At 73.4% G+C, this 57,671-nt stretch carries 38 protein-coding genes (2 of these 38 only partly in view); 17 read left to right on the forward strand and 21 right to left on the reverse strand.

All coding sequences use genetic code 11. The features are described 5' to 3' along the window. The 3 genes from ACH4DX_RS15925 to ACH4DX_RS15935 all read left to right on the forward strand — a co-directional run. Positions 1-829, forward strand: partial view of an alcohol dehydrogenase catalytic domain-containing protein gene (locus ACH4DX_RS15925; protein WP_398118876.1) — the 3' portion only. It extends 356 nt beyond the left edge of the window; the window shows 829 of its 1,185 coding nt (coding positions 357-1,185); the start codon falls outside the window, past its left edge; its stop codon occupies positions 827-829. A 69-nt stretch (positions 830-898) separates the two neighbouring features. Beyond that, positions 899-1,882 carry an SDR family NAD(P)-dependent oxidoreductase gene (locus ACH4DX_RS15930; protein WP_398155499.1) on the forward strand — a complete coding sequence of 328 codons (984 nt, stop codon included), beginning with the start codon at positions 899-901 and terminating at the stop codon, positions 1,880-1,882. Between the two features lie 758 nt (positions 1,883-2,640). After that, positions 2,641-3,825: an alpha/beta hydrolase-fold protein gene (locus tag ACH4DX_RS15935; RefSeq protein WP_398155500.1), complete on the forward strand. Its 1,185-nt coding sequence runs from the start codon at positions 2,641-2,643 to the stop codon at positions 3,823-3,825. Positions 3,826-3,862: 37 nt separating this feature from the next. Here the strand turns inward: ACH4DX_RS15935 and ACH4DX_RS15940 are convergent, their stop codons facing one another. From ACH4DX_RS15940 to ACH4DX_RS15970, 7 genes are all read right to left on the reverse strand, one after another. After that, the gene (locus tag ACH4DX_RS15940; protein WP_398155501.1) at positions 3,863-5,566 is read right to left on the reverse strand and encodes an ABC transporter ATP-binding protein; all 1,704 of its coding nucleotides are present in this window, start codon (positions 5,564-5,566) and stop codon (positions 3,863-3,865) included. Beyond that, on the reverse strand, positions 5,553-16,583 hold the full coding sequence (locus ACH4DX_RS15945) for an amino acid adenylation domain-containing protein (RefSeq protein WP_398155502.1): 11,031 nt from the start codon (positions 16,581-16,583) through the stop codon (positions 5,553-5,555). The genes ACH4DX_RS15940 and ACH4DX_RS15945 overlap by 14 nt, the downstream gene beginning before the upstream one ends. A gap of 71 nt (positions 16,584-16,654) precedes the next feature. Next, positions 16,655-18,442, reverse strand: coding sequence for an ABC transporter ATP-binding protein (locus ACH4DX_RS15950; RefSeq protein WP_398155503.1), 1,788 nt, complete (start codon positions 18,440-18,442; stop codon positions 16,655-16,657). Positions 18,443-18,444: 2 nt separating this feature from the next. Further along, on the reverse strand, positions 18,445-19,500 hold the full coding sequence (locus ACH4DX_RS15955; protein ID WP_398155504.1) for an iron-siderophore ABC transporter substrate-binding protein: 1,056 nt from the start codon (positions 19,498-19,500) through the stop codon (positions 18,445-18,447). Positions 19,501-19,622: 122 nt separating this feature from the next. Then, entirely contained in the window at positions 19,623-20,483 is an 861-nt protein-coding gene (locus tag ACH4DX_RS15960; protein ID WP_398118863.1) for an ABC transporter ATP-binding protein, read from the reverse strand. 43 nt (positions 20,484-20,526) lie between these two features. Beyond that, positions 20,527-21,621, reverse strand: coding sequence for a FecCD family ABC transporter permease (locus ACH4DX_RS15965; protein WP_398155505.1), 1,095 nt, complete (start codon positions 21,619-21,621; stop codon positions 20,527-20,529). A 170-nt stretch (positions 21,622-21,791) separates the two neighbouring features. Continuing rightward, positions 21,792-22,847: a FecCD family ABC transporter permease gene (locus ACH4DX_RS15970; RefSeq protein WP_398155506.1), complete on the reverse strand. Its 1,056-nt coding sequence runs from the start codon at positions 22,845-22,847 to the stop codon at positions 21,792-21,794. Positions 22,848-23,058: 211 nt separating this feature from the next. Between ACH4DX_RS15970 and ACH4DX_RS15975 the strand changes: the two genes are divergently transcribed. After that, on the forward strand, positions 23,059-24,006 hold the full coding sequence (locus tag ACH4DX_RS15975) for a methionyl-tRNA formyltransferase (protein WP_398118859.1): 948 nt from the start codon (positions 23,059-23,061) through the stop codon (positions 24,004-24,006). A gap of 105 nt (positions 24,007-24,111) precedes the next feature. Here the strand turns inward: ACH4DX_RS15975 and ACH4DX_RS15980 are convergent, their stop codons facing one another. Beyond that, on the reverse strand, positions 24,112-24,669 hold the full coding sequence (locus ACH4DX_RS15980) for a TetR/AcrR family transcriptional regulator (protein ID WP_398155507.1): 558 nt from the start codon (positions 24,667-24,669) through the stop codon (positions 24,112-24,114). Between the two features lie 270 nt (positions 24,670-24,939). Between ACH4DX_RS15980 and ACH4DX_RS15985 the strand changes: the two genes are divergently transcribed. Then, positions 24,940-25,398 carry a nuclear transport factor 2 family protein gene (locus ACH4DX_RS15985; protein ID WP_398118855.1) on the forward strand — a complete coding sequence of 153 codons (459 nt, stop codon included), beginning with the start codon at positions 24,940-24,942 and terminating at the stop codon, positions 25,396-25,398. Between the two features lie 69 nt (positions 25,399-25,467). On the opposite strand, the gene ACH4DX_RS15990 is transcribed toward ACH4DX_RS15985, so the two are convergent. The 6 genes from ACH4DX_RS15990 to ACH4DX_RS16015 all read right to left on the reverse strand — a co-directional run bounded on the left by ACH4DX_RS15990 (position 25,468) and on the right by ACH4DX_RS16015 (position 32,438). Further along, the gene (locus ACH4DX_RS15990) at positions 25,468-26,535 is read right to left on the reverse strand and encodes a methyltransferase (protein ID WP_398155508.1); all 1,068 of its coding nucleotides are present in this window, start codon (positions 26,533-26,535) and stop codon (positions 25,468-25,470) included. A gap of 104 nt (positions 26,536-26,639) precedes the next feature. After that, positions 26,640-27,494: a helix-turn-helix domain-containing protein gene (locus tag ACH4DX_RS15995; protein ID WP_398155509.1), complete on the reverse strand. Its 855-nt coding sequence runs from the start codon at positions 27,492-27,494 to the stop codon at positions 26,640-26,642. A 102-nt stretch (positions 27,495-27,596) separates the two neighbouring features. After that, positions 27,597-28,916, reverse strand: coding sequence for a cytochrome P450 (locus ACH4DX_RS16000; protein ID WP_398155510.1), 1,320 nt, complete (start codon positions 28,914-28,916; stop codon positions 27,597-27,599). 126 nt (positions 28,917-29,042) lie between these two features. Continuing rightward, entirely contained in the window at positions 29,043-29,393 is a 351-nt protein-coding gene (locus ACH4DX_RS16005; protein WP_398155511.1) for a hypothetical protein, read from the reverse strand. 232 nt (positions 29,394-29,625) lie between these two features. Further along, positions 29,626-31,209 (reverse strand): FAD-dependent oxidoreductase, encoded by a 1,584-nt coding sequence (locus ACH4DX_RS16010; protein ID WP_398155512.1) that lies wholly within the window; start codon positions 31,207-31,209, stop codon positions 29,626-29,628. Then, on the reverse strand, positions 31,206-32,438 hold the full coding sequence (locus ACH4DX_RS16015) for a lycopene cyclase family protein (RefSeq protein WP_398118844.1): 1,233 nt from the start codon (positions 32,436-32,438) through the stop codon (positions 31,206-31,208). The genes ACH4DX_RS16010 and ACH4DX_RS16015 overlap by 4 nt, the downstream gene beginning before the upstream one ends. Positions 32,439-32,670: 232 nt before the next feature. On the opposite strand from ACH4DX_RS16015, the gene ACH4DX_RS16020 reads away from it, so the two are divergent. The 5 genes from ACH4DX_RS16020 (at position 32,671) to ACH4DX_RS16040 (ending at position 39,190) form a co-directional block, all read left to right on the forward strand. Further along, positions 32,671-33,987: a polyprenyl synthetase family protein gene (locus ACH4DX_RS16020; protein ID WP_398155513.1), complete on the forward strand. Its 1,317-nt coding sequence runs from the start codon at positions 32,671-32,673 to the stop codon at positions 33,985-33,987. Then, positions 33,984-35,534 (forward strand): phytoene desaturase family protein, encoded by a 1,551-nt coding sequence (gene crtI / locus ACH4DX_RS16025; protein ID WP_398155514.1) that lies wholly within the window; start codon positions 33,984-33,986, stop codon positions 35,532-35,534. The genes ACH4DX_RS16020 and crtI overlap by 4 nt, the downstream gene beginning before the upstream one ends. A 58-nt stretch (positions 35,535-35,592) precedes the next feature. After that, entirely contained in the window at positions 35,593-36,654 is a 1,062-nt protein-coding gene (locus ACH4DX_RS16030) for a phytoene/squalene synthase family protein (RefSeq protein WP_398155515.1), read from the forward strand. After that, positions 36,651-37,673, forward strand: a complete 1,023-nt coding sequence (locus tag ACH4DX_RS16035) for a DUF5914 domain-containing protein (RefSeq protein WP_398155516.1) — start codon at positions 36,651-36,653, stop codon at positions 37,671-37,673. The genes ACH4DX_RS16030 and ACH4DX_RS16035 overlap by 4 nt, the downstream gene beginning before the upstream one ends. A 143-nt stretch (positions 37,674-37,816) precedes the next feature. Continuing rightward, positions 37,817-39,190, forward strand: a complete 1,374-nt coding sequence (locus ACH4DX_RS16040; protein ID WP_398155517.1) for a cryptochrome/photolyase family protein — start codon at positions 37,817-37,819, stop codon at positions 39,188-39,190. A 61-nt stretch (positions 39,191-39,251) separates the two neighbouring features. Here ACH4DX_RS16040 and ACH4DX_RS16045 read toward each other — a convergent pair whose 3' ends face one another. Further along, positions 39,252-40,472: a MerR family transcriptional regulator gene (locus ACH4DX_RS16045; protein ID WP_398155518.1), complete on the reverse strand. Its 1,221-nt coding sequence runs from the start codon at positions 40,470-40,472 to the stop codon at positions 39,252-39,254. Between the two features lie 174 nt (positions 40,473-40,646). Between ACH4DX_RS16045 and ACH4DX_RS16050 the strand changes: the two genes are divergently transcribed. After that, positions 40,647-41,300 carry an RNA polymerase sigma factor gene (locus tag ACH4DX_RS16050; RefSeq protein ID WP_398155519.1) on the forward strand — a complete coding sequence of 218 codons (654 nt, stop codon included), beginning with the start codon at positions 40,647-40,649 and terminating at the stop codon, positions 41,298-41,300. A 294-nt stretch (positions 41,301-41,594) separates the two neighbouring features. On the opposite strand, the gene ACH4DX_RS16055 is transcribed toward ACH4DX_RS16050, so the two are convergent. After that, positions 41,595-41,810, reverse strand: a complete 216-nt coding sequence (locus ACH4DX_RS16055) for a hypothetical protein (protein ID WP_398118828.1) — start codon at positions 41,808-41,810, stop codon at positions 41,595-41,597. Positions 41,811-42,042: 232 nt separating this feature from the next. Here ACH4DX_RS16055 and ACH4DX_RS16060 point away from each other — a divergent pair, with 232 nt between their 5' ends. After that, positions 42,043-43,290 (forward strand): SLC13 family permease, encoded by a 1,248-nt coding sequence (locus ACH4DX_RS16060; RefSeq protein ID WP_398155520.1) that lies wholly within the window; start codon positions 42,043-42,045, stop codon positions 43,288-43,290. Between the two features lie 31 nt (positions 43,291-43,321). Here the strand turns inward: ACH4DX_RS16060 and ACH4DX_RS16065 are convergent, their stop codons facing one another. Beyond that, a complete protein-coding gene (locus ACH4DX_RS16065) occupies positions 43,322-45,541 on the reverse strand; it encodes an MGH1-like glycoside hydrolase domain-containing protein (RefSeq protein ID WP_398155521.1) in 2,220 nt (739 codons plus the stop codon). Between the two features lie 248 nt (positions 45,542-45,789). Continuing rightward, a complete protein-coding gene (locus ACH4DX_RS16070; protein WP_398118822.1) occupies positions 45,790-46,539 on the reverse strand; it encodes a S1 family peptidase in 750 nt (249 codons plus the stop codon). Positions 46,540-47,068: 529 nt separating this feature from the next. Between ACH4DX_RS16070 and ACH4DX_RS16075 the strand changes: the two genes are divergently transcribed. Further along, positions 47,069-47,266, forward strand: coding sequence for a hypothetical protein (locus ACH4DX_RS16075; protein ID WP_398155522.1), 198 nt, complete (start codon positions 47,069-47,071; stop codon positions 47,264-47,266). Positions 47,267-47,380: 114 nt separating this feature from the next. Further along, the gene (locus ACH4DX_RS16080) at positions 47,381-47,647 is read left to right on the forward strand and encodes a DUF4235 domain-containing protein (protein WP_398118820.1); all 267 of its coding nucleotides are present in this window, start codon (positions 47,381-47,383) and stop codon (positions 47,645-47,647) included. A gap of 110 nt (positions 47,648-47,757) precedes the next feature. On the opposite strand, the gene ACH4DX_RS16085 is transcribed toward ACH4DX_RS16080, so the two are convergent. Continuing rightward, entirely contained in the window at positions 47,758-48,525 is a 768-nt protein-coding gene (locus ACH4DX_RS16085) for an alpha/beta fold hydrolase (protein WP_398155523.1), read from the reverse strand. Between the two features lie 157 nt (positions 48,526-48,682). Here ACH4DX_RS16085 and ACH4DX_RS16090 point away from each other — a divergent pair, with 157 nt between their 5' ends. Together ACH4DX_RS16090 and ACH4DX_RS16095 are read left to right on the forward strand one after the other, a co-directional pair. Beyond that, positions 48,683-49,654 (forward strand): LLM class F420-dependent oxidoreductase, encoded by a 972-nt coding sequence (locus tag ACH4DX_RS16090; RefSeq protein ID WP_398118816.1) that lies wholly within the window; start codon positions 48,683-48,685, stop codon positions 49,652-49,654. A gap of 181 nt (positions 49,655-49,835) precedes the next feature. Further along, positions 49,836-50,300 carry an SRPBCC family protein gene (locus ACH4DX_RS16095; RefSeq protein WP_398155524.1) on the forward strand — a complete coding sequence of 155 codons (465 nt, stop codon included), beginning with the start codon at positions 49,836-49,838 and terminating at the stop codon, positions 50,298-50,300. 90 nt (positions 50,301-50,390) lie between these two features. On the opposite strand, the gene ACH4DX_RS16100 is transcribed toward ACH4DX_RS16095, so the two are convergent. Together ACH4DX_RS16100 and ACH4DX_RS16105 are read right to left on the reverse strand one after the other, a co-directional pair. Then, a complete protein-coding gene (locus ACH4DX_RS16100; protein WP_398155525.1) occupies positions 50,391-50,849 on the reverse strand; it encodes a hypothetical protein in 459 nt (152 codons plus the stop codon). 37 nt (positions 50,850-50,886) lie between these two features. Continuing rightward, positions 50,887-52,098 (reverse strand): FAD-dependent monooxygenase, encoded by a 1,212-nt coding sequence (locus ACH4DX_RS16105; protein WP_398155526.1) that lies wholly within the window; start codon positions 52,096-52,098, stop codon positions 50,887-50,889. A gap of 389 nt (positions 52,099-52,487) precedes the next feature. Here ACH4DX_RS16105 and ACH4DX_RS16110 point away from each other — a divergent pair, with 389 nt between their 5' ends. Further along, positions 52,488-57,671, forward strand: the 5' portion of a protein-coding gene (locus ACH4DX_RS16110; protein WP_398155527.1) for an amino acid adenylation domain-containing protein. Its footprint extends 4,575 nt past the window's final position; only the first 5,184 of its 9,759 coding nucleotides appear in the window; it begins with the start codon at positions 52,488-52,490; the stop codon falls past the right edge of the window.

Below are 57,671 nucleotides of genomic sequence, written 5' to 3' on the forward strand. Positions count from 1 at the left end.
CGGCTACACCAAGCTCTACGGCCAGGTCCCCGGCGGCCAGGCGGAGTTCCTGCGGGTCCCGTTCGGCAACGACCTGCCGATCAAGGTGCCGCACGGCCCGCCGGACGACCGCTACGTCTTCCTCTCCGATGTGCTGCCGACGGCCTGGCAGGCGGTCGAGTACGCCAACATCCCGCCCGGCGGCACCGTGACCGTCCTCGGCCTCGGCCCGATCGGGGCCATGGCGGCCCGGATCGCCCTGCACCGCGGGGCGAGCCTCGTCGTGGGCGTCGACCTGGTGCCCGCCAGGCTGAGCAGGGCGCACGAGGACGGCGTGAAGGCCCTGGACCTGCGGCGGTACGGCAAGAACCTCGGCGACGCGGTCCGCGACCTCACCCAGGGGCGCGGCACCGACGCCGTCATCGACGCCGTCGGCATGGAGGCGCACGGAGCGCCGATCGCCAAGGCCGCGCACTGGGGTGTGGGGCTGCTGCCCGACGCCGTGGCGGAGAAGCTCATGGACCGTGTCGGCATCGACCGGCTGCACGCCGTCTACTCCGCCATCGACATCGTCCGGCGCGGCGGCACCGTCTCGCTGTCCGGTGTGTACGGGGGTGCGGCCGATCCGCTGCCGCTGCTCACCATGTTCGACAAGCAGCTCCAGCTGCGCATGGGCCAGGCCAACGTCAAGCACTGGGTGGACGACATCCTGCCCCTCCTGACGGACGACGACCCGCTCGGCGTGGACGGCTTCGCCACCCACCACGTACCACTTGAGGAGGGCCCCGCCGCGTACCGGACCTTCCAGGCCAAGGAAGACGGAATGATCAAGACGCTCCTGAGGCCGTAGCGCCGAGAGCCGCGGCGCCCCGATCCGTGGCGCCGCAAGCCGCAGCGACCGGACGAGGAGACCCCGGACATGCGTACGACACGTTCCCCGCAAACCCTGTCGGAGCACTCCGCCCTGGTCACGGGCGGGTCGCGGGGTCTCGGTCTGCTCATCGCCGACCGCCTGGCCGCACGGGGCTGTACCGTCACCCTGGCCGCCCGTGACGCCGCCGAACTCGAGGGCGCCCGGGCCAAGTTGCAGCGGCGGCACCCCCGGGCGGTCCTCCACACGGCCCCGTGTGACGTCCGCGACCAGGAACAGGTCAGGGCCGTGCTGCGTACGGCGCACGAGACGAGCGGCGGCCCGGACATCGTCGTCGCCAACGCCGGGATCATCCAGGTCGCGCCGCTCGAATCGATCGGCGCCGAGGAGTTCCGGTCGGCGATGGACACGATGTTCCACGGCGCGCTGCACACCGCGCTCGAAGCCCTGCCCTACCTGAGGGAGAGTCCGCACGGCGGGCGCCTCGCGCTCATCTCGTCGGTGGGCGGGCTCATGGGGGTGCCGCATCTGCTGCCGTACGCGTGCGCCAAGGCCGCGACGGGAGTGCTCGCGGAGGGGCTGAACGCCGAGACGGCCGCGGACGGTGTCACCGTGACGGCCGTCTACCCCGGCCTGATGCGCACCGGCTCGCATCTGCACGCGCGGTTCGGCGGCGACCGCGGCAAGGAGTACGGCTGGTTCTCGACGCTCGCCGGGGCGCCGCTCGTCTCCATGAACGCCCAGCGCGCTGCCGAGCGCATCGTCCACGCCGTGGTCCGGCGACGCACCCGCCTCGTCCTGACGCCCCTGGCGCGCGCCGCGGGCCTCGCGCACGGCGTGGCGCCCGCGGCGACGACGCGCCTCAACGGCCTCTTGGCCCGGCTGCTCCCCGAGGGAACCGGGACACGGGAGCCCCTGCGCGAGGGCAAGGACATCGCGCCGCCGCAGGGTGCCGTCACCGGGCGGGTGCAGGCCATGGGCAGCGCCATGAACGAGACGGCTGCGGACGCGTACAACGAGCGATCCGACTGATGGTCCGTCCGGGCGGGACACGTGGGCGGGACGCGCCGCGTCGGTAGCGGTAGCGGCACGAGCGCCGACACCGGCACCCGTGTGCCAGCATCGGTCCATGGCCACCGGGGCGGGTTCCTTGGACTCAGCGTGTCGGGCGGTACCGGAGGTGGCGGCTCGGGTCGGCGGTGCGGCCGAACTGGGCGCGGCCAGACCACTGCGCCCCCGGCGCTCCCCGTTCCCTCCCGTCATCGTCGTCATCGGCGCGGACGACCGCGTCACGGGCATGACGTCGACGGGCGCCGATCCCCTGCCCGGGCCTCGAACTCCAGCTCGTATGTGCGGGCCGCGTCCGTGCCGCCCGCGCGACCCCGACTCCCCTCCGCCGCTGCCGCCGCCTGCGGCAGACGCTCGTACGCATCCCGGGACATTCGCGTCCCAGCAGGTCAGGGGCTTGGGAATCCCGAATTGAGGGAAGTGGGCGGGTTGTTGTTGTGGGAGGTTCGCCGGTCACCGCAGACTCGTGGCACACCCCGCCGGCCACGTTGCCCGCGGGGTGACCAGGAGGGGAGGTGAGGGTCCCTTCGCCGGCACGGGGGGCCGGCGAAGGGCCGCTCGGCGGAGGGATATTCGGCACCTGCCGGCAGATGGATCCCGGCACCGGGCCCGCACCTGCACCCCGAGCCCTGAGCCCAGAGCCCAGAGCCCAGAGCCCAGAGCCCCAGGGCAACGCCGAGACCTCTGGAACGGTACGCGCGGGTGAGGTTAGGCTCACCTGCATGAACCATCCTGTGTCCGATCCCGCGGCCGATACCGGCGACCACCCCGACTCCCCCGGCGCCTTCGCCCGGTTCGGGCTCCCCGGGACGCCCGGGACCGAGGAGTTCTGGGCGGCGGCGGGTGCGCCCGCCTCCATACCCGCCGCAGACGGCGGGTGGGTGACCCTGTTCCTGTGGCGCGGGTCCGCGGCGCGCGTCGGCTTCGAGAGCTGGTCGGAACCGGTGTCCCTGAGCCGCTTCGGCGACACGGACTGCTGGTTCGCACAGGTGCCGATGCCCGCACGGCTGCGTGTCACGTACCAGTTCCTCGTAGCCGACACGGACGACACAGCCGACACAGCGGACGCGGCCGGTGCGGCCGGTGCGGGCGGCACCGCGTACGCCGACCCGTTGAACCCAGTGGGCGCCGGAGGCGACCGGTCCATCGTCGCGACCCCGGACGCCCCGGCCCAGCCGTACTGGCCCGCTGTCGGCGCCGACGACGTGCTCCCGCTGCCGGGCACCCGGTTGCGCTGGGCGAGCGAGCGCCTCGGCGGGCGGCGGACCGTGCGGATCCATCCGGTGGGCGGCGGCGGGCCGGTGGTCCTGCTGCTCGACGGGGACGACTGGCTGCACCTGCACCCGGCCATGACCGCCTTCGACGCGGCGGTCGCCGACGGCGCGATGCCTCCCGTGACCCTGGTCTTCCTCCCCGCCAAGGACCGCGAGGCCGAGTTCACGTGCAGGCCCGAGCTGTGGGAGGCGGTCCGCGACGAACTCCTGCCGCTGGTCGCGGAGTCCGGGGTCCCCGCCGACCGTGACCGCCTCGTCGTGGCCGGGCAGAGCCTCGCGGGGCTGAGCGCCCTGTACGCCGCCATCGAGTTCCCTGGCCTGGTGTCACGCGTCGCTTGCCAGTCGCCTTCGTTCTGGTGGGCGCCCGGCGTCATGGACCTGACGGACCCACTGGGCGGGCCCGTCGGCGGCGCGGTCGCGGAGCGGTTGCGCGGGGGCGCCGATCTTTCGGGGCTGCGGGTCGCGTTCGACGTGGGCGAGCACGAGGCGCGGATGCTGCCGCACTGCGGCCTCGTCGAGGATCTGGCCGGGCGGGCCGGTGCGACCGTGCGGGTGTCCCGCTCGGCGTCCGGCCACGACCGTGCGGGCTGGCGGCACGCGCTGCTCAGGGATGTCGCCTGGGCGCTCGCCTGACCGGCCCGTCACGGCGTGGCCGCACCGCCGGTTCCGCTCAGCGGGCGACCGCCCGGCAGTAGCCCTCGTCCGTGGCGAGCAGATGCCGGTGGGTGTCCTCAGCCGTGATGGCCCCCTCGTCCAGGACCAGGACCCGGTCGGCGACGTCCAGGAGGGCCGGGCTGCTGGTGAGGACGATGGTGGTGCGGCCACGGCGCAGCTGCGCGACCTTGCGTGCGATGAGCTGTTCGGTGACCGCGTCGACGGCCGTCGTCGGGTCGTGCAGGACCAGGACCTCGGTGTCGGCGGCGAGGGCGCGGGCCAGCGAGAGGCGTTGGCGCTGCCCGCCGGAGAGGTTCGCGCCCCGGTCGCGGACGGCGTAGTCGAGTCCTTCCCTGTGGAGGGCGACGACATCGGTCAGCATGGACGCCTCGACGGCCTCGGCGACGGAGCCGCTGGTGCCGGAAGGGTCGATGTTCGTACGGAGCGTGCCCGCGAAGATCTCCCCGTCGTAGGGGTTCACCAGCATGTGCTCGCGGACCGCCGTCACCGAGAGGTCCGCGAGTTCCTGCCCGCTGACCCGCACCGTCCCCTCGTAGGCGTGCGGGGGCACCTTGGCGGCGAGGATCGCCGCGAGGTCGGCCGCAGCGTGCGGCTGGTAGGCGGCGATCGCCACGAACTCACCGGCGGGCACCTTGAACTTCAGCTTGCGCAGGCCGCCGTGGCGGACGCAGTCGACCTCCAGGTCGCCGCCCGCCGCCGGGCGCTCGGGACCCGGGGTCATGACCGGCGGGGCACCGAGGACCAGAGCCATCCGCTCGGCGGACGCCCGCGCGATCATCACGTACTTGGGCATCTCCGAGAACATCTTCAGGGGTTCCATGATGAACTGCGCGAGCCCCACGGCCATGACGAGGTCGCCGATGCTGATCTGGCCGGTGAACGCCAGCCAGCCGGCCGTGAGGGTCACGGCGGCGGCGAGGACCGCGTTGAGGGCGAGGGCGGTGCCGGCGTACGCCCCGTTCACCTTGGCGACGGTGATCGCCTGGTGCTTCGCCTCCGTGCTGACCTCGCGGTAGGACCGGAACGCCGCGTGGTTGCCGCCGAAGCCGTGCAGCGGGCGCAGACCGTTGATCAGGTCGGCGACCTTCGCGCCCGCCCGCGCCACCCGCGCCTGCTGTTCCTGGGTGCTGGCGCCGATCCGCTTGGACATCACGCTGAGGACCGACAGGATCGCGACGGTTCCCACGATCACCAGGAGGCCGAGGCGGAGGTCGGCGAGGCCGAGTGCGACCGCCGCGACGAGGACGGCGACCAGCGAACTGACCAGGAGCGGCACGACCTCGACGATGTCGGCGGTCTGGTCGGCGTCCTCGGTGGCGATGGTCAGGACCTCGCCGGACTTGAGGTCGACGTCCCTGGCGACCGGTTGCAGGCCGCAGCCCGCGACCCGTACCCGCCAGCGGTGCGCCTCGGTCGTGTTGGCCTTCTGGAGGATGCGCATCCCGAACCGCCACGACAGCGACACCGTCGTGATGATCACGGCGAGCGCGCCGATGGACAGGGCGAGCGAGCCGAGGTTCCGGTCGTCGCGCATGGTGTGTTCGACGATCAGTCCGAGTGCGATGGGGAACGCCGTCTCACCCGCCTGGTACAGGCCCATGAGGAGCGTGCCCCAGACCATGGCGCCGACGTTGCGGCGCAGTGCGGTGCGGAGGATGTCGGACCCCGGGCGGGGCCGCTGCGTGTCAGGAGTTGTCATCGAGATGGCGGGCAATCGCTTCCGGGGTTCGCAGGGTGAACAGGTCTCGGATCGTGAGGACAGGACCGAACTCCCGGCGGAGCAGCCCGACGAGGCGCACCGCCAGCATGGAGTGCCCCCCGAGGGACACGAAGTCGCTCACCGCGCTCACCTCGTCATCATCCAGGTCCAGTGCCTCGGCGAAGTACTCGCACACCACGGTCTCGGTCCCGGTCTCGGGACCGCGCTCCCCCGCGGTGGTCAGCGCGCCGAGCGGCTTGGCCTCCGGCAGCGCCTTGGTGTCAGCCTTCCCGTTGACCGTCAGCGGGATGCTCTCGACCTGCGCGTAGTGCGTCGGGCGCAGGAAGTCGGGCAGGCCCGCGCCCACCTCGGCGGCGACCGCCGCCAGGTCGGCGCCGTCGATGACGAGGTAGGCGGCCAGCCGGTAGGAGCCGTCGACCTGCGGGTCCGGCTGTGCGACGGCGGCGGCGAACCGCACGGCTCGGTGCGCGGCGAACGCGGCCTCGACCTCGCCGAGTTCGACGCGGTGCCCGCGGATCTTGACCTGCTGGTCGGTGCGGCCGAGGTACATCAGGTTGCCGTCGGGCCGCCGGATCACGAGGTCCCCGGTACGGTACATGCGCTCGCCGGGCGTGCCGAAGGGGCACGCCACGAACCGGTGGGCGCTCTGCGCGGGCCGGCCGAGGTAGCCGCGCGCGATGCCGATGCCCGCCACGTACAGCTCCCCGGGCACGCCGTCGGGCAGGGGCCGCAGCCACGGGTCGAGTACGTACACCTCGGTGTTGTCGATGGGCACGCCCACCACGGGGTCCTGGCACTCGAAGGTGCCGACGCCGAGGGTGTTGATGGTGTATTCGGTGGGCCCGTACAGGTTGTAGCCGACCGTGCCCTCGGTCGCGGCGAGCCGCTGCCACAGCGTCGGCGTGACGGCCTCACCGCCGAGCAGCACGAGTGCCGGGCGCCGCCGCGGGTCGTCGAGCAGGCCCTCGGCGGCGAGCTGCTGCGCGTAGGTCGGGGTGACGTTGACGACGTCGATGCCGTGCTCGGCGCAGTACGCGACGAGGCCGGGTGCGTCACGGCGCAGTTCCTCGTCGCAGATGTGCACCTCGTGGCCGTCGGCGAGCCAGAGGAGTTCCTCCCACGACATGTCGAAGGCGAACGACACGGTGTGCGCGATGCGGAAGGTCCGGTGGCCGTGCTCGGCGAGGACCGGTTCGAAGATGCGGCGCTGGTGGTTGATCAGCATGTTGGTGAGCCCGGCGTACTCGGTCACCACACCCTTGGGCTTCCCTGTCGACCCCGAGGTGTAGATGGTGTACGCGGGGTGCCGCAGACGGTCCGGGTCGTCCGGTGCGAACGTGACGAACGGTTCGGCCGCCGGCAGGGGCCGGTCGAGCTCGACGAGGTCGCCGGGTCCGACGAGGTCCCCGGTCAGGCGGGGTGAGACGGCGCTCACGGTGAGGATCGCGTCCGGCCGTGCGTCGGCGACGATCGCCGCTATCCGCTCGTCGGGGTGGTCGAGTTCCAGGGGTACGTACGCGGCGCCGACGCGCAGCACGGCGAACAGCGCGACGATCGAGTCGAGGGAGCGCGGGAGCGCGAGCCCCACGGTCGTCTCGGGCCCGAGGCCCCGCCCGGCGAGCACTCCCGCCACCGCGCGGCTGCGGTCCCGCAGCTCGGCGAACGTCAGGGTCGCGCCGTGGGCGACGAGCGCGACGCGCTCCGGGGCGCGGTCCGCGGCCCGGTCGAAGCGGTCGACGACGGTGTCCGTGCCGACGTCGGTGCGCCCGGCCGCCTCGGGCGGCTGCCCGAGGCCGGGCAGCGCGCCGAGGGGTCCCGTCGACCCGGCCAGGTCCTCCAGGACGCGTACGTAGTCGTCGAGGAGGCGGTGGGCGTTCGCGGTGTCGCCGTCGCGGTGCTCCAGCTTGACGGTGAGCCGCTCGCCGGGGGTGACGACCCAGGTGAACGGGTAGTGGGTGGAGTCGTCGGCCCGTACCGACGTGATGCCGTGCCGGGCGTTCATCTCGGCGAACGCGTCCATGTCCAGGAAGTTCTGGAGCACGAACAGGTTGTCGAACAGCGTGTCGTGGCCGCTGGCCCGCTGGATCTCGCCGAGCCCCAGGTGCTCGTGGTCCATCGCCTCGACCCTGGCCGTCTGCACGGCCGTCAGGTACTCCTGGACGGTGTCGGCGGGCCGTGGCCGCGTCCACTGGGGCACGGTGTTGAGGAGCACGCCGACGATGTCGGCGAGGCCCTCGCCGTCGCGACCGGAGACGGTCACGCCGAACACGGCGTCGCTGCGGCCCGTGTGGGCGCCGAGCAGCAGCCCGAACGCGCCGGTGAGGACCGAGTTCAGGGTGACGCCGTGCGCCTTGGCGGCCGCCCGCAGCAGGTCGGACTGTTCGACGGTGAGCGCCCGCACCAGGGTGCCGGGCAGTCCGTCCGACAGCGCGGGGGCCGGGCCCGCGAGGAGCGTCGGGCCGGGCAGGCCCGCCAGGTGCGCGGCCCAGAAGCGCTCCGAGACGGCGGGGTCCTTGGCGGCGAGCGCCCGGGCGTGGTCCTCGAAGCCCGGCGTGGCCGGGGCCGTGTCCACCGGCTCGCCCGCGACGACCGCCCGGTAGGCGTCGAACAGGTCCCGCAGCACGATCTCGCGGGACCAGCCGTCCCACAGGAGGAGGTGATAGCTCAGGAGCAGACCGTCGTGGCCGTCGGGCAGCCGCACCACGGTGAGGCGGATCAGCGGCGGTTGACCGGTGTCGAAGCCCGTGTCCCGGTCCCGGATCCGCAGGGCGGCCACGTCCGCCTCGTCCGTCAGCTCGACGGTGCGCACGTCGACGCGCCGTCCTGCCTTGAGGACCTGGACCGGGTTCCCGTCGTCGTCGGTGCCGAAGCCGGCCCCGACCACCGGGTGCCGCGCGATGACGTGCGCCATCGCCGCGGCCATGGCGTCGGGGTCGAGGCGCCGGTCGAAGGTGAACCAGCTCTGCGCGACGTAGTGCCCGGCCCGGCCCGCCAGCTGCGCCTGGAAGTACAGGCCGCGCTGGAGCGGGGTGACCGGGGCCGTGCGCTCGGCCGTCGCGGTGGCGGCCGCGAGGTGCTCGACGGCGGCTCGCCAGTGCTCGGTGATCTCGTCCGGGACGCCGTCGGCGAGGGTGAACGCCGCGTGCAGGCTGCCGCTGTCCGCGTCGGTCCAGGCGTTGACCTCGACGGCGTACGGGCTGCCCCGGTCGCCGCCGGTGAGGTGCGGGGCCTGGGACTCCTCGCCGCGGCCGAGGTAGTTGAACAGGACCTGCGGGCGGGCGGAGAGCAGCGGTGCCGTCTGCGGGTTGAGGTACTTGAGCAGCCCGTAGGCGAGGTGCGCGCGCTCGTCCGGCTGGCGTTCGGCGACCTCGCGCGCCGCCGCGACGGGGTCGGTGTGCGCGGTCAGGCGCACGGGCGCGATGGCGGTGAACCAGCCGACGGTGCGCGTGTAGTCGTGGTGGGCGAGGGCCGGGACCCGGCCGTGCCGCTCCAGCTCGACCGCGAGGTCGGTGGGTGTGCCCTGTACGCGGGTCAGCGCGGTGCGCAGCGCGCCGCACAGCAGCTCGGTGAGTCCGACGCCGAGCGCGGCGGGGGCGGTGCGGGTCACGAGGTCGCTCACGTCGGGCGCGAGGACGACCGTGGTCTCGCGCAGCGCGCCCACGGCGGTGTCCGGCAGCAGTGCGGGGGCCCGGAGTGTGCTCGCCCAGTGCCCGATGTCGTCGGCCGCCCGGGCCGCCTGGAGCGTGAGGGCTTCGGCGTACTCGGTGTACGACGTCGTGGGCGGGGCCAGGCTCTTCCCGCTCATGGCGGTGGCCAGGTCGTCGAGCAGGATGAGCCAGGAGACGGCGTCGACGGCGATGTGGTGCGCGGTGACGACCAGGGTGCGGTGCGGCTCCAGCCAGGTGAACGCGATGACGTCCCCGGACTCGGGGTCGAGGCGTCCCGCGGCTTCGTCGGCCACCGCGGTGGCGTCGGTCGCGTCCGTACGGGCGACGGTGACCTCGCGGGCGGGTTCGGTGCGCAGGGCCCAGACACCGTGCTCGGTACGCAGCCGCAGGCGCAGCGCGGGGTGGGCGGCCACGACGGCGTTCGCGGCGCGCCGGGCGTCGGCGAACCCGGTGCCGTCGGGGGCCAGGAGGGTTCGTGCCTGGGCGAACCGGTGGAGGGTGCCGCCCAGTTCGCGCTGGCGCAGGATGATCGGTGTGGGCGGGAGCGGGCCGTCCTCGTACCGGGTGGCCGCGGGTGCCGCCGGGGCCTGCGGGGCCCGTGTGGCCAGGTGCTCGGCGAGCCCTCGCGGGGTCCTGAACAGGAACATGTCCCGGGGCGCGATCGCTAGTCCGAGCGCGCGGGCGCGATTGATCACGGTGATGGCGACGATGCTGTCGCCCCCGGCCCTGAAGAAGTCGGTGTCGCCGTCGATGTCGGCGCCGGGCAGCGTCGCGGCGAAGATCTCGACCAGCGAGTCCAGTACGGGCCCCGTGCGGGGCGCGGGAAGCTGCGCGTCCGGCCCCGACGCGCCCGCACCGGCGGACACACCGGCGCCGACCGCGGCCTGCTCGGCCCGCTCGGCCTGCTGGGCCCGCTCGGCCAGGGCCTTGCGGTCCAGCTTGCCGTTGACGGTCAGCGGCAGCGCGGCGGCCGTCAGGACACGGCTCGGCACCATGTGCACGGGCAGCCGCGCGGAGAGCAGTGCGGCGAAGTCGGCGGGCGCCCGGCCCACGACGTGGGCCACGAGGTGGTCAGCGCTGTCGGCGACGGTGACGGCCGCGTCGACCACGCCGTCGAGGTCGCGCACCGCGGACTCCACCTCGCCGAGTTCGATGCGGAAGCCCTTGAGCTGCACCTGGTCGTCGGCGCGGCCGGTGAACTGCAACTCGCCGTCGAGCGTACGGCGGGCGAGGTCGCCCGTGTGGTACATGCGGGAGCCGTCGGCCGCGAACGGGTCCGCGACGAACCGGCCCGCGGTGAGTCCTGCCCGGCCCAGGTAGCCGAGCGCGACCTGGTCGCCGGCGACGTAGATGGCACCGACGCGGCCCGGCGGCACCGGCCGGAGCCGGTCGTCGAGCAGATGCGTGACCAGGCCGGGGATCGGGCCGCCGATGGGGCTGACGTCGTCGGCGTCGTCGAAGTCGGCGTCCGTCAGGACCCGGTGGGTGACGTGCACGGTGGTCTCGGTGATGCCGTACATGTTGACGAGCTCGGGCGCGGCGGTGCCGTGCTCCCGCACCCAGCCGCGCAGCCGTCCGAGGTCGAGGGCCTCGCCGCCGAAGATGATCCTGCGCAGCGCGGTGGCGGGCGCGCCCGCGTGCCGGTCGGCCTCGATGAACTGGTAGAACGCCGACGGCGTCTGGTTGAGTACGGTCACCCCGCGCTCGCGGACCAGGCGGTGGAAGTCGACCGGGGAGCGGGTCAGCGCGTACTCCGGAACCAGCAGCTCGCCGCCGTGCGCCAGCGCGCCCCACAGCTCCCAGACCGCGAAGTCGAAGGCGTACGAGTGGAACTGGACCCACACGTCGTCGGGGCCGAACTCCATGGCGGGCCGGGTGCGGGCGAGCAGCGTGACCACGCTGGAGTGCGGGACGACGACGCCCTTGGGCCTGCCGGTGGAGCCGGAGGTGTAGATCACGTACGCGGGGTCGTGCCAGCCGGGCTCGGGCGCGGGTGCGGCCGTGGCCTGCGGCAGGGCGTCCCCCTGGACGAGCACACGGGCCCGAACGCCGGCCCGGTCGAGGAGTCGCGTGAACCGGTCCCGCTGTTCGCCGTCCACGAGGACGACCTGCGGGGCGGCGTCGGCGAGTATGTACTCCAGGCGTTCGTCGGGGTGGGCGAGGTCGAGGGGGACGTACGCGCCGCCCGCGCCGACGATCGCGACCAGGGCGGTGACCTGCTCGACGGAGCGCGGCACGGCGACGGCGACGCGCCTGCCGGGGCCGACCCCGGCCGCGCGCAGGGCACCGGCCAGGTCGTTCTTCGCGGCGGCCAGTTCCCCGTAGGTGAGCGACCTGGTGTCGCCGTCGAGTCCGCACTGGGTGACGGCGGTGGCGGCGGGGTCGCGCAGGGCGGCGGCGTCGAAGAGGGCACCCAGGGTCGTCGGGGCGACCTGGTCCTGCCGCGGGTCGCTCGCGGCCGCCAGTTCGTCGATCCGGGCGTCGGGCCGGGTGAGCAGGCCGGTGAGGATGCGGGCGAAGGTGTGCAGGATCGTTTGCGCGGTCGTCTCGCCGAGGAGTGCGCCGTCGTGGATGAGGTTGAAGCGCGGACGGCCTTCCAGGGTGCGCTCCACCACCAGCGTCAACGGGTAGTGCGGGGCGCCCTCGTTCACGATGTCGGTGATGACGAGCGTGTCGTCGGGCCGCCGCAGGGCCCGGACGTCGGTCGCGACGTCGAAGACGACCAGGGTGTCGAACAGCGGGCCCGCGCCGGCCTGGCGGCCGATCCTGGCCAGGGAGACGTGCTGGTGGGCGAGGACCGCGCTCTGGTGGGCGCGCACCGAGGCCAGCAGGTCACCGGAGGTGTCGCCGTCGGCCCAGCGGGCGCGTACGGGAACGGTGTTGATGAACAGGCCCACCATGTCCGCGATACCGGGCACGTCCGCGTCACGCCCGGACACCGTGGAGCCGAACACCACGTCCCTGGCGTGCAGGATGCCGCCGAGCGTGACCGCCCAGGCGCTGTGCACGGCCACGCTCAGCGGCACTCCGGCCGCGCGGGCGGCCGCGTCGATGTCGACGCCGTCGGCTTCCACCGCGGTGTCGGCGAACCGCTCGGAGGGCGTGTGTCCCTCGGCGACCAGGGAGGCGGCGGGCAGTTCGGCCAGTTCCTCGCGCCAGACCCGGTCGCTCTCGTCGTCGTCGCGTGCGCCGAGCCAGCGTACGTAGTCGGCGAAGCCGCCGAGCGGGTACACGGTGCCCGGCGCGTGGTACTCGGCGAGGAGCGCGCGCAGCATCGGCGGCACCGACCAGCCGTCGGCGACGATGTGGTGCACGGTCTGCACCAGGACGTTCCTGCCGGAGCCCGCGCGGACGAGGGTGTAGCGCATCAGCGGCCCGGTGGCCAGGTCGAAGCCCGCCCTGCGGTCCTCCTCGGCGTACGCGCGGATCTCCGCGTCGGTGATGCCGGGGCGGTCGAGGGTGGTGAAGGGCGCCGCCACGCCGCCGTCGAGGACGGAGACGACCCGGCCGTCGGCGAGGGCGACGAAGCGCGCGGCGAGGTTCGGGTACAGCGTGAGCAGCCGGGTGGCCGCCGCCGCGAGGCGGTCGGCGTCCACCTCGCCGTCCAGCGTGAGGAGCTGCTGCTCGACATAGGCGCCTGCGGACTCGTCGTCGAAGACGGAGTGGAAGTACAGGCCTTCCTGGAGCGGGGTCAGCGGCAGGACGTCCCGCAGCGCCGGTCCTTCCAGGGCGTCGACGTCGGCCTGGGTGAGGGGCACGAGGGCGAAGTCGCTGGGCGAGTGGCCGCCCCGGTCGAGCGCGGCGAGGCCGGTCAGGGCCTCACGGAAGTACGCGCCGATGGTGGTGATGTCCTCGTCGCTGAACATCCCCTCGGGCCAGGAGATGGTGGTGACCAGCTCGTACTCGCCGCTCGCGGAGGGCGCACCGCCCGCGGCGGGCACACCGCTCGCGGCGGGTTCGGCGATCGCGTTGAACTCCAGGACGCGCGGCAGGCGCATGGCGGGGTCGCGCTTCTCGCCCAGTTGCCCGGTGGTGTGCGCCAGTTGCCAGTCGCCGGGGGCGCCCGCGTCGAAGCGGCCCAGGTAGTTGAAGAGGACCTGCGGTGCGGGGGCGTCGAACGCGGTGTCGGCCAGATAGCGCAGGGCGCCGTAGGAGACGCCGTTGCTCGGGACCCGGGCGAGGTCTTCCTTGACCGCCTTGAGCGCGGCGGCGAGGAAGGCGGGCGCGGTCGGGCCCGCGCCCCGCGCGGGGGTGCCGGGGTCCACGGTCACCGGGAACAGGGTGGTGAACCAGCCCACGGTGCGCGACAGGTCCGGCTCGAAGCCAGCGGCGTCCGCCACGAACTGGCCCTCGCGGCCGTGGCCCTCCAGCTCGATGTGGGCGAACGTCTGGTCCTGCCCGAGGTCGCGGCGCCACCGGGCGAGGGAGACGGCGAGCGCGGTGAGGAGGACGTCGTTGACGCCCGCGTGGAACTTCGCGGGTATCTCGCCGAGGAGGGCCGACGTGACGTCGGCGCCGACCGTCACGGTGCGGGTCCGCTCGCGCGCGACGGTGTCCCTCTCGCCGAGGGCGCGCCTGCCGATCGGCTGGTCCGCCCCTGGCAGCGGCCGCTGGAAGTAGGCGCGGTCGGCGTCGCACCCGGCCCGGCCGAGCAGTTGTGTCCAGCGCCGGAAGGAGGTGCCCACCGGGGGCAGTTCGATGGGTGCGCCCTGCGCGTGCTGCCGCCACGCGGTGGCCAGGTCCTCCATCAGGACCCGCCAGGACACGCCGTCGATCACCACGTGGTGGGCGACGAGCACGAGTTGGCGCGCCGCGCGGCGCCAGACGGCGCGCAGCATCACGCCGCCCGCCGGGTCCAGGCCCTCGGTGGCGAGCGCGACGCACTCGTCGAGCGCCCTGTCGCTCTCCTGCCACGCCACGGCTGCCCCGTCCGCGCCGGGGATGTCGAAGCTCCAGCGGGTGCCGCGCACCAGCTTGGCGCGCAGCATGTCGTGCCGGGTCGCCAGGGCGGTCAGGAGCGCGTCGAGGGCGTCGGCGCTCAGGTCCGCCGGGGTGTTGAGGACCACCGACTGCACGAAGCCGTCCACGGCGTCGGTGGTCTCGCCGAGCCACTGCACGATGGGCGAGCCCACGACCGCGCCGGTCGCGGTGTCGCCGTGGTCCACGGTGGCGACGTCCTCCCGGCTCGCCACGGCGGCCAGGGCGCCCAGGACGCTGTTGCTGAAGATCTGCCGTGCGGTGACGAAGAGTCCCGCGTCGCGCAGCGCGCTCAGGAGCGAGATGGCCAGGATGCTGTCGCCGCCGAGCTGGAAGAAGTCCTGGTCGGCGCCGACTTCGTCCAGTTGGAGGAGCGCGGCGACCGTAGCGCACACCACGCGTTCGTTCTCGGTGGCGGGCGCGACGAGCGCGCCGGTGCCGACGACGGGCTCCGGCAGGGCGTTGCGGTCGAGCTTGCCGTTCGCGGTGAGCGGGAACTCCGTCATCACGACGACGTGGGCGGGCACCATGTACTCGACCATGTGCGCGGCGGCCCACGTCTTCACGTCGTCCGCCGTCAGGTCCTCGCTCCCCGCGGCCGGGATCACGTATCCGACGAGGTAGGTGCCGCCCGCCGCGTTCTTCTTCGCGACGACGCAGGTGTGGCGTACTCGGGGGTGCTCGGCGAGACCGGCTTCGACGTCCTCGATCTCCAGGCGCATGCCGCGGATCTTGATCTGGTTGTCGGCGCGGCCGAGGAAGTCCAGGGACCCGTCGGGGGCGAACCGGGCGAGGTCACCGGTCCGGTAGAGGCGGGACCCGTCGGCGGCGAAGGGGTTCGCCACGAACCGCGACGCCGTCAGGCCCGGCGCGTTGACGTAGCCGCGGCCCAGCAGGAACCCGCCCACGTACAGCTCGCCGCCGACTCCGACGGGGACCGGGCGCAGTTCGTCGTCGAGGACGTACAGCTGGGTGTTGGGGTTGGCCCTGCCGATCGATGTCGACAGGCGTTCGGCGGCGCCCCGGTAGACGACGTGGGAGACGCCGATGGTCGTCTCGGCCGGGCCGTAGCCGTGGTACATGGGGATGTCGAGGCGGGTGCGGAACCTCTCGTACAGCTCCGGGGTGAGGACCTCGCCGCCGCACCACACGTGCCGCAGGCTGTCCAGGCGGCCGGAGTCGCCGGCGATCTCCAGGAGGACGTCCAGCATGGACGACACCAGGTAGGTGAAGGTGACGCGCTGTTCGGCGATCACGCCGATGAGGTGGTGCGGGTCGCGTTCGCCGCCGGGCCGCAGGACCACCAGCCGGCCGCCGCAGACCAGCGGCAGGAAGATCTCGTTGAGGGAGATGTCGAAGGACAGCGGCGCCTTGAAGAGCGACGCGTCGTCGTGGCCGAAGCCCAGGATCTCGTCCACCTGCCACAGCAGGCGTTCGCTGATGGCCTCGTGGCGGATCATCGCGCCCTTGGGCCGCCCGGTCGAGCCGGAGGTGAAGATCACGTAGGCCAGGGAGTCGCCGGGGATGCCGACCCCGGTCCCCTCGGTGGGGCGAGAGGCGTACGGCCAGGCGTCGAGGTCGACGGCGAAGGCTTCCGGTTCGCCCGGTTCGTGGGCGCCGGTGTCGTTGAGCTGCGCCACGATGCGGGCGTCCTCGACGACGAGGGCGCGGCGGGCGGCGGGCCACTGCGGGTCGAGCGGCACGAAGGCGCAGCCCGCCCGGAGCACGCCGAGCAGGCCGATCACCATCTCGGCGGAGCGGCCGAGGGATATGCCGACCACCTCTTCGGCGGCGAGGCCGCGTTCGAGCAGGTGGTGCGCCAGCTGGCTGGAGAGTTCGGCGGCCTGGCGGTAGGTCAGTGTCCGGCGCTCGTCGACGACGGCCACCGCGTCCGGGCGGGTCCGCGCCTGTTCGAGGAACATCTCCACGACGGTCGGGCGGACCCGGTCCGCCGCGGTGTCGTTCCACCGCGCCAGGGCTTCGAGGCGTGCCGCCGCGTCACAGGGGCCGATGGTGCCGAGCGGCCGGTCGGGGAAGTCGGCCAGGTCGTCCAGGGCGCGCTGCGCCTCGGCGGGGTCGACGCCCTCCGGCACGGTGATGCTCAGGCCGTCCGCGGCGGGCCGCCAGGCGCCGGGCGCGGTCCCGCCGTTGTCGACCCAGCCGAGGACGTCGGCGAACAGGGTGCCCGCGGTGAGGTCGATGCCGCTCGGGCCCTCGCCCGCCGCCCAGTACGCGAGGCCGATGGCGCAGGCTTCGACGAGGGTCCTGTCGGAGTAGTCGCCCGTACGCCGGCGCACGTCGGCCAGGCGTTCGGGGGTGAGCAGTACGAGACCAGCGCTCGATTGCGTCATCGGAGACTCAGCTTTTCCTTCCACAGGCCGGACTCGGGAACCGAACTCGACCGCAACTGACTAAGGCCTACCTAACTACCTTCTCGCCACGCCTGCCACAGTCGCGCGTACCTGCCGCCCAGGGCCACCAGTTCGTCGTGCGTGCCCTGCTCCACGACGCGGCCCGCGTCGAGGACGGCGATGCGGTCGGCCGCCATCGCCTGGGTGAGCCGGTGGGCCACGAACAGCGTGGTCCGGCCCGCGCACGCGGCGAGCACGGCCCGCTCCAGCTCGGCGGCGCCCTCGCTGCCCGCCTCCGCGGTCGACTCGTCGAGCACCACCACGGGCGCCCGCGCGAGCACGAGCCGGGCCAGGGCGACATGGGCCACCTTGGTCACGTCCAGGCGCTCACCGCCCTCGCCGACCTTGGTGTCGAGCCCCTCGGGCAGCGCGTCGACCCAGGTGTCGGCGCCGACCGTGCGCAGCGCCCGCCGCAGCTCCGCGTCGGTGGCCGACGGCGCGGCGAGGCGCAGGTCGTCCTTGAGCGAGCCGGAGAACACATGGGTCTCCTGCGTCAGGATGCTCACCAGCGCCCGGGCCCCGGCCTCGTCGAGTCCGGCGAGGTCGATGTCACCGATGCGCACGGACCCGGCCTCGGGCGTGCCGATGCCGGCGATCAGCGCGGCCAGGGTCGACTTGCCCGCCCCCGTCGCCCCCACCAGGGCGAGCGAACCGCCCGCCGGGATGGTCAGGTCGACGTCCTCGAGCACGGGGTGCTCGGTGTCGGGATAGCGGTAGGTCAGGCCCGTCACCGTCACCGCGTACGGCACGGCGTCGGCGGGCGCGACCGTCGCGTCGCCGACGAGCCGGTCCTCGGAGTCCTCGCTGAGCACCCCGACGAGGCGGGTCAGGCTCGCGCCCGACTTCTGTGCCTCGTCGAAGGTGAACATGATGGCGCCGAGGGGGGTGAAGAGCCGGTGGAACATCAGCGGGGCCGCCGAGACCTCGCCCAGGCTGGCGGCGTCGGCCTCCAGGAGGGCGTACCCCACCACGAGGATCAGGACGAGGCCGATGAACTCGGCGCGGTTCTCCCTGCCGACGAACCGGCCGAAGAACCGGAACACCTCGATGCCGTACTCGCGCACCCGCCACGACTCGCTGGTGACCTTCTCGCGGAAGGAGTCCTCTAGGCGGTACGCGCGGACGGTGTCGATCCCGTTCAGGCCGCTGATCAGCGCCTGGGCGCGGTCGGCCTGGGCGACGCGCTGCTTGCGGTAGAGCGGGGCGGAGCGCGGCAGGTACCAGCGCAGCGCCAGGGCGTAGGCGGGCAGCGCGGCGGCGCCGGCGAGGCCGAGCCGCCAGTCGAGGCCGAACATGCCGACCGTGGCGATGAAGACGAGCACGCCCGCCGAGAAGACGGTGGGGATGGCCATGCGGATGCCCTTGGAGAGCACCGCCACGTCGTCACCGACCCGGGAGAGCACGTCCCCGCGGCCGACCTGCTCGATCCGTGTGCTCGGCATGCCGAGCACCGATCGGACGGCGCCTTCGCGCAGTTGGGCGAGCAGGTCGGCGCCGAGGCGTCCGATCAGATAGGTCGACACTCCCGTGGCCACCGCGCCGAGCAGCGCGGCGGCCGCCATCAGGACGCCGACGGTCATCAGGACCGAGCGGGACTCGCCGTCGACCACCCCGTCGACGACCCGGCCGAGCAGGAGCACCGGCAGGACTTGGAGCGCCGCGCCCGCCACCGTGCTGAGCACGGTGGCGGCCGTCAGCCAGGGCACTTGCCGGCAGTGCGCCGCGACCCACCGGGTGGCCTCGCGCCCGGTCGCCGTGCGCAGGGCCGCCGGGACGGCCCTCGTCTCAGTGATGCTCACACCTAGTCGACCGACTTGACGAGTTCGTCGATGGCGTACGGCAGGGAGAGCAGCGTGCCCTGCGACATGGCCGCGCCGACGGCCGGGCCCTCGCTGTCGAGCAGGTAGGAGACGTTGCCCTTCTTGACGGCCTTCAGGTTGGTGAAGAGCTTGAACTTCTTCAGGGCCTTCTGGTCGGCCGTGTCATTGATGACGAAGAGGTGGTCGACGTCGACGAGGTCGATGCGCTCCGGGGAGAGGACGGTGAAGAACTTGCCGTCCGCGACCTCGTCGATCTTCTTCTGGCCCTTGAACCCGATGCCCGTCACCAGGCGTCCGCGTACGTCGGTGGTGGTGAACGGCGCGACCGAGTCCTTGTACCAGGACAGCGGCACGGCCGTCTGCTTGGCGAACTCGGGGTGGTTCTTCTTCGCCGTGTCCAGCTTGGTCTGGATGCCGTCCACCAGCTTCTTGGCCTTGTCCTCCTGGCCGAGCGCCTTGCCGATGTGCACCGCGTTGTCCTGCCACGGAGCGCTGAACGGCTCCTTCTCGGCCTTGGTGCGGGCCACCGTCGGGGCGATCTTGGTGAGCTTGCCGTAGGCCGCCTTGTCGATCTCGGAGTACACCGCGATGATCAGGTCGGGGCGCAGCGAGGCGATCTTCTCGTAGTTCGGGCCCGTGTCGCCGTTCTCCATGACGACCTCGGGCTCGGTGTCGCCCCACTTGTCCTTCACCCAGGGCCACTGGGTGTTGATGTCGGGGGACTTGCCCTTCGGGTTCGGGTACTGGTCGACCATGCCGACCGGCTTGACGCCGAACGCGAGGATCGCCTGGTCGTCGGTGTAGCCGACGGAGACGACCCGCTTGGGGGCCTTGGTTATCTTCGTGGACCCGAAGGCGTGCTCCACCGAGACGGGGAACGTGCCGGACGCCGCCGCGGCGTTGCCGCTGTCCTTGTCGCCGTCGTCGGAGTCGTCCGAACCGCATCCCGCGAGGAGGCCGACGCCGAGGGCGGCGGCGGAGACCACGGCCGCAAGCCGCCGCCACGGCGTCGTACGCGTCGTTCGTTGGAGGTGCATTCGAGATCCCTTGCTCTCACGTGCTCTCACACCGGCCGGAACGCCCCTTGGAGGTCCCGGTGCGCCCCTGTCGGGGCAGGCAAACTTTACCGTGCAAAAGTGAGGTGAGCCTAGCCTAACTCTCAATTCGCCTGTGGCTGGATCGAGTCGAGCTGTACGTGCGTTCGACCGATCGGGACGATCAGCGGCCGGTCGCCCACCGGATCGTCGATCACCCTGGCCCGCAGGCCGAACGCCTCGTACAGGAGTTCGGCGGTGATCACATCGCGCGGGTGCCCCTGCGCCAGGACCGAACCCTCCGTCATCACGACGAGGTTGTCGCTGTAGCGCGTGGCCAGATTGAGGTCGTGCAGGACCATCACCACCGTGCACCCGGACTCGTGCAGATCGTCCACGAGGTCGAGCACGTCGACCGCGTGCGCCAGGTCCAGATAGGTGGTCGGCTCGTCGAGGAGCAGCAGGTCGGTGCCCTGCGCCAGGGTCATGGAGATCCAGACGCGCTGACGCTGGCCGCCGGACAGCGAGTCGACGGGGCGGTCGGCCAGATCGGCGACCCCGGTCATGGCGAGGGCGCGCTCCACGACGTCGGCGTCGTCCGCGGACCACTGCCGCAGCCAGCTCTGGTGCGGGTGGCGGCCCCTGGCGACCAGGTCGGACACCGTGAGCCCCTCGGGCGCGACCGGCGCCTGCGGCAGCAGGCCGAGCTTCTTCGCCACGTCCTTGGTCCTGAGCTTGACGATGTCCTCGCCGTCCAGGACGACCGTGCCCTTGGTGGGCCTGAGCAGCCGTGTCAGGGTGCGCAACAGGGTCGACTTGCCACAGCCGTTGGGGCCGATGATGGTGGTGATCACCCCGGGCGGTATCGCCACGTCGAGGTCGTCGATGACGGTCCGGCTGCCGTACCCGACGGTGACGCCGTTGGCTGCCAGACGTGCGTCGCCGACGACCCCGGACTCGATCTCGGTGGTGTACTGCGCGGCCACAAGCCCCCCTCGCTTGTTAAGGTTTGCCTCACCTTTGTACCAGTTACCTGACGTTCCCTCGTCCGAGGTTCGCCCGTACCAGCAGATAGACGAGGAAGGGACCGCCGATCGCGGCGGTGACCACGCCCACCGGGAGGCTGTTCGGCAGCACCGTGCGCACGGTGAGATCCGCGCCGATCAGCAGCAGCGCCCCCACCATGCCCGAGGCCACCATCGGGGGCGTGGGGCAGCGCGCGAGGCGCATGGCCACCTGCGGCGCCACCAGGGCCACGAACGGCACCGGGCCCGCCGCGCTCACCGCCATCCCGGCCAGCAGGACCGCGCACAGCAGCAGCACGGCCCGCACCATCTGGTAGCGGACGCCGAGGCCCGCTGCGACCTCGTCGCCGAAGTGCATCGGTTTGAACTGGAACGCGGCGCACGACACGACGACCAGCAGGGCGAGCGTGCCCCAGAGCGCGACCTCGACGTCCTCCCAGGCCCGGTTGTCCAGCGATCCCACCAGCCAGGCCTGGGCCCGCGCCACGTCCCTGATGTCCGCCGAGACGAGCAGCCAGGTCGTGATGGCCTCCATGACGGCGCTCACCGAGATGCCGATGAGGATGAGCCGGAAGCCGTCGACGCCGCGCCGCCACGCCAGGAAGTACACCAGCAGACCGGTGCACAGGCCGCCGGCGAGTGCCGCGGCGGACAGGCCCACGGTGTTGACGACCGCCGTCGCGGCCCCGCCCGACACGCTCACCAGGAACACCGCGACCGCGCTCGCGCCGCCCGTGATGCCGAGAACGTCCGGGCTGGCCAGTGGATTGCGGGCGATGGACTGGGTGATGGCCCCGGAGACACCGAGTGCGACGCCCACGACGAGCCCGGCGAGGGCACGCGGCAGCCGCAGATCCATGATGATGAACTCGTCGACCTGCTCGCCCCGGCCGAAGATCGTGGCGATCACCCGGCCCAGGCCGATCTGGAAGTCCCCCACGGCGATGGACAGACAGAACAGCAGGAAGGTGGCGCCCGTCAGGAGCAGCGTGACGCCGAGGACGTAGGGCCGCCACACGAACGAGAGGCCGCCGAGCCGCACCCCCGGCGCCACCGCCGGCTTCCCGGCGCCTGCGGGGGCGCCGGGCTTGTCACGCACCGCGGCACTTCCGGCCACCCGGACCTTCCCGGACGTCCCGGCACTCCCGGCCGCCACCCCGGTCGTCCCAGCCGCCCCGGCACTCCCAGCAACCCCGGCCTTCCCAGGGTGTCCGGACCTCCCCGGCTCCCCGGGCTCCCCCGCCTGCACGGACTTCACGTCTGTCACCCTCACGCCTTCTTGAACTTTCCGCGCCACACCAGGGCCGCGAAGAACGGTGCGCCGAGGAGGGCGACGACGACGCCCGCGTCCAACTCGCCGGGGCGCACCACCAGGCGGCCCACGATGTCGCAGACCAGCAGGACGACGGCGCCGAGCAGGCCCGCGTACGGCACGAGCCAGCGGTAGTCGGGTCCCGTCAGATGGCGGGCGACGTGGGCGACCATGAGCCCGAGGAACGCGATGGGGCCGCACGCCGCCGTGGCCGCGCCCGCGAGCAGGGTGATGGCGACGATGCCGATGATCCGGCTCCGCGCGATGTTCACGCCGAGCCCGCGGGCCACGTCGTCACCCAGGTTGAGCAGGTTGACGGCGGGCAGCGTGACGGCGGCGAGGACCAGGCCGAGCGCGACGAACCCGGTCACCGGCCAGATGACGTCGAAGCCGGCACCGGCCACCGAGCCGGAGTTCCAGAACCGCAGCGCGTTCAGCGACGCCTGGTCCGAGAGCGCGACCGCCGTGGTCATCGCCGCGAGGAACACCGTGATGCCCTGTCCGGCCAGGGCGAGCGTCAGCGGATTGCCGGTCCCCCGGCCGATGCTCGCGACGCCGAACACGACGACACCGGCGACGGCCGCCCCCAGGAAGGCGAACCACACGTACTGGAACGGATCACTGAGGCCGAACACGGCGATGGCCGTCACGACGGCGAACGAGGCACCGGCGTTCACGCCCAACAGGCCCGTGTCCGCGATCGGGTTGCGCGTGTACCCCTGGATCAGCGCTCCGCCGACCCCCAGGGCGATTCCCGCCACGATCGCGAGCACCGTCCGGGGCACGCGCACGGTCTCCACGATGAGCCGGATCTCGGTGAGCCGCTGATCGGACTCCGGCTCCGCGAACAACCCGTGCCACACCTCGGCGGGACTCAACGCCCGCGCGCCGACGGCCAGGGACACGGCTGCGGCGACCACGAGGATCGCTGCAAGCGCGCTCAAACCCGCCATCCGGCGCCGACGGGCCCCCATGACGGTGGGTGCGGGGCGCTCCCATGCAGTCGTGCTCATGTCGAAGTACGTTATCCCTTTGATCCACCGGGGACGTATAAGTCCTGAGCGTCATGGAGTTTAGGTGAGCCTAAGCTAAAATGACGACAGTGTCGACAGGGCAAAAGGGATGATCACCCCCATCAACTGGGGCATCGTACGCACACGTTGAAAACTAAGGTAAGCCTTGCTTTACTGGCGCCCGTCAATCCCTGCTCTGAGGAGGAACCCCATGCGGGTCGTCATGTTCGGTTATCAGACCTGGGGGCACCGCACCCTTCAGGCCCTCATCGATTCCGAGCACGACGTGGTGCTGGTGGTGACACACCCCAAGAGCGAGCACGCCTACGAGAAGATCTGGAGCGACTCGGTCGCCGATCTCGCCGAGGCGAACGGCATCCCCGTCCTCATACGCAACCGCCCCGACGACGAGGAACTGTTCGAGCGGCTCAAGAACGCCGACCCCGACATCATCGTCGCCAACAACTGGCGTACGTGGATCCCGCCGCGCCTCTTCGACCTCCCCCGCCACGGCACGCTGAACGTCCACGACTCGCTGCTGCCGAAGTACGCGGGCTTCTCCCCGTTGATCTGGGCCCTGATCAACGGCGAGCCCGAAGTGGGCGTCACCGCGCACATGATGAACGACGAGCTCGACGCCGGTGACATCGTGCGCCAGGAGTCCGTGCCGGTCGGCCCGGGGGACACCGCGACCGACCTCTTCCACAAGACCGTCGACCTCATCGCCCCCGTCACCATCGGCGCGCTCGGCCGGATCGCCGCCGGGGACAAGGACTTCACCCCGCAGGACCGGACGCAGGCGAGCTTCTTCCACAAGCGCTCCCTGGAGGACAGCCGCATCGACTGGACGTGGCCCGCGGCGGACCTCGAGCGCCTGGTGCGCGCCCAGTCCGAGCCGTACCCCAGCGCCTACGCCTTCCACCGGGGCAAGCGTCTCGAAGTCCTTGCCGCGGTCGTGTCGGAAGGGAAGTACGGCGGCACTCCCGGCCGTATCTTCTACCGCGAGGGGGAGGGCGTGGTGATCGTCGCCGGCGCCGACGCCCGCACGGGCCGCAACCACGGCCTCGCCCTCACGCGCGTCCGCACCGAGGACGGCCGCGAGCTGGCCGCGAGCGAGTACTTCACCGCCATGGGCGGCTATCTGACCAGCCGCCCCTGACCCGACGGCCGCCCGCCGCCCCGCGCACCGGCACGCACCCGTGCCCGGCCGCGGGGGGCGGCGAGCGGCCCGGATCCACCGCCGTCAGCGCCGACGTACGGCACGTCAGCGTCGGTGCGCGGCGATCAGCAGGCGGGTCGCCTCCGCCGCGTGTGCCGCCGGGGCCGTGCTCCTGGTGATCGCGGCGCTCACCATCGCGCCCTCGGCCAGCAGGAACACCTGCTCGCCGAGGCCCGCGGGCAGACCGGCCCGCGCCACCAGCTGTGCCACGTACTCCTTGAACGCCGCCTTGTGCAGCCGCACTTGGCGGGCGACCGGCTCCGAGGTGGCGCCGAGCTCTCCGTACGAGTTGATCCAGGCGCAGCCGTGGAAGCCGGGTTCCCCGAACCACTCGCCCAGCCGGTCGAAGACGGCGACGATGCGCCGCTCGGGGTCCTCGTGCTGTTCGACGTGCTCGGCGAGGCGCTCGCGCCAGCGCACGTCGCGCCGCTCCAAGTAGGCCTCGACGAGCCGTTCCTTCGCGGGGAAGAGCTGGTAGAGGCGCTTGAGGGACACCCCCGACACCGCCCGGATGTCGTCCATGCCGACGGCCTGGACGCCCCGCCGGTAGAAGAGCTCCTCGGCCGCGTCCAACGCCCGCCCGCCGGCGACTGTGCTGTCCATCGGCCGAAGTCCTCCTCACTGCCCGCAGGGCCACCGTACCCCTCCGCCGCGGACGGCCCGCACGGGTGTTCACGGGGCGGGTACGCGCGACGCGGACGCGCCTGGGCGGGCGCAGAATTTGCCGCGCGGGCAAACGCACTACCGCGGGGAACCAGCGTTCTCTAAGGTGGAGGCCGCGACGGAGAACGCTCGTTCTCCGCCGGGTCCTCTGAGGCCCCTGAGACCCCTGAGGCCCCTGAGTCCCTTGAGTCCCCCTGGGAAGGAACCGTCATGGCAGCACGCCCCCCGTTCCCGCCGTTCGACCAGGAGAGCGCCCTGCGCAAGGTGCAGGCCGCCGAGGACGCGTGGAACACCCGCGACCCCGAGCGCGTCGCGACGGCGTACACAGCCGACTCGGTCTGGCGGAACCGCGACCGGTTCGTCACCGGCCGCGCCGAGATCGTGGAGTTCCTGCGCGAGAAGTGGTCCCGGGAGCAGGACTACGCGTTGCGCAAGGAGCTGTGGGACTTCCACGGCTCCCGGATCGCCGTGCGGTTCCAGTACGAGTGCCGGACCGCGGACGGCCAGTGGTGGCGCAGCTACGGCAACGAGCTGTGGGAGTTCACCGAGGAGGGGCTCATGGCGCGGCGCGAGGCCAGCATCAACGACGTGCCGATCACGGAGGCGGAGCGGCGCGTCTTCGGCCCGCGGCCGGACGGTGAGCGTGGGCAGCCGCTCCCCGTCCGCTGACCGTTTTGACCGTTCGGCAACCGCGCGCTGCCGTCCGCAGCCGGTGGCAGACCGCCCGCAAGCCGCTCGCTAGCCGTCCACGGCGGCCTCGACGGCGTGGAAGGGCCTGGCCCCGGCCAGGGGGGTCACCGACGTGACCGTCAGCTCCGCGCGGCCGCACAGGTCCTCGAACTCCGACCGGGTGCGTTCCCTGCCGCCCACGTTCACCAGCATGTTGAGGTCGCTGAGATAGGTATTTCCCGCGGTCTCGGGGTCGACGACCTCGGGCAGCACGGGTTCGATTATCAGGACCCGGCCGCCGGGCGGCAGCGCGGCCCGGCAGTTGCGCAGGATCGTGACGACACGCTCGTCCGGCCAGTCGTGCACGATGCTCTTCATGAGGTGCAGGTCGGCGCCTTCGGGCACCGAGCGGAAGAAGTCCCCCGCGACCAGGGAGCAGCGGTCCTCCAGCCCGCCTGCGCGCAGTGTGTCCGGGGCCTGGGCCAGGCCCTCCTCGGTGTCGTAGACGACGCCGGTGAGGGCGGGGTACGCCGCGAGCACCCCGCTGAGCAGGGTCGCGTTGCCGCCGCCGACGTCCATGACGGTGCGGAACCGGCTGAAGTCGACCGCGCGCGGCAGGACCGACGCCGTCTGGCGGACGGCCTCGCTCATCGCGCCGTTGAACGCGGCCGAGAGTTCGGGGTTCTCCTTCAGATGGCCGAAGAAGTCCGTGCCGTGGACCTTGTCGAACGCGACATCGCCGCTGCGGACGCTGTCGTCGAGCTGCTCCCAGGGCCGCAGCATCATGGGCTCGGTGAACATCCGCGCGAAGGACACGAGCGACCCCGGCCGGCCGGGGTCCAGGAGGGCCCCCGCGGACGTGACGGCGAAGGTGCCCCTGGCGCGTTCCTCGAGGAGGCCGAGACTGGTCATCGCGCGCAGCAGTCTGGTCATGGGCTGCGGCGCCGCGGCGGCGAGGGCGGCCACGTCGGCGGCGTCCTTCTCCTGGTCACCGATGAGTTCGACCACGCGCAGGCGCACTGCCGCGCGCAGCGTCTGCGCCGCCAGGCTGCCGAAGGCGAGCTGGACGATCCGGCCGATGTCGGCCGCGTCCGCCGGTGCGGCCGCGGCCGCGACCCGATCCTCATTGTGCGTCACGGTGCTTTCCCCTTCGCTGTCTTCGTTTGCGCTGTCTTCGTTCGGTTCACTTGGTTCGTCCGGTGTCGGCGTCCGGGTCGTTCGGATCGTTCGGTTCACTCGGTTCACTCGGTTCGTCCGCCGTCGGTGTCCGGGTCGAGGGAACTCACCGTCCGTGCCAGGGCACTCGGCGTGCCGCCGGTGAAGGCGCGCACGTCGCGGTGCAGATGGGACTGGTCGACGTAGCCGCAGGCCAGCGCGGTCTGCGCGGCGTCCGCGCCCGCGGCGATGCGGCGGGCCGCGCAGTGGAAGCGGACCAGCATGGCCGCGCGCTTGGGGGTGAGGCCGAGTTGCGCGGTGAACCGGGACCAGAGCCGTTTGCGGCTCCAGCCGGTCGCAGCCGCCAGTTCACCGATGCGCACCCGGCCCCGCCGCGCCACGATGTGCGACCAGCACGCCACCACCTCCGCGTCCGCCGCGGGGCCCCGCACGCTCCGCCCCGCCAGAAACGTCTCGATCAGTGCGAACCGCTCCTGCCACGTCCCCGCCCCGGCCAGTTGCTCGCTGAGCCGCCGCCCGTGCCCGCCCCACAGGTCCTCGAGACCGGCCACCGCGGAGTGCAGGTCCACCGGCGCGGCGTCCAGGACCGAGTAGGCGGCCACGGGTGACAGGCGCAGCTCGACGCAGGCGAACGACGCCCCCCTCACGCGCGTCGGACCGGGGACGGGACCGGCCGCCAGACTGCTCACGGCACGCCGGTCCACGCCCCACGCACGCCCCCGGTCCCGCTCCACGCTCAACGGCGGCCCCTCGATGCCGAGTACGACCGTCAGGAAGGGCTGCGGGAACACCTGCATGTCCAGGCCCCCGGACTCCGGACAGCGGTACCCGGCCATGCGGACGCCGGCCACCGCCGGTGCGCCCGTGTGCCGCGCGGGTCGCACGATGGACCAGCCTTCTCCCGCTCCGTCGCTGTGCATGCCCCCACCGTGCCCCGACCCGGCGGCACCCGTCTTGGAAGAATGTTCTCCACGGAGCCGTGGTTCCGTACGCGGTGCGCGTCACGGCGCACACGGCACGGCTCACCCGGCACGCGGCGTGACGATCATGTGGATGTCGTCGGCGGCCCAGAGCACGAAGCGTTCGATCGGTGTCACCTCGTGTCCGGGAGCGTGCCGGAACCGGAAGCGCTTGAGGAGCACGGCCAGCATCAGCTCGGCCTCGACCATCGCCAGGGCCGCGCCCTCGCAGCTGCGCGGGCCGAGACCGAAGGGGATGTGGGCGAGCCGCGGCCGCCCGGCGCTCTTCTCCGGGGTGAACCTGTCGGGGTCGAACCGCTCCGGCTCCGGCCAGTACGCGGGGTTCATGTGGACGGCCCAGAACGGATAGAAGACCGTCGCGCCCGCCGGGATCTCGTAGTCGCCGACGGTGAGCGCCTCGGTCGTCTCACGGGCGCCGTAGGGGCCCGGCGGGTACAGCCGCATCGACTCCTTGAGCGCCCTCTCGAGCCGGGTCAGCCGTTTGAGGTCGGCGTGGTCGGGTGTCGCGCGGTCGCCGAGCACCTCGTCGAGTTCCTCGACGACTCGCGCCGCCGCTCCGGGGTGCGACGCCAGCAGATGCAGGGCCCAGGAGACGGCCACACCGGTGGTGTGGTGGGCGGCGAGGAGGGTCACCATGACGGTGTCCCGGATGCGTGCGGGCCGTTCACCGGCCTCCACGAGGGCGCCGATCAGATCGCTCCGGTCCGTGCGGCCACCGGCGCGGTGCGTTTCGACGACCCCGTCGACCGTCTTCCGCAAGTAGTCCAGGGCGGCCTCCGCGCGCCGGGCGCGCTCCTCCTGCGTGCCGGGGACCGGCACCTCGTACAGCCGCCCCAGGTACTCGGTGAGGACCTCCTCGAACGCGGCCGTCACGCGGTCGGGATCGGCGGCCTCGCCGTCCAGGGCGTACTCGCAGATCATCCGCAGCGTCAGCGCGGTGAGGTCCTTCTGGAGCGCCACGGGTCCTGCCGCCGCCTGCGCGGCCCAGCGGTCCGCGAGTGCGGAGGTGAGCGCGGCGAACCGTGCGAAGTGCCGTTCGTGCGAGGGGCGTCCGGCGAAGACCGACAACAGCACCCGGCGCCACGGCGTGTGCTCGTCGGCGTCGAGCACCTGGAGGTTCTCCGCCTCGCACAGCGGGGCGAGGAACTCGAAGAGCCGCGTCGGCCGCTTGTCGATGTGGGCCGTGGCCTCAAGGAGCACGGGGTCGGCGATCGACACGGCCGTCTCGGCGCCGGGGAGTTGGAACCGTACGACCGGGCCGTACTCGGCGTGCAGGCGCAGCTGGTAGGTGTGCAGGCCGCCCGCTTCCGCGACGGCGCCCACCCCGCCGTCCGCACGCGGCTCGGGCCCGGGGATCCGCATGACCACACCTCCTGACGGACGGCCGCCGCGCACCGGCGGTCACGTACCGGACCGATGACGACGATCTCGACAACGATGACGATCCCCGTAGCACCGGCGGTAGGGGGAATTCCGGCCACGTCCCCGTCAGTCCGTGGCGCGCGCCTTTCGATAGCGGACGATGAGCGCCGTGAGCTGCGGGTTGAACCCTTCGGCGGCTTCGAGGGCGGCGTCCGGCAGTGGGTCGTCCGCGTCGTACCCGAGGGCCGGGTGTCCGGCGACGTGGCCGCACAGGGCGTCCAGATGGTCGAGGAGGGCCGCGTCACGGGCCTGCTCCGGGGTGAGGGAGCACAGCCACGCATAGCGCGCGGCCGGGGCGTCGGGGCGGGGCGGCAGCGCCCGGCGCAGGCTCTCGGCGCGGGCGGACAGGGTGTTCCACACCGGCAGGCGCAAGGCTGCGACCAGGTCGCCGGGTGCGGTGTGCGAGGCGGTGGTCATGTCTCCACCGTCGCAGGGGGCACTGACATCGGCCCGGCGCCGGGGCGGTGATTCGCCGGGGTCAGCCGTCCGGGCCCACCCGTTGCGGCAGGTGGGCCAGGCGAGCGGGCCCACCCCTTGCGGCAGGTGGGCCAGGCGCGGTGGCCGCTCCGGTCGCGGGGCGCGGCGACCTGGGCAGGGACAGGGCAGGGCAGGGCAGGGCGGTCGCAGGGTGTCGCGGCCGTCCGGCGCGCTATCCACCCCCGCGAGAAGCCAGCGCCCGCAGCAGGGCGGAGCGTCCCCGGGCGGGCACGGTCCACAGGGTCTGGCCACGCACCCCCCACCGTTCCAGGAGGGCGTTCGAGGCCAGGAATCCGCTGGTCGCCGCGCGCTCCATCAGGGCGACCGGAAGGTCCGTGCGCACCAGGTCCCCGGCCACCATCACGTCCTGGTGCGGGGTGCGGACCGTGGGGCGGTCCTCGTACGAGCCGACGGTGAACAGGGGGCAGTCCGCGCGCCACTCGTGCCGCTGGTCGACGATCCGGGCCTCCCCCGTCTCCGGGTAGACCCGGTGCAGCTGCGCCAGCAGGTCCTTCTGCTCCCGGATCCGGTCGGCGGCGGGGTCGACCGCGTAGGCGTGCAGCTCGACCACCGACCCCCCGGTGCGCCCTGCCCAGCGGGCGGCCTCGCCCTCCCACCGGTCGAGGACGCTGACGTTGTCGAGGCCGCCGTAGCCGCTGGTCCCGAGGAAGCCGGGGCGGTCGGCGGCGACGGGGCGGTCGAGCCACAGCCGGGTGACGAGGAACGGCGGGGCGTCGCGCAGCCGGGCCACGCGGCGGCGCCACGGGGGGTCGCCGAGCCCGGCCGAGGCGCCGACGAGCCGGCGCAGGCCGCCCGTGTCCAGGGCGAGGACCACGGCGTCGTAATGGCGTGTGGGCCCGTCGCCGCAGGTCACGTCCAGGCCGCCGTCGCCGTGCGGGGTGACGGCGTCGACGCTGTGACCGGTGCGCAGATCGACGCCGAGCCCGGTGAGGTAGCGCGCCAGGGGGTCCCAGAGGGCGGCGGGGAACGGCTCGGCGGGCACGTCGAAGAGCAGGCCCTCGCTGGAACCGAGGAAGTAGATGTGGAACATCAGCGCCAGTTCGGCGGCGGAGAGCTCCCGCGGGTCGGCGAAGAAGCTGCGGGAGAACACCTCGAAGGCCAGGTGCCGTGCCGCGGCGGGGAAGCCGATGCCCTCCAGGTAGTCCCAGGCGCTGGTGCCGTCCAGGTCGTGGTGGACCTCGGGCACCCGCACGTCGAGGAGGGGCAGCGCCGCCTTCGGGTTCATCGCGGCCATGTCGCGCAGCCCGAAGGAGGGGCTCAGGGCGGCGAAGCCCAGGGCGCTCCAGGGCGGGGTGCGCGGCACCCGGGCGAAGCTGTCGTACAGCCCTTCGCTGTGCCGCAGCGGATAGTCCGGCAGGGCCCGCAGCATCGTGAGGCCGGGGTCGGCGCGGCGCAGCAGTCCCCGCAGGTTGTAGTACTGCCGGAAGAAGGCGTGGAAGCCTCGGCTCATGGTGGCGTGGCTGCCGTCGGCGAGCGTCACGGGCCAGCCGGCGAGCCGTCCCCCGAATTGGGCCTCCCGCTCGTGGACGGTGACCCGCACCCCCCGCTCGGCGAGCCCGGTGGCGGCTGCCAGGCCCGCGATCCCCCCGCCCACGACGGCGACGTGCGGGGCGTCCGCGCCGATCAGACGGCTGCCGGGCGCGGGCAGGAGGATCTCAGCCCGGCGGTCCCGCCCCCGCCGGGGCGCGCCCGGACCCGGTCGCCGCCGCGCACCCGGCCACCCGGCGGGCGTCACCGCTGCACCCGCTGTCCGGGAGCCGCCGCAGGTGTCGCGCGCCGGGGGGTGAGCGGCAGTTCGGCGAGGGTGCGCAGCATCGGGCCGACGGGGGTGCGCAGGCCGATGGCGATGTCCTCGCACACCCGGGTGTCCGCGTCGAGGAAGCGCAGCAGGCGCTCGGCGGGGACGTGCCGGAACAGATCCGTGAAGAAGTCGGCGCCGCGCACCCGGCCGGTGTCGAGGGCGCGCAGCAGGACCGCGTCCATCAGCCGGGCACGCGGCGGGTACACGGCGGGCGGCACCGGTGTCGCGCCCTCGGCCAGGGCGGCGGCGACGGCGCGGGTCTGGCGCTGGATGCCCGCGAACGTGTAGCCGGTCGAGGGGCGGGTGGCTCCCGCCGCCGTGCCGATGCGGAACACACTGGCGCCGTCGCGGCACCGGAAGCGGCCGTCCGTCATGGGGATGGCGCCCTGTTCGGTCCGCGTCACCTCGTAGGACCGCAGCCCGAGGACCTCCTCGGTGTACTGGCGCAGGGCCCGGTCGTACTCCTCGCCGGAGAGCGCCTGGCCGGAGAACTCCGTGTACTCCACGAGGGCCGTGCGCCGGCTGAGCGGCAGCACGTAGCCGAACGACAGGCCCGTGGGCGGCTGCGGGGTGCGGAAGTCCATCAGGTCGGCCACCGAGGTGTCGAAGCACGGCTGCTCGGTGCGCACGAACCAGCCGCGGAAGTGCTGGAGCAGCGCGGTCCGCGCGGGTCCGGGGCGGCGGGGCCGCGAGTCGAACGCCCAGCGGGCGTGCACCCGTATCGGGGCGCCCCCGGCCGTGACGGCCCGTACCTCGGCGCCGTCCTCGCTGTCCCGCACCTGGGTGACCTGTGCCTCCAGGCGGCGTACGTGCGGAGCCGTGTCCAGGAGGCTGTCGACGTACGACGTGAAGGTGGTGGAGCTGAGCATCTTGTACCGGAACGGCACGGGGCGGCCGACGAACGCGCCGCCCGTGCGCCCGCGGACCCTGAGCTGCTGCCACGAGGAAGTCAGGAGTGCGTCGAAGGGGCCGCCGGGGCGCTCCCAGAAGCACCAGGTGCGCTCGGCGGGGCGCAGGGGGCCCGGGGGCGCGTCGATCAGGGTGACCGTCAGGGACGCGGCACGTCCCACCGGTGAACCGGAACGCAGCCAGTGGGCCAGGGACAGGCCCGCCGCACCCGCGCCCACGATCGCCACGTCCGTGTCGTGCCCGCATGTGCGCACATCAGCTCCCGGCTCCCAGGTGTCGCGGTGATGACAGAGATCGTTGTTGGGTTTCCGTGCGGGTTTCCGTGGAACCCAGGAGTTATTCCTCACTGTCGCCCCGTTCGGATGCAGCGACCTGATCGGGTGCGTCCTTCTGCATCAATTCGCCGCTTCCTGCATCCGTGGCGGGCCCTGGACCGGAACCACTACCGCACGACCCGACAGCACGAACGTCTTGGGAGGACGCGCGATGCGCCGCACCGAACTCAAGGAGCACCCCTCTCCCGGTGCGCCCGCGCACGGCCGGCGCGTCGGCGACGGCGGTCACGACGGCGACGGGTTCCGTTCCGCGGAAGCCGTCGACGCGGACGTCGTGGGCGCCGTCGAGGAGACACTGGGCGCGGTGCTGCGCGGGCGTGCCGCCGAGGCCGCCGCCGTCGATCCGCTGTTCGCCGAGGACATCGCCCGGCGGGTGGTGGGCTTCACCCTCGAAGGAGGCAAGCGCATTCGCCCGCAGTTCCTGTGGTGGGGGATGCGGGCGGCGGGCGGGCACACGCGTGCCACGGCGCGGGCCGCGCTGCGCGTGGCCGCCGCGGTGGAGCTGATCCAGACGTGCGCGCTGATCCACGACGACGTGATGGACGCGTCGCCGCTGCGCAGGGGCGGGCCCTCCGTGCACGCCGACCTGGAGGACCAGTATCCGGACCCGCCCGCCGGACGGCCGGCCCCCGCCTTCGGCACGTCCGCCGCCGTGCTCGCCGGTGACCTGGCCCTCGCCTGGGCCGACGACGTGCTCGCGGAGACCGTCCCCGCCGCACCGCACCGGCACCGGATCCAGGAGATCTGGCGGGCGATGCGCACCGAGATGGTGGCGGGCCAGTATCTGGACCTGCACAGCCAGGCCAACGGCAGCCGCTCCGTCGCGCGGGCGGTGCGCATCGCCTGCCTGAAGAGCGCGCTGTACACCGTGGAGCGGCCGCTCGCCCTCGGCGCGGCGCTCGCCGGGGCCGACCCCGGCACCGCGGAGGCGCTCTGCGCCGCGGGGCGCAGCGCGGGCATCGCCTTCCAGCTGCGGGACGACCTCGTGGGGGTCTTCGGGGATCCGCGGGCCAGCGGCAAGCCCTGCGGTGAGGACATCAGGGACGGCAAGCTCACCTACCTCCTCGCCGTGGCGACGGCCCGCGCCGAAGCGCGCGGGGACCGCTCCACGCTCGCGCTCCTGCGCCGCGCCCTCGGCGACCCGGAACTGTCGCCCGAGCTGCTCGACCGGGTGCGTGCGGCGCTCGTCGACACGGGGGCCCGCGCCGCCGTGGAGTCCAGGATCGAGCGGCTCGTGTCCCAGGGCACCCGACGCCTCGCCCGTGCGCAGGCGCCCCCGCACGTGGCCGACCGGCTGGCCCGGCTCTTCGCCACGGCGGCCGGAGCGGGCGCGCCGGGCCCCGTGGATCCGGCAGGTCCTGCGGGTCCGGCGGGTCCTGTGGGCCGAGCGGGCCCGGCGTCCCGCCCGGCGGTGGCCCCCGTGCGGGACCGGGCCGCGACGGTCCTCGGGCGGGGAGGCACCCCGTGACGCGGCAGCCGCGCACCCTGAGCGGTCCGACCGACCACGTCGTGGTGGTCGGCGCCGGTCTCGCCGGTCTCTCCGCGACGCTGCACCTCCTCGGCGCGGGCCGCCGGGTGACCGTCGTCGAACGGCACGGGCAGCCCGGCGGCCGGGCGGGGCTGCGGGAACTCGGCGGCTACCGCGTCGACACCGGGCCGACCGTCCTGACCATGCCGGACCTCGTGGAGGAGGCGTTCGCGGCCGTCGGCGACCGGCTCACCGACCGGCTCGAACTCCTCCCCCTGCACCCGGCCTACCGGGCGCGGTTCGCCGACGGCACCTCCCTGGACGTGCACACCGACGCCATAGCGATGGAGACCGAGGTGGAGCGCTTCGCGGGCGCCCGCGAAGCGGTGGGGTACCGGCACCTGCGGGCCTGGCTCACAAAGCTGTACGCCGTCCAGATGCGGCGCTTCATCGACACGAACTTCGACTCGCCGTTCGCCCTGTTCTCCACCGACCTGGCGCGCCTCGCGGCCCTCGGCGGCTTCGGCCGCCTCGATCACCGCATCGGCCGCTTCCTGTCCGACGAACGGCTGCGGCGGGTCTTCTCCTTCCAGTCGCTGTATGCGGGTGTCCCGCCGGAGCGCGCGCTCGCCGCGTACGCCGTGATCGCGTACATGGACACCGTCGCCGGTGTGTACTTCCCCCGCGGCGGCATGCACGCGCTCCCCCGCGCCCTGGCCGACGCGGCGGCCGACGCGGGCGCCGAGTTCCACTACGACAGCCCCGTCACCCGGCTGGAGCGCACCGGCGAACGCGTCACCGCGGTCGTCACCGAGCACGCCCGCATCCCGTGCGACGCCGTCGTCCTCACCCCCGACCTGCCGGTCGCCTACCGGCTGCTCGGCCGGGAGCCGCGCCGCCCGCTGCGGCTGCGGCACTCCCCGTCGGCGGTCGTCCTGCACGCGGGAACCGACCGCTCCTGGCCCGGACTCGCCCACCACAACCTGTCCTTCGGCGGTGCCTGGAAGCAGACGTTCCGGGAGCTGACCCGCACCGGCAGCCTGATGAGCGACCCGTCGCTGCTCATCACCCACCCCACCGTGACCGACCCCGCGCTCGCACCGCCGGGGCACCACCTCCTCTACGTCCTCGCGCCCTGCCCCAACACCGACATCGGCCCGGGCACCCAGGACTGGCGGGCCCTCGCGCCCCGCTACCGCGACGAGCTGCTCGGCGTGCTCGACCGCCGCGGACTGCCCGACGTGGCCGCGGCCATCGAGCAGGAGTGCCTGGTCACACCGGTGGACTGGACCGCGGACGGCCATGCAGCGGGCACCCCCTTCGCCGTCGCCCACACCTTCGCCCAGACCGGTCCCTTCCGGCCACGCAACCTCGTACGCGGAACCGTGAACGCCGTGCTCGCCGGCTGCGGCACCACGCCGGGCGTCGGCGTGCCGACCGTGCTGATCTCCGGGAAGCTGGCGGCGGCACGCGTCACAGGACCACGGCCGGGCGGGACGCACGGCGGCGCGCGGACGGCCACGCGCACGGAAGGCGGCCGCCCGTGACCGACGCGCACGAGAGCCGGCCCGCACCGATGGACCCGTACGAGAAGGGCGGCATTCTGTGACGGACCGTGAGCTGAGGGCGGCGGGCATCACGGACGCCCGCCTGCGCGCCGACTACACCCGCTGCCGACGGCTCAACGCCCAGCACGGCAAGACGTACTTCCTGGCCACGCGGCTGCTGCCCATCGAGAGGCGGCCCGCCGTGCACGCCCTGTACGGCTTCGCCCGGTGGGCCGACGAGATCGTGGACGACCTCGGTGCCGAGGCGCCGCCCGCGGAGCGCGCCGCCGCCCTCACGGCGCTGCACGCGGACCTGTCGACGGGGCTGCGGCACGGGAGCAGCGACCACGCGGTGGTCCGTGCCGTCGCCGACACCGCCCGCTGGTACGCCATCGCGCCCGCGCACTTCGAGGACTTCATGGCGTCGATGCGCAGCGACCTCGTCGTCACGGACTACCCGACCTACGACGACCTGTACGCCTACATGCGGGGTTCGGCTGCGGCCATCGGGTTGCAGATGCTGCCGGTCCTCGGCACGGTGGTGCCGCGCGAACAGGCGGAGCCGTACGCCGCGTCCCTCGGCGTCGCCTTCCAGCTGACCAACTTCCTGCGGGACGTGGGCGAGGACCTCGACCGCGGCCGCGTCTATCTGCCCGCCGACCTGCTCGCCGCGCACGGCGCGGACCGCTCGCTCCTGGAGTGGTGCCGGGCCACCGGGCGCACGGACCGGCGGGTCACCGAGGCGCTGCGGGAGACGGAGCGGCTCACCCGCCGGGTCTACGCGCGCGCCGCACCCGGCATCGCCCTGCTCGACCCGGTGTCACGCCCGTGCGTGCGGACCGCCTTCGTGCTGTACGGCGGCATCCTGGACGCCGTCGCCGCCGACGGCTACGCGGTGCTGCACCGCAGGGCGGCCGTGCCGCGGCGGCGCCGGGCCGCGGTCGCGCTGCGCGGTCTCGCGGCGGCGCTCGCCGCGCGTGCCGCGGCCGGACTGCCGGTGGGGGCGAGGGCGTCGGGGGGCGTACGACACGCCGACGCGCGTACGGCGGGACGGGCACCGGGCGTCGGCACGCACGCGGTGGGCCCCCCGGCGGGCGATACGGCACGGAGGACCGCGTGAAGCGCGACAGGGCCGCGCGGCGCGGGTTTTCTCCGCTGCGGCTTCGCCGCCGCGCCGTCGCCTGGGAGCAGCAGCGCCCCACCTGGCGCGAGGCGCGCCCCGCCCTCATCGCAAGCGCGCTCGGGCGGGCGCTGAGCAGGCCGTCGGGCAACTGGTACGTGCTCGGTGCCTCCCGGGAGCTGGGGGCCGATCGGCCGCTCGGGCGTACGGTCGCGGGGGTGGAGGTCGTGCTGTGGCGCGGGCCCGACGGGCGGCTCCGCGCGGGCTCCGGCGCCTGCCCGCATCTCGGCGCGCCCCTCAAGGACAGTCCGGTGCGGTGCGGCACGCTCGTCTGCCACTGGCACGGCCTCGCCCTGGACGGCGGGGAGTTCCCCGGCTGGGACGTGTATCCCTGCCATGACGACGGCGTCCTGCTGTGGGTACGCCTCGACCGCGTCGGCGGCGAACCGCCGACGGATCGTCCCGTCGTACCGGTCAGGCCGCCGTTGGCGTCGGCGGTGCACGCCGTCTACACCGGGGTCGGCCGGTGCGCTCCGGAGGATGTGATAGCCAACCGGCTCGACCCGTGGCACGGCGCCTGGTTCCACCCGTACTCCTTCGTCGACCTCACGGTGGCCCGCGCCCCGCAGCCGGACACCGACGCCGCCGGGGACGAGGACGCGTTCGTCGTGGACGTCTCGTTCAAGCTCGCGAGCCGCATGGTGGTGCCGGTGCGCGCGGTCTTCACGGCGCCCGAGCCCCGTACGGTCGTCATGCACATCACGGAGGGCGAGGGGACGGGTTCCGTCGTCGAGTCCCATGCGACGCCGCTCACGCCGGACGGTGCGGGACGCCCGCGCACCGCCGTGGTGGAGGCGGTCGTCGCCGTCTCGGAGCGTCCCGGTTTCGCGGTCGCGCGCGCGACCGCGCCCCTGCTCCGTCCGCTGTTACGGGCCGCGGCGGGGCGCTTGTGGCGCGACGACCTCGCGTACGCGGAGCGGCGCTGGGCGCTGCGCAGCAGCGGCCGTTTCCCGGGCTGAGGAGCCCCCCACGCATCGGGCGTGTCCCCCGGCTCACCCCCGTACCTCCACCTCACCCGTACCTCCCCCCGCCGAGTCCCCCTCCGCCCGCCGAGTCCCCTCCCCCCGCGTGTTTCGTACCTATCCGCTCCAGGAGTAGCGCCATGAACGTCTCGGTCGTGCTGTTCACGTCCGACCTGCGGGTGCACGACCATCCGCCGCTGCGTGCGGCGCTGGACGAGGCCACCGCTGTCGTCCCGCTGTTCGTGCGGGACGACCGCATCGAATCTGCGGGGTTCGCCACGCCCAACCGGTCGGCCTTCCTCGCCGACTGCCTGACGGCCCTCGACGAGGCGCTGCGCGACCGGGGCGGACGCCTCGTCGTCCGCTCCGGCGACGTCGTCGACGAGGTCTGCGCGGTGGTCGAGGCGACGGGCGCGGGTTCCGTGCACATGTCGGGCGGGGTCAGCGCCTACGCGCAGAGCAGGGAGGAGCGGCTGCGGTCCGCCCTCGCCGGGCGGGACCGCGTCCTGCACGTCCACGACTGCGTGGTCACCGCGGTCGCGCCCGGCACCGTGACACCGGCGGGCAACGACCACTTCGCCGTCTTCACGCCGTACTTCAGGCGCTGGGCACAGCAGGGCAAGCGGAAACCGCTCACCGCGCCGCGTGCCGTCCGCGTCCCCGACGGCGTCGACTCCGGCCCCGTGCCGTCCCGCGCCGACGTACGGGAGGTGTCGCCGGGCATTCCCGCGGGCGGCGAGGCGCGGGCGCGGTCCCTGCTGGCGGCGTGGCTGCGGTCGGGGATCGCCGACTACGCCGAAGGACACGACGACCTGCCGGGTGACCGCACCTCGCGCCTGTCCCCGTATCTGCACTTCGGCGCCCTCTCCCCCGTCGAGGCCGCCCACCGTGCCGGGGAGAAGGACAGCCCGGGAGCGGCGGCGTTCGTACGGCAGCTGTGCTGGCGGGACTTCCACCACCAGGTCCTCGCGGCCCGCCCCGCGGCGGCCCACGCGGACTACCGCGGCCGGGACGACCGCTGGCGCGGCGAGGACGAGGCCGCCCAAGACATCGCCGCCTGGAAGGAGGGCCGCACCGGCTTCCCCGTGATCGACGCGGCGATGCGCCAACTCGCCCACGAGGGCTGGATGCACAACCGCGCGCGCCTCCTGGTCGCCAGCTTCCTCACCAAGACGCTGTACGTGGACTGGCGGGTCGGCGCCCGGCACTTCCTGCGCCACCTGGTGGACGGCGACATCGCCAACAACCAGCTCAACTGGCAGTGGGTGGCGGGCACGGGCAACGACACCCGGCCCAACCGCGTGCTCAACCCGGTGCTCCAGGGCCTGCGCCACGACCCGGACGGCACCTACGTACGCCGCTGGGTCCCCGAGCTGAAGGGCCTGCGGGGCGCCGCGGCGCATGAGCCGTGGAAGCTCTCCGGCCAGGAGCGCGCGGCGTACGACTACCCCGAGCCGCTCCTCGATCTGTCCGCGGGCCTGGCCCGGTTCCAGCAGGCCAGGGGCCGTACCTGACCCGGCCAGCTGGCCCCGGCGCCCCGGCGATCGAGGTCCCGGAAGCGGGACCGCACCGCGGTCAGCCCGGCGTCCGCGCCCGTGCGCAGAACTTGCGCGCGAGGCCGAGTGCCTCGCCGAGGCTCTGCGGGTACACCACGCCGTCGGGCAGCCGCGCCCCCGCCCAGCCCGGTCCCGCGACCATGAGCAGGGCGCTGTGCCTGGCCCCCGGCACGCCCCAGCCGATCTCGTCCAGGTGCCGGACCAGGGGCACGCTCGCGGTGGTGCGCGACTGGGACCACAGGACCACCACGGCGGGTCCCGCCCGCCGCACCGCCTCCCGCAGGGCCGCCGCCGGTACGGCGCCGCCGAACATGCGCACGGGTACGCCGTACTGGGCGAGGCCCGTGGTGAGGGCCTCCATGGGCAGGGTGTGCAGTTCGCCCGGGACGCCCGCGACGAGGACGGGCGGCCCCGAACCGGCCGCTGCGCGTGCGGCGGGGACGCGGCGCAGCGCGGAGGAGATGTGCCAGGACAGCAGGTGCTCGACCTCCACATACCGCTCTCCCGAGGTCTCCCACTTGCGTCCGACGGCTCTGAGGGCGGGCATCATCACCTCGTCCCAGGCCGTCACCAGGCCGTGCGCGGCGAGCACGGAGTCGAGCAACGCGTCCACCGTGGGCGAGTCGAGCCGCACGGCGGCCCGGGCCAGGCCCCGGCACTCCTGACGGACCCGCCCGAGAGGCAGCGGGCCCCAGCCGCCGCCGGGCGAACCCGTACCGTCCCCCTCGGAAGGGCCCTCCGCCGTGTCGCGCGGTGCGGTCAGGGAGGCGGCGCGGGCGGCCTCCGCCGGTGGCACCCCGGACGACGTGAGCCTGCACATCTCCTTCAGCACGGCGATGTCGCGCGGGCCCCAGCGCCGGTGCTTGGTGCCCGCACGCCGGTCGGGCCCGATGCCGTAGCGCCGGTCCCAGGAGCGCAGCGTGGTGGGGGCCACGCCCAGCATCCGCGCCACGGCGCCGGTGGCGAGGCCCGCGGGGGCGGCGGGGAGGGCCGGGTCCGCCGGGGGATGGTGTCCCGTTCGCGGAACCCCGTTCGCTTCCGGGGTCCCGGTGGCTTGCGGGACTCCGGTGGCTCGCGGGGCCCCGGTGGCTTCCACGCCCGAGTCCGTTTCCCTGTCCTCGACCGTTTCCACTCCGTCGACCGTTTCCACGCCGTCGGCCGTCTCCGCGCACTCGACCGCTTCCACGCCCCCGTCCGTTTCCGCGCACGCGACCGCTGCCATGTCCCCGACCGTTTCCATGTCCTTGACGATACGAGATGAGACGACGCAAGAACGATGCGTGTTGCCGTGTCGCGCGGGCCCGTAGGAATGTCGCCGACAGCGGGAGGCAGGCCGCGCACCGTCCGGGACCGCCGGGCGGTGGCGCCCGCCGGGCCCTCCCGTGTTCGCCGATGTGAAGGAGTCCTCGTGGGGGTGACGGCAGCAGTGCCCGAAGGGGGTGCCGTACGTGCGGCGCCCGCGCCGGTCGTGGCCACGGCGGCGCGACAGGCGGGCGCCGAGGCGGATCTGTCCGCCGCGCTCGTGGCGGGCGACCCGGACGCGCTCGCCGAGACCTACCGGCGCTGGGGCGACCCCGTGCACGCGGCGGCGGCGCGCTCGCTCGGCGACGCCCGCGAGGCCGAGGACGTCGCGCAGCAGGTCTTCCTCGCGGTGTGGCGGGGACGGCACGGATACCGGCCGGACCGCGGCGCGCTGGGCGCCTGGATCGTCGGCATCACCCGCAGGAAGGTCGCCGACGCCCTGTCGGCCCGCACCCGCCGCCGCGACCTGCTCGCCGCCGTGGCCGAACGGGCGGACACCGCTCCGCCGCCCGCGGGCGATCCGGAGACCGTCGTCGACCGGGTCCTCGTCCGCGAGGCACTCGCCCGCCTGCCCCTGCCCCAGCGGCAGGTCCTCGCGCTCGCCTTCCTCCAGGACCTCACCCAGACGCAGGTCGCGGAGCGCACGGGCATGCCGCTCGGCACCGTCAAGAGCCATATGCGCAGGGGGCTGCGGCGGTTGCGGCAGGCGCTCGACCCGACCGGGGCGGACGACGCGGGGCGGGCCTGTTCGAGCGACTTCGCGTGATCTCGTACGGCGGTACGTGTTGACGATCTTGTCCCTGGCGACCGGTCGGGGCCGAGCCTCCACGAGGGGTCCGCTATGCATCCCGTGATCAAGCTGGGTGTCGCCGCCGCTGCGGCGTGTGCCGCTGTGCTCGGTGCCACCGGGGTGGCCGGTGCCGACGGCGCCGCGCAGGGCAAGACCCAGGGCTGGCCCGGCGCTGACACCCGCTGGTCCACGCCGTGCTCACCGGCTTCCCCGTCCCTCCCGACCGGGAGGGACAGGACAGGACAGGACAAGGCCGTAACGGACCTCCCGTCACGCCGCCTCGTAGTGGTGCGCGTGACCGCCGCGCCACTTCACCCACGCGGGGTCGTCGAGCAGGCCCGCCGCCTCCGGCAGGCCCGCACGCCGCAGGAACTCGACCACGTCGCCGTCGCTGTGCGCGAGACCGAGGATCTCTCCGCGCACGGTCACCCGACGGCCGCCCGTGCCCGACGGTGGATGCACGACTATCGGCGCTGTGCCGGCCATGCCTCCAGGGTGCCCGGTCATCGCCGCTTTCGCGATTGCAGGTACCAGGCCGCGGCGAGGCCGATGAGGACGAGGACGACGAGTATCTTCATGGGGCACTGGTGCCCGCTATCCCGAGAATGAAGCTCCCGGTGATCGAACTCACGCACGCGGTGGGGCGGTTCCCTCCGCGGGCCGTCGCACGTGGGGGTGGGTGGCTCCGTCGCCACGGGCGGCGTGAATGATCGACGGCATGCTCCTTGAGTCCCTGTCCGTCGCCGCGCTGATCGTGGTGCTGGTGTGTGCCGTCGTCCGTCCCTTTGGGCGGCCCGAGGCGGTCTTCGCGGTGCCCGCGGCCGCCCTCGTGATCGTCAGCGGGGCGATCCCGCTCGACGACGTGCGTGCGGAGGCCGGCCGGCTCGGGCCGGTGATCGGCTTTCTGGCGGCCGTACTCGTGCTGGCCGGGCTCTGCGCCGACGAGGGACTGTTCCGGGCGTGCGGCGCCTGGATGGCCCGGTGGGCGCGGCACCGCCCGCAGCGGCTGCTCGGGGCGGTGTTCGCCCTGGCGTCCTTGATCACGGCGGCGCTCAGCCTGGACGCCACGGTGGTCCTGCTGACTCCTGTGGTGTTCGCGACCGCCACCCGCATGGGCGCCCGGGCGAAACCCCACGCCTACGCGTGCGCGCACCTGTCGAACTCGGCGTCGTTGCTGCTTCCGGTGTCGAACCTGACGAATTTGCTCGCCTTCACCGCCACCGGTCTTTCCTTCACGCGTTTCGCCGTCCTGATGCTGCTGCCGTGGCTGGCCGCGATCGCCGTCGAGTACGCCGTGTTCCGCCGCTTCTTCGCCGCCGAACTCGCCGCGCCCACGGCGGCCGACGGAGAGCGGGCCCCGGTCCGGCTGCCCCTGTTCGCCCTGGTGACGGTGGTCGCGACGCTCGCCGGGTTCGCCGTCGCCTCCGCGGCCGGTGTCGACCCGGCGTGGGCCGCCGCGGCCGGTGCCCTCGTCATGGCCGTCCGCGCGCTGGCCCGGGGCCGCACCACCCCGGCGGCCGTCGTGCGGTCCGCCGCCCTGCCGTTCCTGGCGTTCGTCCTCGCGCTCGGCATCGTCGTGCGCGCCGTGCTCGACAACGGCCTGGGAGACGCGCTAGGCCACGCCCTGCCCGACGGCACCGCGCTGCCCGCGCTCCTCGGCACCGCCGCGCTCGCCGCCGTCCTCGCCAACATGGTCAACAACCTGCCCGCGGTCCTCGCCCTCGTCCCCCCGGCCGCCGCCGCCGGCCCCGGAGCGGTCCTGGCCGTCCTCATCGGGGTCAACCTCGGCCCCAACCTCACGTACGCGGGTTCGCTGGCCACACTCCTGTGGCGACGCATCGTCCACCACCACGACCACGAGGTCCACCTCAGGGAATTCACCGTACTCGGCCTGCTCACCGTGCCCCTGACACTGCTCGCCGCCACCTTGGCCCTGTGGGGGTCCCTACAGATCATCGGCACCTGACAGCGACAACGAACAGGGCCCCTACCCCCGGTTACCCCCGGTCCTCGCCCAGCATCGGCAGCAGTACCGCCGCCGACCAGCTGAAGTGCGGTGAGTTGAGCGGTGCGCCGGTCAGTGGGTCGTAGTTCTCCATGACGGGGCTCTCGGCTGCCAGGCCGTGGGCGCCGGTCAGGAGGCGGGTGGTGAGGGTGCGGGCGTCGGTGGAGTAGCCGTAGCGGCGCAGCCCGGACTCGGCGAAGTAGGCCTGGTCGAGCCAGACGGCGCCGCGCCAGTAGCGCTGCGGGGCGAAGTGGGGGGAGCTGCGCGCGACGGTGGGGAAGGGCACGGGGGTGGCGAACTCGCGGGGGTCCGTGAGCTTGTCGCGTACGGCGGCGGCCTGCGCGGGGGACGCGGTGCCGGTCCACAAGGGGATGGCGCCCTCGACGCCGCGCCCGCGCGCGGTGAGGCGCTCGCCGGTCAGGGCCGTGTCGTGGAACCAGCCGTCGCGCGCGTCGTACATCCGCTCGCGGACGGCGCGGTGGGTGGCCGCGGCCCGGGCACGCCAGCGCCGCTCGCCCGCGCCGTCGCCGAGGGCCCGCGCGATGGCGGCGAGGTGCCCCTGGTCGGCGGCGAGGTAGGCGTTGAGGTCGACGGACTCCTGGGTGAGGGAGTAGCCGGTCACCGTGCCGGAGGCGTCACGGTTCGCGACGACGGCGGCACCGAGGGCGGCGTCGAAGCGCGGCGCGTTGTCCATGCCGCTCTCCCAGGCGGCGGCGAGCCTGCGCTGCTCGGCGCTGTCGTTGGCCGGGTCGACCGTGGCGCCGTACTCGGCGAGCCCGTCGTGGTCGTGGTCGCGGTTGCGGTACCACCACGCCTGGTACGCGGCGAGCTTCGGGTACATCTCGCGCAGGAAGGCCCGGTCGCCGCTCCTGCGGTAGACCTCCCACACGGCCCAGGCGGCTAGCGGCGGTTTGCTGTTGCGCTCGTTCCAGTTGCCGCCGCCGTCGGACGTGTCGTTGTAGAAGACGGCGTCCGGGACCATCCCCGCGTCCTGCGGCCTGATCGCCGACGTGGGCCGGACCTGGTGGTCGAACATCGCGCGGATCTGGGACTTGGCCAGGCCCGGGGCGAACCTCGCGGTGCCGACGGCCTGTTTCCAGGTGTCCCAGGCCCAGAGGCCGCCGGCGAACCACTTGTAGGAGAGGGAGGGGCTGATGGCGTCGTGCCGGATGCGTCCGGCGGCGGAGCGCCAGTTGGTGACCAGCGTCTCGAGGGACTTGACGGCCAGTCGGCGCCGGGCGGGCGGTACCGAGGCGGTGACCCCGGCGACGTAGCGGCGCCAGCGGGCATCGCCCGCCGTCGCGGTGGCGGTGGGACGGCCGAGGACGCGGCGCACGGACGCGGCCTCGCGGGAGCGTTCGGCCGCGGTGAAGGTGTAGCTCTCGGTCCAGTCCAGGGTGCGCGACGCGCCGGGCGCGAGAGTCACGGGCGCGGCGAGTTCGGTGCGGTAGGAGTCGCCCGCGAGCCTCGTGCGCACGGGCTCGCGGTGGGTCACTTCGAAGCGTTCGGTGCCGTCCGTGAGGTAGTCCCACTTCTCGCGGACGCGGGCGAAGCCGACGGCGACTCCGCGGGCGGTCGCGGTCAGCGCGGGCGCGTCCCGCTGGGGTGGCGCGTCGGGGCGCAGCAGGGTGCCGGTCCACCCCGCGCCGAGCGTGCGCGGCCGGGGCCCGGTGTTGCTGACGCGGGCCCGGACGAGGGCGGTGCGGTCGGTGGCGAAGCGCAGTTCCAGGGTGAGCCGCAGGCCGCGCGGGCGGTAGACCTGGCGCAGCGTGCCGGGCAGCGAGGTCAGTTCGGGCGTGCCACCGGCGGCCAGGTCGAGGTCGGCGCCCGCCTCGCTGAGCCGGATCCGGCTGAAGGACTTGCTCAGCCACCACGGGTATTCCTGGGCGATGTACAGCGGCCCGGTGAAGCCGCCGTACGACGCGGGGTCCGCGGCCGAGGGCAGCGCGTAGGCGTGCCAGGCGCCGCGGTCGGCGAAGACACCGACCGGGTTGAACTCGCCGGGCTGCGCGGACGCCGGGACGCCTCGCAGGTCGAGGACGTTCGCGTACGCGTCCGGAGGAAGCTGGGCGTGCGCACCCGGGGCCGCCGTCCCCTGCCGCGCGGGGCCCTCTCGCCCGGGTGCGGGCGGCGACGCACCGGCGGCGGGGGCGACACCGACGACCAGGGTGAGGGCGAGGACGGTCAGGACACGCGGGGAGCGAGGGCGCAAGGGTGGGCTCCGGCTGTTCGGGGGCGCGAGACCTGAGGGTCAGGGCGCGCGGGGGTCCTGGGGCTGCACGCGGGAGTGGGGGTGGACGCAGGTACGGGTACCGGGGCTGGGCGCGGGCGGGGGGAGTCGGGAAGCGCCTCCAAGGGCGGAGAACGCGTGTCGCCTCCGCGCGGTGATCCGCGCGGAGGCGATACGGACATCGGCGGCCCGGCCGCCAACGATGGTGCGTCGGGAAGGGGAGTGCGGGATCAGACGCCCGCGATGCTCTGGATCCAGGACCGGTACGCCGTCACGTTCGTGTACGCGGTCGTGGTCTGGCGGTCACTGGTGGAGGCGACACCGACCTGGACGCCGCCCGCCATCATCGGACCCCCGGAGTCGCCGCCCGCGGTGATGCCGTTGCCGCGGCGGGCGCAGATGGCCTGGCCCTGGTAGGCGTCGGTGCAGCCGCCGGTCACCGTGACGTTGGCGACCTTCAGGAGCCGGGACTGGCAGTTGATCTCCGAGCCGCACTGGGAGGTGGCGCCCCAGCCGTACACCTGCACGGACTGGCCCACCTGCACCGAGCCGGGCTGGCCGAGGCGCGCGTAGGTGGCGGAGACCGAGCGGTCGAGCCTGACGAGGGACAGGTCGGACGAGGCGTGGTTGTGGATGCTGACGCCGTTGGCGGTGGTGCCGCCGGTGGTCTGGTCGAGGCTGCCGATGCGGAACGAGAGGCCGCCGCCGCTGACGCAGTGCTTGGCGGTGAGGATCCACGTCGGGGCGACGATCGTGGCACTACAGGTCTGCCGGCCGTTGGAGAACAGGCGGGCCGCCCAGGGGGCGTTGCTGGCGTAGCCGCCGCCGATGATCGGCTGTGCGGAGGTGCCCTTCGCCACGACGGGGGCGGGGGCGGGCTGCGACGTCTGCGCCATCGCGGTGGGGGCGAGCCCGAGGACGGCGAGAGCGGTGGCCGCGAGCGCGGGGACGAGTCTGGATATTCGCACGGTCGTCTCCATTGTGTGGGGGATGGAAAGTCCTTGATGAGGACTCAGCCGCATAGGTATGCAGCCGCGGTAAGCGCACGACAGGCGGGTGGCCTGGCGCGTGCATGCCAGTTCGGCTGGGGCGAATGTGGCAGACGAGATGTGATCAACGCAAGAGGTTGAGCGTCGAAACTCCGCAATCCCTTTACTCGGGGGCGGAGTTGCGTCCACCCGGCGGCGGCGTCGCGTCCATGGCGCCGCCGAGCGGCCGGGGGTGACGGTCACCCTCCGCGCCACACCCGTCACCGTCCGCGCCTATCCGCGTAGAGTTGCACTTGCAGACATACCCAAGCTCATTTTTTCTGCACGGAAGCCGACATGCAGAAAGATCTGCGGTGCCAAGGGGTGCCCTGCGTAAGCCTGTTCGCCGCGCACGTCGCGGAGTCCTCAGGATTAGCCCGTGCGGTGAGGGGTAAACGGGAGTAAGTCCCCGCCGCGCTCCCCCGTCGCGGCGGGGACCTCGTGCGGTGGTACGGCCTGCGCACTGCTCGGCGGACTCACCGTGGTGACCGGCCAGGGCGCGGCGCTCGCGGCGGGCGACCGGCACCTCATGGAAACCTTCGGCACGGACGTCACCGAGGTGGTGTGCGTCGTGGCGGGAGCCGCGGGGGTCTGCTCGTTCCCGCTCCTGTACGTACGGCACCGCGGCACCGGCGACCAGGACGACGGCCAGGACGACGACAGGAGCGTCTGGGACTGAGCCGGCCGGGTGCCTGGTGGGGCGGGCCCGTAGTGGCAGGTGTGTGAGGCCGCTGACCTGGGGCACACGGGTGTCGGACCGAGTCCGATTCGAGACCCTGGGGAGCAGTCACGCATGAAAGCATCGAAGATCGCGTACAAGCCGGTCGGTCTCGCCCTGGGGGCCGTCAGCGGCATGCTGGCCGGGGCGGTGTTCAAGCAGGCGTGGAAGAAGCTGGGGCACGACGACGACGCGCCCGACGCCACCGACGAGGACAGGACCTGGGGTGAGGTGCTCCTTGCCGCCACCTTGCAGGGAGCGATCTTCTCCGTGGTCAAGGCCGCGGTCGACCGCGGTGGCGCGGTCGCCACGCGCCGGGTGACCGGCGCCTGGCCGGGCTGACGACTCGGCCGACCGGTTCGTTCGACCGGTCGGCCGAGCCCCGTTCTCCCTACGCCTTCCCTGCGGCCTCCCTGGGGCTGCTCAGGGGCTGCTCCGAGCCCGGGCCGTGCCTAGGTCGCGCGCCGGATGGGCGCGATCGTCCGGGCCGTCTTGTCGGTGCTGAGGAAGTCCAGGACGAGGGCGTTGACCAGGTCCGGCTTCTCCTGGGTGAGGAAGTGCGAGGTGCCGGGCACCACGGCGAGTTCGGCGTTCGGCAGGGCCTCGTACATCTCGACGGCGTGCCGCATCGTCACCAGGTCGTCGTCGGAGAACAGCACGAGCGTCCGCGGGGTCACGATGGCCAGGTCCGAGGCCTGGAGGTCCGGCTCCCGCGCCGCCATCTCACCGATCTTCGTGGCCACCACCCTGAAGTGTTCGAGGCCGTCGGGCGACACCTCGGCGTACGTGGGGCCGAGGAACTCGAAGATCGCGTCGACGTCCCACTCGGCGTCCGGCGCCGCTTCGCCCGCCTTGTTGAAGCCACCGCTGATCAGCACGGCGCGCTTCACCAGGTCGGGCCTTCGCATGGCCACCAGCATCGCCACGAGCGCCCCGTCGCTGTGCCCGACCAGGTCCGCGGGCTCGCCCACGACCTCTTCGAGGAACGCCACGGTGTCGTCGGCCATGAGCTGATAGGTGATCGGCCCCTCGACGTCCGGGGTGTGACCGTGCCCTCGGCGCTCGGGCGTGTAGACGTGGAAGCGCGCGGCCAGCGGTTGGAGGTTCGGCTCGAAGAACCGGGCGTCCACGAGTCCGCCGTGCAGCAGCACCAGCGGCTCCCCCTCGCCGTGCTCGTCGTACCAGGTCCGCACGTCACCGAGCTGGACGTATGTGCCCATGGGTCCCCTCCGTCGTCTCCGTCGCCAGCATCATCGCAGCGCCCTTGGCGACGGCGGGAGCGGGACCCCGTACACGGTCATGAGCGTGCCGTACGTACGTTGCTGCAAACGGCCGAACCCGCTGTTTCATCCGATGAACGGCGGGGACGCGGTCACCATGGTGCAAATCGGATACACGATGATGACTGAGCAGGCGGGGCCGCGGGAGCTCGTCCAGCACGTGGTCGGTGCCGAAGAGGCCGGGTTCGACTTCTCGGTGACGAGCGACCACTACTTCCCGTGGCTGCGTTCGCAGGGACACTCGCCGTACGCGTGGACCGTTCTCGGCGCGGCGGCCCAGGCCACCTCGCGCATCCCGCTGATGACGTACGTGACGTGCCCGACCTTCCGCTACCACCCCGCGGTGGTGGCGCAGAAGGCAGCGACGCTCCAACTGCTCTCGGAAGGAAGGTTCCGTCTCGGCCTCGGCTCCGGCGAGAACCTCAACGAGCACGTGGTGGGCCGCGGCTGGCCCGCCGTGGACGTGCGCCACGAGATGTTCGAGGAGGCCGTGGGCATCATCCGTGCGCTGTTCGACGGCGGCCACGTCACCCACCACGGCAAGCACTACGACGTGGATTCGGCACGGCTGTGGGACCTGCCGGACGCGCCGCCACCCATCGGGATCGCGGTGTCCGGCGAGCGGTCCTGCAAGCTGGCGGGGCGCCTCGCCGACCTGGTGATCGCCACGGAGCCCAAGTCGGAGCTGATCACCTCGTTCGACCGGCACGGCGGCTCGGGGAAGCCGCGCGTGGGGCAGCTGCCCATCTGCTTCGACACCGACCGGGACGCGGCGATCGCGCGGGCGCACGACCAGTTCCGCTGGTTCGCCGGTGGCTGGAAGGTGAACGCGGAGCTGCCCCACCCCGACTCCTTCGCCGGCGCCACGCAGTTCGTGACGCGCGACGACGTCGCCGAGTCCATTCCCTGCGGCGACAACACCGAGGACTTCGTGGCCGCCGTACGGCCCTACGTCGAGGCCGGGTTCACGGAGGTGGCGCTGGTGCAGGTCGGGGGCGACTCCCAGGAGCCGTACCTGAAGTGGTCGGCGCAGACGCTGCTTCCGGCGCTCCGGGACGCCTTCGGCTGAGCCCGGGCCGGTTCCCGGCGCCGCATCGCAACTCGGGACGGGTTGTCCGGCGCACACGGGGTACCCGGTCTGCGTAACGAAGAAGAACGCGGCCCGCGCAACCAGACGGGACGCGAGCAGGACGCAAGAAAGCACGAGAACCGATCACGTCCGCGGCGACGGACGTAGAGGAGGCACGCTGATGAGCACGGTCACGGAATCTGTGGACGTCGAGGTTCCCGCTCGCACTGCCTACAACCAGTGGACGCAGTTCGAGGAGTTCCCCCACTTCATGGAGGGCGTCGAGAAGGTCGTCCAGCTGGACGAGCGACGCAACCACTGGACCACGAAGATCGGCGGGGTCCGGCGCGAGTTCGACACCGAGATCGTCGACCAGCTGCCGGACGAGCGCATCGCCTGGCGCACGACGAGCGGTGACATCAAGCAGATGGGCATGGTCCGCTTCCAGGCCCTGGACGCGGTGCACACCCGCGTGGAGCTGGTGATGGACATCGAGCCCGGCGGCATGACGGAGAAGGCCGCCGACACGATGGGCATCATCGACCGCCGGGTGAAGGGCGACATGCAGCGCTTCAAGGAGTTCATCGAGGGCCGGTCCCTGGAGACGGGCAGCTGGCGCGGCCGGATCCGGCCCGAGGACATCTGACACCCCGTCGAGGGCGTCGGCCGTGGTGTGACGGCCACGCCGACGAATCCGGGCCCGGGGCCGCGCGGCGAACGACCGCGCGGCCCCGAGTCATGTGCCGTCGCGGGAACCACCGGGCGCCGGGGTCATCAGGGAGGACAGGGCCGCGGGCAGCGACCTGCGCCACTGGCGGCGCATCAGCACCACTTGCAGCCGCAGGGTGGCGAGCCACACCCGCAGAAGCAGGCGCCTGCCGCGCGACCGCGCCCCCGCGTGGTCCGCGGTGGCGGTGTCGTGGTCCGCGGTGGCGGTGTCGTGGTCCGCGACGGCGATGTCGAGCCGGTCCACCGCGTCCTGGTAGTCGTAGTACTCGCCGAAGCCGGCGGTGAGGACGCGCTCCACGACCGCGCGCGTGTGGAACTCCGCGTCGTCGCCGGTGGGCAGCGCGCGGACGGCCTCCCGGTAGATCACCCCGTCCTCCGGGCGGTCCCACTCCCAGCGCGCGGACGCCGTGGGCATGGGTGTGGGCGTGGGCGTGGCCGTCGTCGTGGCCGTCGTCGTCGGATCCACCGGTGCGTACCCCTTGCCTCGTCCTTACGCCGTCCGGTCAGGACATGGCGGCCCGTGCCACCTTCGGCCCCAGCCAGCGCTTGAGCCGCCGCAGGGCGTCGAGGCGGCCGACGGCCTTGTCGATGCCGTAGTACAGCTGGGGCGGCACGTGTGGCAGCAGGGGCGAGTGGCGCTGGCCGAGGAGGGCGAACATCCGGTGCGGCGGGAGGCCCATGTAGCGAGGCAGGTGCTCGTACCACTGGGCGCTGAAGCGGGCGGCGCTCTGGATCGGCAGGAGTTCGGACTTGCGCCGCTGTTCGTAGGCGGCGAGCGCGGCGGGCAGGTCCGGGTGCTCGCGCAGCGCGCGGGCGAGTGCCATGGCGTCCTCCATGGCGAGGGTCGTGCCGGCGCCGATGGAGTAGTGCGTGGTGTGGGCGGCGTCGCCGACCAGGACCACGTTGTCGCGGTACCAGCGCCGGTTGGTGAGGGTGCGGAAGGTCAGCCACTGGGGTCTGCCGTCGGCGTCGGCACGGCCGATGAGGGGGTGTCCTTCCAGGAGGTCGGCGAAGAGCTTCTCCAGGAGGGCGAGCCCGTCCGCCTCGTCGGCGCGGTCGAGCCCGAGGCCCGCCCAGGTCTCGGGGGCGCACTCGACGACGCAGGTGCTGCCCTCGGCGCCGTAGCCGTACGCGTAGCACCAGACCCAACCGTGCTCGGTCTGCACGAAGGAGAAGGTGAAGGCGTCGAAGACCTTGGTGGTGCCGAGCCAGGTGTAGTGGTTGCGGCCCGCCCTGACCTCCGTGCCGAAGTGGTCGGCGTCACGGGTCCGCAGGGCGCTGTGCAGGCCGTCGCCCGCGACGATCAGGTCGGCGTCGGCGGGCAGTGCGCCGGGGGTGGCCTCCTGCGCGAACTCCAGGCGTACGCCGAGTTCCCTGGCCCGTCCCGCGAGGATCTCCAGGAGCCGATGGCGGCCGATGCCGAAGCCCTCGTCACCGCGGTGCCGTGTCGTCAGGTCCCGCACGCCGTCCCGTACACGGGCCACCCCGTCGCTCCAGCGCACCGAGTGTTCGGCGACGGCTCGCGCGGACTCCGGATCGTGCTCCCCGAGCTTGTCGAGAAGCCCACGCCAGTAGGTGACGCCCCACCCGTAGGTCGACCCTTCCGGGTTGCGCTCGTACACGGTGACCTCGGTGGCCGGGTCCTGACGCTTCAACAGGATCGAGAGGTACAGGCCCGCGGGCCCGCCTCCGACGCAGACGACCTTCACGCTCACCCCTGTACGTCGTACATGTTGATCGAGATTGGCGACCGCGACGGAGCGTAGCAGCATGAAAGGGAAATTTTCGTACATACGTGATGTAAGTCCGGTCGGATCACCCTGAGTCCGCACCGGCAGCCACCCCCCCCCTCGGCGGCTTGTCGCCGCGCCTCGTCGCCGCACCCGGGTCCCGCCGCGCCCTGGAGAGGCGCGGACGGTCCGCCATTGACAGACACATCTGGCCTGATCAATCATCACCACGGGCGGCGGCATGGGCCGTTGGAACAACCGGCGCTCGGTATTCGCGTGACTACGCGTAGGGACATCCCACCCCCCTTTTCCGTCACCCCTGCGAAGAGGCCCGCGATGCGTCCGCGACAAGTCCGCGAGTGGAAGAGTCAGCTTTGTTCGCGAACCAGGACCCCGGCGTCGAGGGCCGGCGGACAGAGCAGCACGCACCGTTCCCGAAGGACGGGCTCGCCGCGGCCGTGCTCACGCGGGCCCGCCGCCACCCCGAGGCCGTCGCGCTCGTCGACGGTGGGCGGACCCTCACGTACGCCGAACTCGACGCGGTCAGCGCGGCGGTCGCCGACAACCTGCGCGGCCACGGCCTGCGTCCGGGGCAGGCCGTGGCGGTCTGCCTGCCGCGCTCGTGGCAGCTGGTCTGCGCCATGCTCGGCGCCCTGCGCCTCGGCGCGACCGTCGTCCCGCTCGACGCCCAGAGCCCGCCCGCGCGGCAGGGCCACATCCTTACCGACTCGGGCTGCACGGCGGTGGTACACGGTGCCGGTGGCGTTGCCGGTGCCGGTGCCAGTGCCCTTGCAGCGGTGCCCGAGGGAGTGCGTGCGCTCGCCGTGGATCCGCTGCTCCAGGGCCGCCCCGACGGCAGCGGACCCCCTGGTGGCACCCGTCCCGCCGGCGGCACCGGCTCCCCCGGCTCCCCCGGCGACAACGATGCCACGGCCGCCCGCCCCGGCGTCTCCTTCGTCTTCTACACCTCCGGCAGCACCGGGCAGCCCAAGGGCGTCGAGGTGCGGGACGCCGGGATCCTGCGTCTGGCGCGCCCCGGCTACCTCCGGCTGAGCGAGGGCGCGCACTTCGCCTGCCTGTCCAACCCCGCCTTCGACGCGATCAGCTTCGAGGTGTGGGTACCGCTCCTGACGGGCGGCCGCTGTGTGATCCTTGGCGACGAGACGGTGCAGACGCCCGACGTCCTCGCGGCCGAGCTGGCGCGCCTGCGGATCGACGTCCTGTTCATCACCGTGGCGCTGTTCAACGCGATCGTCGACAAGGTGCCGCACTGCTTCTCCGGGATCGGTCAGGTCCTGGTGGGCGGCGAGCAGCTCAACGCCCGCCTGATCCGCCGCTGGTTCCGCGACAACCCCGAGAGCCGCACCCGCCTGCACAACGTCTACGGCCCCACCGAAGCCACCACGTTCGCCCTGTGCCACCCCGTCCCCCGCGACCTGGACAGCGAGGTGGTCCCGATCGGGCGCGCGCTGCCGGGCACCGGGGCGCTCGTGGTCGTCGACGGCACCCGCGCGGCGGCGCCCGGCGAGGTGGGCGAGCTGTATCTGTCGGGCGACGCGCTGGCGGCCGGGTACCGCAATCTGCCCGAGGAGACGGCGCGCCGCTTCGTCGACCTCCCTTGGCACGACGGCGGTGGCGGCGGCGAGGACGACGGCGGGAACGGCGGCGAGGACGGCAGCCGGAACAGCGGCGCGGACGGCAGCGGGAACGACCGTGCGCCGAGGCGGCACTACCGCACCGGCGACCTCGTACGCGTCGACACCGAGGGCCTCGTGGAGTACGTCGAGCGCGCCGACCGGCAGGTCAAGGTGCGCGGTTTCCGCGTCGAACCGGGCGAGCTGGAACGCCGGATCGTGGCCCACCCCGCCGTGCGCCAGGCCTATGTCTGCACCCGCCGCGACCCGGACGGCGTCCATGAGCTCCTGGCCTATCTGGTGCTCGGCGCGGAACTGTCGTACGACGACTTCGACCGGCATCTGGCCGCGAGCCTGCCCGTGTACATGCGCCCCCACCGTATCTACCGGGTGACGGCTCTACCGCTGAACGCCAACGGCAAGGTCGACAAGTCGGCCCTGTTGCGAAGGTCCGACGCGCCCTGGACCGCCGCCTCCGCCGCCACCGCCGGCGGACGGACCCCTGAGGACGCGGCGGCCGTCACCGGGCGGGAGCGTGCGGTGCTCGACCTGGCGGGCCGGGTCCTCGGTGCCGGCGACCTGCGCCTCGGTGACCGGTGGGTCGCCAGCGGCGGTGACTCCCTGAAGGCACTGCGTCTGCGCTTCGAGATCCGGCGGCGCTGGGGCTGCGACGTGCCCCAGGCGCTGATCCTGCGCGGGGACTTCGCCGAGCTGGCGGCCGCGATCGAGGCGGGCCGTGCCGGTGCCGAGGTGCCCTACCCGCCGGTGGCCGCCCCCGCCGGGGCCTCCTTCGCCCCCGCCACTTCCGAACAGCAGCGCCTGTGGCTGTTCCAGGAGCGCCGACCCGACTCCCGCGCCTACCACGTCCCGCTGTCCTTCCGCCTGGACGGCGCCGTCGACACCGCCGCGCTCCGGCACGCCCTGCGCACCCTCGTGGCGCGGCACCCGGCGCCGCGTACCGCCTTCGTGCCGACGCCCGCCGGGCTGCGGCAGGCGGTGGGCGACGCCTACGACCCATGGACCGCTCCCCCGGACGGAGCGCTCCGTTCCGGCGGCGACGAACCCGACGGCCATCGCGACTTCGTCGACGACTTCTTCGCCGCTCCCTTCGACCTGAGCGAGCCCCGCCTCCTGCGCGCCTGCTGGCTGCCGCGCCCCGGCGGCGGCGAACTCCTGCTGCTCCTGCACCACATAGCGGTCGACGGCTGGTCCCTGAACGTCCTGTTCGGTGAGCTGTCGGCGGCGTACGCCGCGTACACGCGGGCGCCGGGCCCCCACCCGGACGAGGCCGCGCTCACGGCTCCCCCGCCGGCCCCGACGCCGCTCGACCACGCGGCCTGGCAGGCCGAGTGGTTCACGTACGACGCGTACCACGCCCAGCGGGCCGCACTGCGCGAGCACTACGCCGGGTCGGCACCGGATTCGGCGCCCCTGGAGCCGGTCCGCGCGGCCGGGGACGGGACGGCCGTGCACCGGGCGGACGGGGGCGGAGCAGCCGGGGACGGGGCGGTCGAAGACGGGGCGGCCGGGGGGAGGCCCGACGCGTACGGCAGGCTGCTGCGCACCACGCTCGACGCGGACCGCACGGCCGCGCTCGACCGGCTCTGCGCCGATCTCGGCCTCACCCGCTTCCAGCTCCTGCTCGGCGTGTACGCCTGGTGCCTGTACGGCGTGACAGGAAGTACCGCGCCCCGCATCGCGGGCCCGGTCGCCGGAAGGCCGGTGCAGGAGTTCGAGGCGAGCGTCGGCATGTTCGCGAACACGCTGCTGCTGCCCCTTGAACTGTCGCCGCGCGAGCGGCTGAGCACCCTGCTGCGGCGGCACGCCGACGCCGCGCAGGCGGTCCTCGACCGGCAGGACGTCGCTCTCGCCGACGTCCTCGCCGACCGGGGGCCGAGCGCGGACCGGGCGCCCTTCGACTTCCTCTTCGTCCTGGAGAACACCGACTTCGGCGCTCTCGCCCTGCTCGGCTGCACGGTGCGGCCCCAGTGGCCGACGCCGAGCGAGGCGAAGTGCCCGCTGACCCTGTCGGTGGTGGAGCGCGGCACGGACGTCGACTGCCTGTGGGAGTACGACGCCCGGTACTTCGACGCCGGTGCGGCGACCGCGCTCGACGGACTCCTGCGCCGTGCCCTCGACCTGCTGGCCGCGGGCGCGGACCCCACCCTCGCCGACCTCGTGGCGCCCCACCGGCGCGCCCTGCCCGAGCCCGGCCGCGCCGCCGCGACGCCACCTGCCTTCACGACCGTCGCCGACGGCTTCGCCCGCCAGGTCCTGCTGACCCCCGACGCCCCGGCGCTCGCCTCGGCGGACCGTACGTTCACCTACGCCGAACTCGACGCGTACGCCGCCGCCCTGGCCGCCGAGCTGCGCCACGCGCACCCGACGCCCCCGGACGACGACGGGCCACGCCACGTGGCCCTGTACCTCCAGGCCTCGCCCGAGCACGTGGTGGCGCTGCTCGCCCTCGCGCGGCTGAACCTGACCATCGTGCCCCTCGACCCGTCCTATCCGCCCGCGCTGCTGCGGCAGATCCTGGACCAGGTGCGGCCCCTGTGCGTCCTGGTGCCGCCGCACTCGGACGGGGCGGACGGGCCGGGCGGGGCAGACGGGCCCGGCGGTGCGGGCGGGGCGGGCGGGCTCGACGCGTTCGCCCCGTCCGGGCTCACGCGGCACCCCGTCGTGCTCCCGGACTCCGTGCCGGTGACCGGCGCGGCGGCCGGAGCAGCGGCGGACCCCCTGCCTCCGCACGACGGCCGGCGGCCGCTTTACACCCTGTTCACCTCCGGCTCCACCGGCGTGCCCAAGGGCGTGCGGGTGCCCGACCGCACCCTGTGCAATCTGCTCCAGTGGCAGCGCGAGTCCGGCGGGCTCGCGGCGTCCGCCGTCACCCAGCAGTTCGCCATGCTGTCCTTCGACGTCTCCTTCCAGGAGATCTTCGGCACGCTGTGCGGGGGCGGACTGCTCCATCTCGTCCGGCCCGGTCTGCGCCAGGACGCGCCCGCGCTCCTCGACCGGCTCGAAGCCGCTGGGATCGAGCGCCTCCACCTGCCGTACGTGGCGCTCCAGGTCATCGCCGAGCACGGCGTCCGGCTCGGCCGCCGCCCCTCGCGGCTGCGCGAGGTCGTCACCGCGGGCGAGCAGCTGCTGTGCACGGACGCCATCCGCCGCTGGTTCGCGGGGATGCCCGGCGCGCGCCTGTTCAACCACTACGGCCCGACCGAGACCCACGTGGTCAGCGCCCTGCGCCTGGAGGGGGACCCGGCGAACTGGCCGGAGCGCCCTGCCATTGGCCGTCCGGTCGCGGGCGCCTGGCTGCGGGTCGTCGACGACGTCGACGAGGCCGTACCGCCGGGACGCCCCGGCCGCCTCCTCATAGGCGGCCCCATGGCGGCACCCTGCTACCTGGACGACCCCGCACTGGACGCGGAACGCTTCGTCGACCTGCCGGGCCTCGGCACCTTCTACCGCAGCGGTGACACGGCCCGCTTCGACGCGGACGGCCTGCTGCACTACCTGGGCCGCGACGACCAGCAGATCAAGGTGAGCGGCCACCGCCTCGAACTCGGCCAGGTCGAGGCGGCGCTCATCCGGCACCCGGACGTCGCCAACGCCGTGGTCGTACGGGACGACACCGACCGGCTCGTCGCCTGCGTGCGGGTCCGCGACGGAGCCGCCCCGAACGCCCTCACCCCGGCCGCCCTGTCCCGTCATGTGGCGCCCCTGCTGCCCCCGTACGTACGCATCGACCGCTTCCGGAGCCTCGCAGCCCTGCCGCTCACCCCCAGCGGCAAACTGGACCGGCGGGCGGCGCTCGACGCTCCCGGCGACGAGCTGCACCCCGGTGACGGGGCGGGCGGCGCCGGTTCCGGTCTTTCGGCGTACGAGGCCCGGTTGAGCGCGCTGTTCACGGAGGCGGTCGGG

The organism is Streptomyces sp. NPDC017940 (genome assembly GCF_044328435.1).
Lineage (GTDB): Bacteria > Actinomycetota > Actinomycetes > Streptomycetales > Streptomycetaceae > Streptomyces.

Bases quoted from the DNA above. Each gene is read 5' to 3' on its own strand.
- ACH4DX_RS15995 (WP_398155509.1), bottom strand. From the start codon at position 27,494: ATGCACAGCGACGGAGCGGGAGAAGGCTGGTCCATCGTGCGACCCGCG.
- ACH4DX_RS15980 (WP_398155507.1), bottom strand. From the start codon at position 24,669: ATGGACAGCACAGTCGCCGGCGGGCGGGCGTTGGACGCGGCCGAGGAG.
- ACH4DX_RS15970 (WP_398155506.1), bottom strand. From the start codon at position 22,847: ATGAGCACGACTGCATGGGAGCGCCCCGCACCCACCGTCATGGGGGCC.
- ACH4DX_RS16070 (WP_398118822.1), bottom strand. From the start codon at position 46,539: ATGGAGACGACCGTGCGAATATCCAGACTCGTCCCCGCGCTCGCGGCC.
- ACH4DX_RS16060 (WP_398155520.1), top strand. From the start codon at position 42,043: ATGCTCCTTGAGTCCCTGTCCGTCGCCGCGCTGATCGTGGTGCTGGTG.
- ACH4DX_RS16020 (WP_398155513.1), top strand. From the start codon at position 32,671: ATGCGCCGCACCGAACTCAAGGAGCACCCCTCTCCCGGTGCGCCCGCG.
- ACH4DX_RS16080 (WP_398118820.1), top strand. From the start codon at position 47,381: ATGAAAGCATCGAAGATCGCGTACAAGCCGGTCGGTCTCGCCCTGGGG.
- ACH4DX_RS16095 (WP_398155524.1), top strand. From the start codon at position 49,836: ATGAGCACGGTCACGGAATCTGTGGACGTCGAGGTTCCCGCTCGCACT.
- ACH4DX_RS16000 (WP_398155510.1), bottom strand. From the start codon at position 28,916: ATGCGGATCCCCGGGCCCGAGCCGCGTGCGGACGGCGGGGTGGGCGCC.
- ACH4DX_RS16045 (WP_398155518.1), bottom strand. From the start codon at position 40,472: ATGGAAACGGTCGGGGACATGGCAGCGGTCGCGTGCGCGGAAACGGAC.
- ACH4DX_RS15955 (WP_398155504.1), bottom strand. From the start codon at position 19,500: ATGCACCTCCAACGAACGACGCGTACGACGCCGTGGCGGCGGCTTGCG.
- ACH4DX_RS15935 (WP_398155500.1), top strand. From the start codon at position 2,641: ATGAACCATCCTGTGTCCGATCCCGCGGCCGATACCGGCGACCACCCC.
- ACH4DX_RS15945 (WP_398155502.1), bottom strand. From the start codon at position 16,583: ATGACGCAATCGAGCGCTGGTCTCGTACTGCTCACCCCCGAACGCCTG.
- ACH4DX_RS16005 (WP_398155511.1), bottom strand. From the start codon at position 29,393: ATGACCACCGCCTCGCACACCGCACCCGGCGACCTGGTCGCAGCCTTG.
- ACH4DX_RS16055 (WP_398118828.1), bottom strand. From the start codon at position 41,810: ATGGCCGGCACAGCGCCGATAGTCGTGCATCCACCGTCGGGCACGGGC.
- ACH4DX_RS15930 (WP_398155499.1), top strand. From the start codon at position 899: ATGCGTACGACACGTTCCCCGCAAACCCTGTCGGAGCACTCCGCCCTG.
- ACH4DX_RS16090 (WP_398118816.1), top strand. From the start codon at position 48,683: ATGGTGCAAATCGGATACACGATGATGACTGAGCAGGCGGGGCCGCGG.
- ACH4DX_RS15975 (WP_398118859.1), top strand. From the start codon at position 23,059: ATGCGGGTCGTCATGTTCGGTTATCAGACCTGGGGGCACCGCACCCTT.
- ACH4DX_RS15985 (WP_398118855.1), top strand. From the start codon at position 24,940: ATGGCAGCACGCCCCCCGTTCCCGCCGTTCGACCAGGAGAGCGCCCTG.
- ACH4DX_RS16085 (WP_398155523.1), bottom strand. From the start codon at position 48,525: ATGGGCACATACGTCCAGCTCGGTGACGTGCGGACCTGGTACGACGAG.
- ACH4DX_RS15940 (WP_398155501.1), bottom strand. From the start codon at position 5,566: ATGACAACTCCTGACACGCAGCGGCCCCGCCCGGGGTCCGACATCCTC.
- ACH4DX_RS16040 (WP_398155517.1), top strand. From the start codon at position 37,817: ATGAACGTCTCGGTCGTGCTGTTCACGTCCGACCTGCGGGTGCACGAC.